This window comes from Enterococcus sp. BWB1-3, from assembly GCF_016745275.1.
Lineage (GTDB): Bacteria > Bacillota > Bacilli > Lactobacillales > Enterococcaceae > Enterococcus_L.
On sequence record NZ_JADOEP010000005.1, the window covers coordinates 132,291 to 189,961 of the forward strand.

At 39.3% G+C, this 57,671-nt stretch carries 70 protein-coding genes and 1 pseudogene (1 of these 71 only partly in view); 62 read left to right on the forward strand and 9 right to left on the reverse strand.

The genetic code is table 11. From position 1 onward, the window contains the following. Nucleotides 1-654: 654 nt before the first annotated feature. Nucleotides 655-1,938 (reverse strand): S1C family serine protease, encoded by a 1,284-nt coding sequence (locus IW492_RS05675; RefSeq protein WP_202066492.1) that lies wholly within the window; start codon nt 1,936-1,938, stop codon nt 655-657. A 552-nt stretch (nt 1,939-2,490) separates the two neighbouring features. On the opposite strand from IW492_RS05675, the gene rlmH reads away from it, so the two are divergent. Continuing rightward, complete coding sequence (rlmH, locus tag IW492_RS05680) at nt 2,491-2,970, forward strand: 23S rRNA (pseudouridine(1915)-N(3))-methyltransferase RlmH (RefSeq protein ID WP_202066494.1); 480 nt, start codon at nt 2,491-2,493, stop codon at nt 2,968-2,970. Between the two features lie 82 nt (nt 2,971-3,052). Here rlmH and IW492_RS05685 read toward each other — a convergent pair whose 3' ends face one another. The 4 genes from IW492_RS05685 to IW492_RS05700 form a co-directional block, all read right to left on the reverse strand. Continuing rightward, nucleotides 3,053-4,060, reverse strand: coding sequence for a tyrosine-type recombinase/integrase (locus IW492_RS05685; protein WP_202066496.1), 1,008 nt, complete (start codon nt 4,058-4,060; stop codon nt 3,053-3,055). Nucleotides 4,061-4,307: 247 nt separating this feature from the next. Beyond that, nucleotides 4,308-4,973: a hypothetical protein gene (locus IW492_RS05690; protein ID WP_202066498.1), complete on the reverse strand. Its 666-nt coding sequence runs from the start codon at nt 4,971-4,973 to the stop codon at nt 4,308-4,310. 96 nt (nt 4,974-5,069) lie between these two features. After that, nucleotides 5,070-5,534 carry an ImmA/IrrE family metallo-endopeptidase gene (locus tag IW492_RS05695; protein WP_202066506.1) on the reverse strand — a complete coding sequence of 155 codons (465 nt, stop codon included), beginning with the start codon at nt 5,532-5,534 and terminating at the stop codon, nt 5,070-5,072. 62 nt (nt 5,535-5,596) lie between these two features. After that, nucleotides 5,597-6,112 (reverse strand): helix-turn-helix domain-containing protein, encoded by a 516-nt coding sequence (locus IW492_RS05700; protein ID WP_202066508.1) that lies wholly within the window; start codon nt 6,110-6,112, stop codon nt 5,597-5,599. Nucleotides 6,113-6,282: 170 nt separating this feature from the next. Here IW492_RS05700 and IW492_RS05705 point away from each other — a divergent pair, with 170 nt between their 5' ends. The 49 genes from IW492_RS05705 (at nt 6,283) to IW492_RS05940 (ending at nt 38,949) form a co-directional block, all read left to right on the forward strand. Next, a complete protein-coding gene (locus IW492_RS05705) occupies nt 6,283-6,489 on the forward strand; it encodes a helix-turn-helix domain-containing protein (RefSeq protein ID WP_202066509.1) in 207 nt (68 codons plus the stop codon). A 58-nt stretch (nt 6,490-6,547) separates the two neighbouring features. Next, a complete protein-coding gene (locus IW492_RS05710; protein ID WP_202066511.1) occupies nt 6,548-6,766 on the forward strand; it encodes a hypothetical protein in 219 nt (72 codons plus the stop codon). A gap of 15 nt (nt 6,767-6,781) precedes the next feature. Further along, the gene (locus IW492_RS05715) at nt 6,782-6,943 is read left to right on the forward strand and encodes a hypothetical protein (RefSeq protein ID WP_202066513.1); all 162 of its coding nucleotides are present in this window, start codon (nt 6,782-6,784) and stop codon (nt 6,941-6,943) included. A 16-nt stretch (nt 6,944-6,959) separates the two neighbouring features. Next, nucleotides 6,960-7,247, forward strand: a complete 288-nt coding sequence (locus IW492_RS05720; RefSeq protein ID WP_202066515.1) for a hypothetical protein — start codon at nt 6,960-6,962, stop codon at nt 7,245-7,247. Further along, nucleotides 7,244-7,483, forward strand: coding sequence for a hypothetical protein (locus IW492_RS05725; protein ID WP_202066517.1), 240 nt, complete (start codon nt 7,244-7,246; stop codon nt 7,481-7,483). Before IW492_RS05720 ends, IW492_RS05725 begins: the two co-directional genes overlap by 4 nt. Before the next feature lie 4 nt (nt 7,484-7,487). After that, nucleotides 7,488-7,841 (forward strand): hypothetical protein, encoded by a 354-nt coding sequence (locus tag IW492_RS05730; RefSeq protein ID WP_202066519.1) that lies wholly within the window; start codon nt 7,488-7,490, stop codon nt 7,839-7,841. 7 nt (nt 7,842-7,848) lie between these two features. Beyond that, nucleotides 7,849-8,181 carry a hypothetical protein gene (locus IW492_RS17985; RefSeq protein WP_236671794.1) on the forward strand — a complete coding sequence of 111 codons (333 nt, stop codon included), beginning with the start codon at nt 7,849-7,851 and terminating at the stop codon, nt 8,179-8,181. Then, nucleotides 8,126-8,632: a hypothetical protein gene (locus IW492_RS17990; RefSeq protein ID WP_236671795.1), complete on the forward strand. Its 507-nt coding sequence runs from the start codon at nt 8,126-8,128 to the stop codon at nt 8,630-8,632. The genes IW492_RS17985 and IW492_RS17990 overlap by 56 nt, the downstream gene beginning before the upstream one ends. After that, nucleotides 8,629-8,892, forward strand: coding sequence for a hypothetical protein (locus IW492_RS05740; RefSeq protein ID WP_202066521.1), 264 nt, complete (start codon nt 8,629-8,631; stop codon nt 8,890-8,892). Before IW492_RS17990 ends, IW492_RS05740 begins: the two co-directional genes overlap by 4 nt. 112 nt (nt 8,893-9,004) lie before the next feature. Continuing rightward, on the forward strand, nt 9,005-9,199 hold the full coding sequence (locus IW492_RS05745; RefSeq protein ID WP_202066523.1) for a hypothetical protein: 195 nt from the start codon (nt 9,005-9,007) through the stop codon (nt 9,197-9,199). 10 nt (nt 9,200-9,209) lie between these two features. Then, entirely contained in the window at nt 9,210-10,574 is a 1,365-nt protein-coding gene (locus IW492_RS05750) for an AAA family ATPase (protein WP_202066525.1), read from the forward strand. Further along, on the forward strand, nt 10,574-11,608 hold the full coding sequence (locus IW492_RS05755) for an ATP-binding protein (RefSeq protein ID WP_202066527.1): 1,035 nt from the start codon (nt 10,574-10,576) through the stop codon (nt 11,606-11,608). Before IW492_RS05750 ends, IW492_RS05755 begins: the two co-directional genes overlap by 1 nt. A gap of 12 nt (nt 11,609-11,620) precedes the next feature. Next, nucleotides 11,621-12,148 carry a hypothetical protein gene (locus IW492_RS05760; RefSeq protein WP_202066529.1) on the forward strand — a complete coding sequence of 176 codons (528 nt, stop codon included), beginning with the start codon at nt 11,621-11,623 and terminating at the stop codon, nt 12,146-12,148. Between the two features lie 55 nt (nt 12,149-12,203). Further along, nucleotides 12,204-12,383: a hypothetical protein gene (locus IW492_RS05765; RefSeq protein ID WP_202066531.1), complete on the forward strand. Its 180-nt coding sequence runs from the start codon at nt 12,204-12,206 to the stop codon at nt 12,381-12,383. 12 nt (nt 12,384-12,395) lie between these two features. Further along, nucleotides 12,396-13,976 (forward strand): DEAD/DEAH box helicase, encoded by a 1,581-nt coding sequence (locus IW492_RS05770; RefSeq protein WP_202066533.1) that lies wholly within the window; start codon nt 12,396-12,398, stop codon nt 13,974-13,976. A 4-nt stretch (nt 13,977-13,980) separates the two neighbouring features. Continuing rightward, nucleotides 13,981-14,226 (forward strand): hypothetical protein, encoded by a 246-nt coding sequence (locus IW492_RS05775; protein ID WP_202066535.1) that lies wholly within the window; start codon nt 13,981-13,983, stop codon nt 14,224-14,226. Further along, on the forward strand, nt 14,216-16,453 hold the full coding sequence (locus IW492_RS05780) for an AAA family ATPase (RefSeq protein ID WP_202066537.1): 2,238 nt from the start codon (nt 14,216-14,218) through the stop codon (nt 16,451-16,453). The genes IW492_RS05775 and IW492_RS05780 overlap by 11 nt, the downstream gene beginning before the upstream one ends. Nucleotides 16,454-16,690: 237 nt before the next feature. Continuing rightward, nucleotides 16,691-17,107, forward strand: coding sequence for a hypothetical protein (locus tag IW492_RS05785; protein WP_236671796.1), 417 nt, complete (start codon nt 16,691-16,693; stop codon nt 17,105-17,107). 4 nt (nt 17,108-17,111) lie between these two features. Continuing rightward, on the forward strand, nt 17,112-17,306 hold the full coding sequence (locus IW492_RS05790; protein WP_202066539.1) for a hypothetical protein: 195 nt from the start codon (nt 17,112-17,114) through the stop codon (nt 17,304-17,306). Continuing rightward, the gene (locus tag IW492_RS05795) at nt 17,303-17,521 is read left to right on the forward strand and encodes a hypothetical protein (RefSeq protein ID WP_202066541.1); all 219 of its coding nucleotides are present in this window, start codon (nt 17,303-17,305) and stop codon (nt 17,519-17,521) included. Before IW492_RS05790 ends, IW492_RS05795 begins: the two co-directional genes overlap by 4 nt. Nucleotides 17,522-17,533: 12 nt before the next feature. Continuing rightward, nucleotides 17,534-17,851: a hypothetical protein gene (locus IW492_RS05800; RefSeq protein ID WP_202066543.1), complete on the forward strand. Its 318-nt coding sequence runs from the start codon at nt 17,534-17,536 to the stop codon at nt 17,849-17,851. A 3-nt stretch (nt 17,852-17,854) separates the two neighbouring features. Then, nucleotides 17,855-18,112, forward strand: coding sequence for a hypothetical protein (locus IW492_RS05805; protein ID WP_202066551.1), 258 nt, complete (start codon nt 17,855-17,857; stop codon nt 18,110-18,112). Between the two features lie 67 nt (nt 18,113-18,179). Then, a complete protein-coding gene (locus tag IW492_RS05810; protein ID WP_202066552.1) occupies nt 18,180-18,473 on the forward strand; it encodes a hypothetical protein in 294 nt (97 codons plus the stop codon). A gap of 3 nt (nt 18,474-18,476) precedes the next feature. Further along, entirely contained in the window at nt 18,477-18,692 is a 216-nt protein-coding gene (locus IW492_RS05815) for a hypothetical protein (protein WP_202066553.1), read from the forward strand. Further along, complete coding sequence (locus IW492_RS05820; protein WP_202066554.1) at nt 18,685-18,927, forward strand: hypothetical protein; 243 nt, start codon at nt 18,685-18,687, stop codon at nt 18,925-18,927. The genes IW492_RS05815 and IW492_RS05820 overlap by 8 nt, the downstream gene beginning before the upstream one ends. Continuing rightward, the gene (locus tag IW492_RS05825) at nt 18,920-19,330 is read left to right on the forward strand and encodes a RusA family crossover junction endodeoxyribonuclease (RefSeq protein ID WP_202066558.1); all 411 of its coding nucleotides are present in this window, start codon (nt 18,920-18,922) and stop codon (nt 19,328-19,330) included. The genes IW492_RS05820 and IW492_RS05825 overlap by 8 nt, the downstream gene beginning before the upstream one ends. Then, the gene (locus tag IW492_RS05830; protein WP_202066560.1) at nt 19,327-19,578 is read left to right on the forward strand and encodes a hypothetical protein; all 252 of its coding nucleotides are present in this window, start codon (nt 19,327-19,329) and stop codon (nt 19,576-19,578) included. The genes IW492_RS05825 and IW492_RS05830 overlap by 4 nt, the downstream gene beginning before the upstream one ends. After that, the gene (locus IW492_RS05835) at nt 19,550-19,873 is read left to right on the forward strand and encodes a hypothetical protein (protein ID WP_202066562.1); all 324 of its coding nucleotides are present in this window, start codon (nt 19,550-19,552) and stop codon (nt 19,871-19,873) included. Before IW492_RS05830 ends, IW492_RS05835 begins: the two co-directional genes overlap by 29 nt. A 189-nt stretch (nt 19,874-20,062) precedes the next feature. Next, nucleotides 20,063-20,491 (forward strand): terminase small subunit, encoded by a 429-nt coding sequence (locus tag IW492_RS05840; RefSeq protein ID WP_202066564.1) that lies wholly within the window; start codon nt 20,063-20,065, stop codon nt 20,489-20,491. Continuing rightward, on the forward strand, nt 20,472-21,704 hold the full coding sequence (locus tag IW492_RS05845) for a PBSX family phage terminase large subunit (RefSeq protein ID WP_202066708.1): 1,233 nt from the start codon (nt 20,472-20,474) through the stop codon (nt 21,702-21,704). Before IW492_RS05840 ends, IW492_RS05845 begins: the two co-directional genes overlap by 20 nt. Next, the gene (locus IW492_RS05850) at nt 21,704-23,008 is read left to right on the forward strand and encodes a phage portal protein (protein WP_202066569.1); all 1,305 of its coding nucleotides are present in this window, start codon (nt 21,704-21,706) and stop codon (nt 23,006-23,008) included. Before IW492_RS05845 ends, IW492_RS05850 begins: the two co-directional genes overlap by 1 nt. Nucleotides 23,009-23,010: 2 nt before the next feature. Then, nucleotides 23,011-23,661 (forward strand): hypothetical protein, encoded by a 651-nt coding sequence (locus IW492_RS05855; RefSeq protein ID WP_202066571.1) that lies wholly within the window; start codon nt 23,011-23,013, stop codon nt 23,659-23,661. Continuing rightward, entirely contained in the window at nt 23,658-24,197 is a 540-nt protein-coding gene (locus IW492_RS05860; protein WP_202066573.1) for a hypothetical protein, read from the forward strand. Before IW492_RS05855 ends, IW492_RS05860 begins: the two co-directional genes overlap by 4 nt. Nucleotides 24,198-24,616: 419 nt before the next feature. After that, nucleotides 24,617-25,585: a hypothetical protein gene (locus IW492_RS05865; protein ID WP_202066575.1), complete on the forward strand. Its 969-nt coding sequence runs from the start codon at nt 24,617-24,619 to the stop codon at nt 25,583-25,585. Nucleotides 25,586-25,976: 391 nt separating this feature from the next. After that, nucleotides 25,977-26,345: a hypothetical protein gene (locus IW492_RS05870; protein WP_202066577.1), complete on the forward strand. Its 369-nt coding sequence runs from the start codon at nt 25,977-25,979 to the stop codon at nt 26,343-26,345. 61 nt (nt 26,346-26,406) lie between these two features. Beyond that, entirely contained in the window at nt 26,407-27,843 is a 1,437-nt protein-coding gene (locus IW492_RS05875; protein WP_202066578.1) for a hypothetical protein, read from the forward strand. Continuing rightward, complete coding sequence (locus IW492_RS05880; protein ID WP_202066581.1) at nt 27,840-28,229, forward strand: hypothetical protein; 390 nt, start codon at nt 27,840-27,842, stop codon at nt 28,227-28,229. Before IW492_RS05875 ends, IW492_RS05880 begins: the two co-directional genes overlap by 4 nt. Beyond that, nucleotides 28,210-28,428, forward strand: a complete 219-nt coding sequence (locus IW492_RS05885) for a hypothetical protein (protein WP_202066582.1) — start codon at nt 28,210-28,212, stop codon at nt 28,426-28,428. The genes IW492_RS05880 and IW492_RS05885 overlap by 20 nt, the downstream gene beginning before the upstream one ends. After that, nucleotides 28,406-28,870: a phage head-tail connector protein gene (locus IW492_RS05890; protein ID WP_202066584.1), complete on the forward strand. Its 465-nt coding sequence runs from the start codon at nt 28,406-28,408 to the stop codon at nt 28,868-28,870. Before IW492_RS05885 ends, IW492_RS05890 begins: the two co-directional genes overlap by 23 nt. A 1-nt stretch (nt 28,871) precedes the next feature. Further along, on the forward strand, nt 28,872-29,213 hold the full coding sequence (locus IW492_RS05895) for a hypothetical protein (protein WP_202066586.1): 342 nt from the start codon (nt 28,872-28,874) through the stop codon (nt 29,211-29,213). Further along, complete coding sequence (locus tag IW492_RS05900; protein ID WP_202066588.1) at nt 29,188-29,553, forward strand: hypothetical protein; 366 nt, start codon at nt 29,188-29,190, stop codon at nt 29,551-29,553. Before IW492_RS05895 ends, IW492_RS05900 begins: the two co-directional genes overlap by 26 nt. A gap of 16 nt (nt 29,554-29,569) precedes the next feature. Beyond that, nucleotides 29,570-29,935, forward strand: coding sequence for a hypothetical protein (locus tag IW492_RS05905; RefSeq protein WP_202066589.1), 366 nt, complete (start codon nt 29,570-29,572; stop codon nt 29,933-29,935). Nucleotides 29,936-29,955: 20 nt separating this feature from the next. Next, nucleotides 29,956-30,417 (forward strand): hypothetical protein, encoded by a 462-nt coding sequence (locus tag IW492_RS05910; RefSeq protein ID WP_202066591.1) that lies wholly within the window; start codon nt 29,956-29,958, stop codon nt 30,415-30,417. Between the two features lie 276 nt (nt 30,418-30,693). Beyond that, nucleotides 30,694-34,110, forward strand: coding sequence for a phage tail protein (locus IW492_RS05915; protein ID WP_202066593.1), 3,417 nt, complete (start codon nt 30,694-30,696; stop codon nt 34,108-34,110). A 6-nt stretch (nt 34,111-34,116) separates the two neighbouring features. After that, nucleotides 34,117-36,387 (forward strand): hypothetical protein, encoded by a 2,271-nt coding sequence (locus IW492_RS05920; protein ID WP_202066595.1) that lies wholly within the window; start codon nt 34,117-34,119, stop codon nt 36,385-36,387. Then, nucleotides 36,384-37,478 carry a hypothetical protein gene (locus IW492_RS05925; protein ID WP_202066597.1) on the forward strand — a complete coding sequence of 365 codons (1,095 nt, stop codon included), beginning with the start codon at nt 36,384-36,386 and terminating at the stop codon, nt 37,476-37,478. Before IW492_RS05920 ends, IW492_RS05925 begins: the two co-directional genes overlap by 4 nt. Beyond that, nucleotides 37,471-37,764 (forward strand): matrixin family metalloprotease, encoded by a 294-nt coding sequence (locus tag IW492_RS05930; protein WP_202066606.1) that lies wholly within the window; start codon nt 37,471-37,473, stop codon nt 37,762-37,764. The genes IW492_RS05925 and IW492_RS05930 overlap by 8 nt, the downstream gene beginning before the upstream one ends. After that, nucleotides 37,761-38,195: a hypothetical protein gene (locus tag IW492_RS05935; RefSeq protein WP_202066611.1), complete on the forward strand. Its 435-nt coding sequence runs from the start codon at nt 37,761-37,763 to the stop codon at nt 38,193-38,195. Before IW492_RS05930 ends, IW492_RS05935 begins: the two co-directional genes overlap by 4 nt. After that, on the forward strand, nt 38,188-38,949 hold the full coding sequence (locus tag IW492_RS05940) for a peptidoglycan amidohydrolase family protein (protein WP_202066613.1): 762 nt from the start codon (nt 38,188-38,190) through the stop codon (nt 38,947-38,949). Before IW492_RS05935 ends, IW492_RS05940 begins: the two co-directional genes overlap by 8 nt. A 31-nt stretch (nt 38,950-38,980) precedes the next feature. Here the strand turns inward: IW492_RS05940 and IW492_RS18515 are convergent, their stop codons facing one another. The 3 genes from IW492_RS18515 to IW492_RS05955 form a co-directional block, all read right to left on the reverse strand. After that, the gene (locus IW492_RS18515) at nt 38,981-39,181 is read right to left on the reverse strand and encodes a helix-turn-helix domain-containing protein (protein ID WP_202066614.1); all 201 of its coding nucleotides are present in this window, start codon (nt 39,179-39,181) and stop codon (nt 38,981-38,983) included. A gap of 103 nt (nt 39,182-39,284) precedes the next feature. Beyond that, nucleotides 39,285-39,542, reverse strand: coding sequence for a hypothetical protein (locus IW492_RS05950; RefSeq protein ID WP_202066616.1), 258 nt, complete (start codon nt 39,540-39,542; stop codon nt 39,285-39,287). A 60-nt stretch (nt 39,543-39,602) separates the two neighbouring features. Beyond that, nucleotides 39,603-39,743 (reverse strand): hypothetical protein, encoded by a 141-nt coding sequence (locus IW492_RS05955; RefSeq protein WP_202066617.1) that lies wholly within the window; start codon nt 39,741-39,743, stop codon nt 39,603-39,605. Between the two features lie 372 nt (nt 39,744-40,115). Here IW492_RS05955 and IW492_RS05960 point away from each other — a divergent pair, with 372 nt between their 5' ends. From IW492_RS05960 to IW492_RS06010, 12 genes are all read left to right on the forward strand, one after another. After that, nucleotides 40,116-40,829: a hypothetical protein gene (locus IW492_RS05960; RefSeq protein WP_202066619.1), complete on the forward strand. Its 714-nt coding sequence runs from the start codon at nt 40,116-40,118 to the stop codon at nt 40,827-40,829. 26 nt (nt 40,830-40,855) lie between these two features. Beyond that, nucleotides 40,856-41,656, forward strand: coding sequence for an AbiH family protein (locus tag IW492_RS18000; RefSeq protein ID WP_236671798.1), 801 nt, complete (start codon nt 40,856-40,858; stop codon nt 41,654-41,656). Beyond that, a protein-coding gene (locus IW492_RS05965; RefSeq protein ID WP_236671811.1) for an IS3 family transposase occupies nt 41,569-42,683 on the forward strand; the annotation gives its coding sequence in 2 pieces (ribosomal slippage) (nt 41,569-41,797 and nt 41,797-42,683; 1,116 coding nt in all). Before IW492_RS18000 ends, IW492_RS05965 begins: the two co-directional genes overlap by 88 nt. Nucleotides 42,684-42,765: 82 nt before the next feature. Further along, nucleotides 42,766-42,900: a cyclic lactone autoinducer peptide gene (locus tag IW492_RS05970; protein WP_202066623.1), complete on the forward strand. Its 135-nt coding sequence runs from the start codon at nt 42,766-42,768 to the stop codon at nt 42,898-42,900. 246 nt (nt 42,901-43,146) lie between these two features. Further along, a complete protein-coding gene (locus IW492_RS05975; protein WP_202066626.1) occupies nt 43,147-44,448 on the forward strand; it encodes a sensor histidine kinase in 1,302 nt (433 codons plus the stop codon). Nucleotides 44,449-44,450: 2 nt separating this feature from the next. Next, complete coding sequence (locus tag IW492_RS18520; protein WP_202066628.1) at nt 44,451-45,179, forward strand: LytR/AlgR family response regulator transcription factor; 729 nt, start codon at nt 44,451-44,453, stop codon at nt 45,177-45,179. 297 nt (nt 45,180-45,476) lie between these two features. Next, nucleotides 45,477-46,220: an ABC transporter permease gene (locus IW492_RS05985; RefSeq protein WP_202066630.1), complete on the forward strand. Its 744-nt coding sequence runs from the start codon at nt 45,477-45,479 to the stop codon at nt 46,218-46,220. Between the two features lie 10 nt (nt 46,221-46,230). Further along, a complete protein-coding gene (locus IW492_RS05990) occupies nt 46,231-48,138 on the forward strand; it encodes an AMP-binding protein (RefSeq protein ID WP_202066632.1) in 1,908 nt (635 codons plus the stop codon). After that, on the forward strand, nt 48,117-53,486 hold the full coding sequence (locus IW492_RS05995) for an amino acid adenylation domain-containing protein (protein WP_330927520.1): 5,370 nt from the start codon (nt 48,117-48,119) through the stop codon (nt 53,484-53,486). Before IW492_RS05990 ends, IW492_RS05995 begins: the two co-directional genes overlap by 22 nt. A gap of 3 nt (nt 53,487-53,489) precedes the next feature. Continuing rightward, a complete protein-coding gene (locus tag IW492_RS06000) occupies nt 53,490-54,224 on the forward strand; it encodes an ABC transporter ATP-binding protein (protein WP_202066642.1) in 735 nt (244 codons plus the stop codon). Between the two features lie 18 nt (nt 54,225-54,242). Continuing rightward, nucleotides 54,243-55,928, forward strand: a complete 1,686-nt coding sequence (locus IW492_RS06005; RefSeq protein ID WP_202066644.1) for an ABC transporter ATP-binding protein — start codon at nt 54,243-54,245, stop codon at nt 55,926-55,928. Nucleotides 55,929-55,969: 41 nt separating this feature from the next. Beyond that, entirely contained in the window at nt 55,970-56,656 is a 687-nt protein-coding gene (locus tag IW492_RS06010) for a 4'-phosphopantetheinyl transferase family protein (RefSeq protein ID WP_202066650.1), read from the forward strand. Between the two features lie 49 nt (nt 56,657-56,705). Here the strand turns inward: IW492_RS06010 and IW492_RS06015 are convergent. After that, a pseudogene (locus IW492_RS06015) lies at nt 56,706-57,671 on the reverse strand (transposase); it runs 284 nt beyond the window's last position.

Consider the following 57,671-nt stretch of genomic DNA (forward strand, 5'->3'; position numbering starts at 1 on the left):
GTCGCATGTCTGGGAGGCATGTATGAACTTGCTCCTACGCTTCTACGAATGCTCGTCGCATGTCTGGGAGGCATGTATGAACTTGCTCCTACGCTTCTACGAATGCTCGTCGCATGTCTGGGAGGCATATATGAACTTGCTCCTACGCTTCTACGAATGCTCGTCGCATGTCTGGGGGCATGTATGAACTTGTTCCTACGCTTCTACGAATGCTCGTCGCATGTCTGGAGGCATGTATGAACTTGCTCCTACGCTTCTACGAATGCTCGTCGCATGTCTGGGAGGCATGTATGAACTTGCTCCTACGGTTTCTACGAATGCTCGTCGCATGTCTGGGAGGCATATATGAACTTGCTCCTACGCTTCTTCGAATGCTCGTCACATGTCTGAAGGGCAAGTAAGAATGTGCTCCTACGCTTCTTACAAATGCTCGGATCACACAAAGACTGGAACACTATTTATTTGGTTTTAGGGATTTCAGACATACTTATGTCACAGGCACTAAATTGTTTATTATAGTCTGGGTGGAGTAAAAATACTTCCAAATTGAGAAGGATGAATGATACTGGGTGATAATAAGAAGTTTGGCTGAAGCTCTGGATATACAAAAAAGCCTCCGGAACGAATGAAACGTTCCAGAGGTTTGTTCTATGTCTATTCTTGGGTGTTGTTTAATGCTTCCTGATCAATCGTCAGTTCAACTGTTACTGTCTGTTCTTTTGAACCGCGGTAGAAGGTTACCTCAATAGAGTCACCAACTTTTTTCTTGTAAAGAGCACTTTGAACGTCTGTTGATGTTTCAACATCTTCGCCATCAATCTTAGTGATAACGTCATATTTTTCAAGACCTGCTTTTTCTGCAGGTGTAGCGGACTGGATGCTGCGAAGTACGACGCCGGTTGTTAAATCTTCTGGTGTGTTAAGAATTTGTTCTCTTTGCTGAGCAGAGATGTTTGCCATATCAATCATTGTTACACCTAAAGCCGGACGAGTTACTTTACCGTCTTTTTCCAGCTGATTAATAATGCTGACTGCATCATTACTTGGAATAGCGAAGCCCATTCCTTCTACGCTGACAGAGTCACTGGATTGAACAATTTTAACAGAATTGATACCGATTACCTGTCCTTCAATATTCACTAGAGGACCACCGGAGTTTCCAGGATTAATTGCTGCATCTGTTTGAATCGCATTAATGTTGATCGGATCGCCATCATCATTTGTATTTGTGATATTTCTATTCAGAGAAGAAACAATGCCCTGTGTTACAGAGTTCGCATAATCAGAACCCAGAGGAGAACCAATGGCAATGGCTGGTTCACCGATCTTCAAGTTATCAGAATCCCCGAATTCAGCTACAGCATCCACTTTATCAGAAGAAATTTTGATAACAGCCAAGTCTGTGTAAGAATCAGTTCCTACCAGTTCACCCTGTACTTTTGTTCCATCATGAAGAACAATTTCCAAAGCTTGGGCACCGCTGACCACGTGGTTGTTAGTCACGATGTAAGCTGTGTCTCCATCTTTCTTGTAAACCACTCCACTACCTTCACTGGCAGCTTCCAGATCTGCATCGGAACTATCAGAAGACTCAGAGTCACTTTGTGTTCGGTCATCAAACAACCCACCATACATGCCGTTTGAATTTTGGCTGACGCGCTGCATATTAACTACAGAAACTACTGCATTCTGTACTTTTTCCACAGCCTCCGTGATATCACTGTTGACATTCACGCTGACATTGCTGACGGTTGTATCACCACTGTTATCCTGTGGGGTTAACTGCTCAGAAGAGCTGGGTAAATTATTTAAATTATTTCCGTTCACTGCATATAGACCACCAAAAGCAAGTGAACCGCCAATCACCCCGCCGGCAATACCAATACCGAATTTTTTTAATAAACCATTTTTATTAGGTGTAACATCTTTTCTATCCATTATAAATCCTCCTGCGTACATTTCATTTTCTTTATTCATAGTATAACTTTCTTCAACACATTTAGTCTATAACACAGCTTTGAACTTTCTATGAAAAACTTAGGTAAAAATTCATCTAAATGAGAAAACGTAAAGTCAATTTATGAAAAAATAAAGAAGAATTGTGTGGAAAAAACCGACATGAGTTATCCACAGGTTTGTGGATAATGTGTATAACCTGACAGGGGAATATTTGTTTGTATTTAAAATTCAGTCAGAATAACCATAAAAAGAGACTGAACCTGTGGATAAGTCTGTGAATATGTGTATAACTATGTGGAAATACTGTGGAAACCCTATCCACAACATGATAAAATTGGTGGAAAAGATTAGATGTGTCTGAGAATGTCGGTGGCAAAAGAGTCAAAAATATAAGGGAGCGTATCTACAAGAAGGTTGGGCTGGGAAGAAAAACTGTTGTTTTTACTGAATTATACTAAAATTATGGAGAGCACGGACATCATCACTGGTTTTAGACAGGCTATAATAGAAAAAAAGAAAAGATGTGGATAAATGAAAATTAAGATTATCACTGTGGGAAAATTAAAAGAAAAATATCTGGTTCAGGGTATCAATGAATACCTGAAAAGACTGCAAAGCTACAGTAAAGTGGAAATTATAGAAGTCCCTGATGAAAAAGCACCAGAAAAACTCAGTGAGGCTGAAATGCTTCAGGTCAAAAACAAAGAAGGTGAACGCATCATGGCGAAGCTGTCGGATGCCGATTATTTGTTTGCCTTGGCAATCAACGGCAAACAGCCAAGCAGTGAAGAATTTGCCGGAGATATCGAACAGTTGGGCATCTCCGGTAAAAGCAATCTCGCCTTCGTGATTGGCGGCTCGCTCGGACTCAGCGAAAAGGTATTAAATAGAAGCAATCAAAAAATCTCCTTCGGCAAAATGACCTATCCACACCAGCTGATGCGGCTGATCCTGGTGGAACAGATCTACCGGGCATTTCGGATACAGAAAGGTGAGCCTTATCATAAATAAAATATGTATGAATCCTTATTTGATAAGGGTTTATGCTATGTTCACCAATTCGATGATATGAAAAGGGGCACAAAAGGAGCAATTAAAGCTCGATTTCTTCGAGGGCTTCTATTATGTCTCTTTTCATTTCATCGGTAACGTGGGTATAAATTTTTGTTGTTATTTCTGCATCGGTGTGGCCTACCCGTTCCATGATGGCTTTTATAGGTATTCTCTTTTCTGCCAGCATTGAGATATGAGTGTGTCGGAGAATGTGGGAAGACAAATTTTTATTTACTCCGGCGTGTCGTGCTGCTCGTTTTAAGGAATCGTTAAAATTACATATAGCTATGGGATTCCCAAGAAGGCTCGAGAAAAAGAAACCTTTATCAGTGAAGCGCTTGGAAGCATTCAGTTTGTTTTCCAGCTTGCAATCATTCAATATATCTGCAGCACGTTGATTTAATTCTACTTTTCTGATAGCTGCAGCAGTCTTTGGCAACGTTTTGTGCAGCTCAGGGGTTCCCCTTGTTGTATAGTCCAGTGTTCCATCAATATTCAATATATTACCATTCAAACATGAATAATCTAAGGCAATAGCTTCGCCAAAACGTACGCCAGTGAGTGCCATGAACTCAGCTAAATCTGCAAATCTTTTACTTTTAAATAAGTTACGCTGAATAAAGAGAATTTTTTTCAGTTCGTCCCTTTCCAAATACTTGCTTTCAATTTTTTCTAAGTCCTCATACTTCATTGCCTTTTGATGAATGGTTACGTCATTGACCGGATTGTGTTCGATCAAGTTTTTCTTTCGTGCATGCTCAAGAATAATTCTGATAAGCGATTTACAATTTTTCACAGTGGAAAGTGAATAATTATCTTCATAGTATAGTTTATCTAATCCCTGTTGGATCAATGGGGTATCAATATTTTTCACAATTATATCATCTTTCAGGAATCTGCGAATGAGCTTCACATTCCATTCGTTGCGCCAGTAGGTTGTTTCTTTGACGGTATGTTTGTATTTTTCCAGCCATTCTTCAAGGACGTTTTTAAAAGTGTCCGATCCTTCTATTTTAATAGATAGCCGTTTGGCTATTTCCTCATTCAAGTACCGTTGGGCTTTATTCTGAGCCTGTCTTGAATTACTCAAAAGCGTAACTGATACAGTACGGTATTTTTCTGTGTAAGGATCAGTATACCGTTCCCGATACTTAAATTTACCGTCGGAAGTTTTTTCCATCCACATTGTTCATACACTCCTATTTGTGTTAAAATAGGCATAGTAAATAAGCCTATTTAGGTTTTATTTTCGTTCAGCACATCCTTGCTTTTGGTCGAGTCGGGGATGTGTTTTTTTAGTTCATAAAATTATAAGTTACTATTCCATCTACTACCATCAAAAGAGTGTTATCGGTATTTTCAGGATTTACCAAAGATATGGTATAACCTTTGCCAACGCTAGTCGAAAGTGATTCAGACATAGAAATAAAATTATCTACAAGTTCATTCCAAGTGTCCGCTGGTACAACTCCGTACTGCAAACCGACCAAAGAAGCTGTAAAATCTGCTTGAGTTGAGGTGACAGTAAATAGTTTATTTTCTGCTTTATAGTCAACAGTGGCAGTACCCTCGAAACTATCTCTAAACATGATAAGAGCTAATTCCGCTTTTATATCTTCGCTAGATTCTGCATCTTCTTCTTTTTTTGCAGCTTGTTCAGCATCTTCTTTTTCTTTTTCCTCAGCCGCTTTCTTTTCGTCAGCTTCTTTTTTCTCAGCTTGTTCTTTTGCTCGATTTTCTCTGTTTTCTTCGTTTTCTTTTTGTATAGAACTGATTTTTGTTTCGGTTTCTTTCTGCCTAGTAAGTGTTTCTTCGCTTGGTCCCAGTAATGATACTACCAAAATTGAAAACAGCGACACTACCGCGGAATATAATAGAAATTTTTTATTAGGTTGTTTTTTCCAGAAATACCACACTCCGATAGCACCAACTACAAAAATTAAACTAAATACTGTTCTCACTCTTAAAACTCCTCATTTCTATGATATAATATATTTATTCCATATCTCATGAAAATGAGGTCATTAAGCTAGTCGGTGCTCGTCGCGCTGACTGGCTTATTTTTGTGTAACGAGTAATGCTGACTCAGTAATGAACTTGATTACATAGTTCTTGTATTCGATAATCAACCCGTGCCGCCGTTTTACTTCTTGCACAAGATTGTACAAAAATTCCGAGGATAGGCCTAAGTATTCAGCCACTTCCCAATAGTATTTCATGCCTTTTTCATAGCACTCAAGAAAATCCTCGATCGTCACCCGCGTTCCTAGCGAATGGCTAAACGCCAAAGATTCTTGCTGTCTGTTAGCTCGTTCTTTCAAATCTAGTATGACGCCGCTAGACGTTCTATAATGTCCGTACTCCTCTAAAAGAGTTTCGTATTTATCTACAAGTGAGAGCGTTTCTTCTATATAAATGATGTTGTTGTAGTAAAAACCATATAGATTATAACCAGTCAGGCTTGTTTCAACTATAGGCACTTCGTCAGATATCTTTAAAAATAGTTCTTCGTATTTATCCACAAAACACACACCAACTTTCCTATTCTTCATTAAATCACAAGTGTTAGGAAATAAGAAATAATTCAATCTGGCCGATTTTCAAAACCTTGGCGTTTCGCTTCTGCTTCCAAAAAGGCTTTCAATTCTTCTATAGTTACGCCCTCCGGAAGCCCTTTTGTAGGATCGGCAAAGCGTGCTGCCATGGTATCCACTCCGTTTTTCACTATAGAACCTTCGTACAGATCGTCTTTTAAATTGACCACATTGTTTTGTTTCTCGTGCTGTTCTTCTAGTTGTTGTTCGGCAGTATCAAGCACTACCTTTTGCCGAGGCGGTTCTAATTTATTATAGATGGTTTCTATAGAAGAGGATTTAATTTCTTTTTCAATTCCCAGTAAGTAGTCTGATGAAATATTGAAAAATTCTGCTAGTATTTTCAACTCGCGCCCCCGGGGAAGACTATCTCCACTCTCCCATTTCGAAATAGTAGTATAGTTCTTGTAGCCTAGTATAGAAGCGAGTTCTGTTTGGGTTAAGCCTTTACTCTCTCTTTTCTCTTTTAAACGGCTAGCGAAAATTGTCCCATGTTCCTCTTTCATTCTAACACCTCATTTCTAAGTTCATTATACATTTATATGAATTAAAATCAATATAGAATATGAAAATAATGTATTTTTTAGGTTTATATGAAAATAATTCATATAAATACTTGCATATGAATTTAATTCATGCTATATTGATAACAAGTTAACGAAAGGAGAGAAGCGATATGATAGGGATTGCTGAATTAAGAGCAAGGAGAAATAAAATGACGCAAGCGGAGTTAGCTAAAGAACTAGGAACTGACCAAGCTAACATTAGCCGCTGGGAGAAGAACCCTTTGAGTATGAACTCAAAGAATCTGATTAAAATTGCGCTTTATTTTAATATTTCTATTGACGATTTATTAGGTGTTAAAGAGAAGGATGCCAGTTAATTTTTTTTGCCTTTTATATGAATTTAATTCATATAATGGGTTTGAATGGAGGAAGCAAATGAAAGAAAAACTATCGAAGAATCAACTCATTGTATTAGATTATATGAACAGCTCAGTCAACAACCCATTTGTCACAATCAATTCAGTGATTATTTGTGCAACAGGCGATTACGCAATTAACGATTTGTGCCGCAGACATCTAAACCATGAGCAATTAACCCAAATTTTTCATGTGTATCTGGATGTTCATAAAGAAACGATATGGTCTGAGTGGTAAAAGAGGAGGAAACAAGTGGAATCAAACGTTAAAGGTTATCTAGTAACAACAGAAGACGATTTGTTGATTGCAGATATTAATTTGCATGAAGGGAAAATCATAGAAGTAGATGGGTACAAAGTTGTTGAATATACAGATGAAAACCAACTGTTATTCAGAGAACAAAATTTAATTTAAGAGAGGAGTAAATTATATGCCGACCAAATCGAACTGTGACCGGATCCTTGAAATTATTCGTAAGGATCTGGACAAAGAGGAAACAGATTACATGACAAAGGAAGTTGTGCTGAAAAAAATTGATGGATTGAAGGCAGGAACATTGAATGATTATATTGCAGATTGCCGGGACAATTACCCAGTAAAGCATACGATTTTGAACCCTTCACACAAAATTTGTCTTATCCATTATGGGAAATTTGAACAGTATCTGCAATGGCGATCTGACAACAGACTGAAAGCCAGAAAGGAGAAAATTTCATGAAGTACACAACAAGGATCACACTAGCTTTATCTATTTTAGCAATGGTATTTGTATCGGCATTTTTCTTTAAAACTTGGGAGGCCTTCATTTTGACTGCGTACCCATTGATTGCCGGGTGGTTTATAGGCGAATGTCTAAGTATTCCAGAGGAAAACGTGAGAACGAAATGGCGAAGGTTCAAAGATTCAATAGCAATCAGAATTATCAATTTTGCCGATTTTATAGGAAGGAGGTAGAAAAATGAGTAAGTTCCCTAGTTTTAAAGCATATCACGAGGACAGCAATACAATACGTGATGTTCTCTGTATCGATTATTTGAATGAGACAGTAGATTTGAGTGGCGGACTGATAGAAATACTTTTTTCGGATACTGTGCTACTAAGAGGGTCGGGAGTAGAAGATATAAATGGAGTAGAAATGTTCGATAGTGATAGGTGTATTCTTTATGGTCGGTTTGGAAAGCAGAACGTAATAATATTGGAAGATATTAATGGAAATTTAGTTGCGGCGCTTGAAGATGAATCTTGTTGTTATCAATTGACTGAATGGGAAATGGAAGTCATCGGAAATGAGTATGTAAGTCAATGGGAGTGATGACATGATGGCAAAGGTATGGACGACAAAGGAAATTCAGTATATCAAAAATAATGCACTACTGGCCGAAACGAATCAAGTACTGAACATTGAACAAATGGCTGAAAAGTTAGCTCGTTCAGTCCCGTCAACTAAATCAAAAATTTACAAGATGCAAGTGGATGGAGATCTCCCTTCTATTGATAGATCGAAAGCTTTTGATGCGAAAAATCGCCCATTTACAAAACGGGAAGATAAACGTTTGATTTCAATGTTTAAGCAGGGTGCTGGATCTGAAGAAATAGGTGTGGCCTTGGGAAGAAATAAAAAAATCTATCACTGGAAGGATAACTCGCCTTAGAAATAATGGAACATTGAAATATTACTCAAAAAAAGTTTGGACTACTCAGGAAATTGAAGCGATTATAGCTAACATTCAATTTGACGAAAACGGCTATGTCTCGAATTATCCTGCGTTAGCTCAACTAGTCAATAAGCGAGTTACTCAAGTTCAAACAAAAGTCGCGAGACTTAGAAGAGAAGGGCGAATAAATGTAAATGCTGACAGGACTAAAACTAGCGTGAAGTCTAAGGAAGCCATGAACAAATTCAATGATGCTAGGTTTGCTCAATATAAAAAGGAGGAAAAGCCAGTGCCGGAAAAGGTAGCTCAAACGAATGTAAAAGTAGAAACACAGTCAAAAGTTGTTCAAATGATTATGACAGTAGTTGTCGCTGGTAATGAAAAAACGATCAATTTTTTCTCAATGGAAGGTGAGTTGTTAGCTGTTAAAAAGGAGGCAATCGAATGATAGTAACTTATGATCGTTTCGGCCGAATGGACTATTGTCCAGAATTGCATCCTAAAAAAGGCGAACCATGGACAAAAGAGGATCTGGATTACCTTAAGGAATGGTACTCAACCATCGGTCCTGAGGAAATGAGTTTTGCTTTAGAACGTCCCGTCAAAGCGGTTATGACAAAAGCTAGCTTACTTGGACTAAAAACTAATAATTATACTAAACGGATAAAAAAAGAGCCTGTACCGTCAGCAAACGATACAAGCCAGTAAATAAATAATAGTAAAGACATTATAGCATATTTTGAAGGAGTGAAAAACCCTGGGAAAAAGAATAAACAGATACCGGATAAAAATTTTGTACAACGATGGTGGAAAGCTTTCTGTGAATGGCCGTGTAGATGTTTGGAAAGATAAGGATTTTAAGAATGATATGGAACGTGTGAAATTTATTCTTGATCGTGCCCGTATCGGCTGGGATGGATTTCAAGCATTTAATGGTGAACGATCAGAAAACAAGGTTATTCAGGCAATAAACGATGGCCAGGCAGAATTAGTTGAATGTAAACAAACATATTAGGAGGGAAAACATGACTTCAATTAAAATCAACAAACTTGAGATCGAAAACGTGAAACGTGTGAAGGCGGTCAAAATTGAACCGTCAGCCAATGGCCTAACGATTGTCGGCGGGAACAACAACCAAGGTAAAACCAGCGTTCTGGATGCAATTGCTTGGGCATTAGGTGGCAATAAATATCGGCCAACTCAGGCAAGCAGAGAGGGTTCAGCAGTTCCACCACATTTGCATATCGTAATGAGCAATGGCCTCATTGTGGAGCGTAAAGGCAAGAACAGTGATTTGAAGGTTATTGATCCAGAGGGCAACAAAGGTGGCCAGCAGCTTCTAAATAGCTTCGTGGAAGAGCTTGCCATTGATCTGCCCAAGTTCATGGAATCAACCGGGAAAGAGAAAGCACAAACGCTGCTGCAAATCATCGGGGTAGGTGAACAGCTGGCTAAGATCGAATATGAAGAGCAACAACTTTACAATCAGCGTCATGCGATTGGTCAAATTGCTGACCAGAAAGATAAGTTTGCTAAAGAACAGGACTATTTTCCTGATGCACCAAAAGAGCTTGTTTCTGTATCTGAATTGATTCAGCAGCAACAGCAAATTTTAGCACGTAATGGAGAAAATCAACAGAAACGGCAGCAGCTATCTCAGATCATTCAGAAGGTCGAGAATGAGAAACAACAGATTGAAAGTCTGAAGCAGCAGCTTTTCATTCTTGAAAATGATCACAATTTAACTTTGCTTGATTTGGAAGCAGCACAAAAAACTGCGGCGGATATCCAGGATGAATCAACAGCAGAACTTGAAAAAAATATTGCTGAGATCGATGAAATCAATCGGAAAGTTAGAGCAAACTTTGATAAGGACAAAGCAGAGGAAGATGCTGCAGCATATCGTGAACAGTATCAGACCTTAACAAGTCAGATTGACGATTTAAGACAACAGAAAACAGACTTGCTGAATAAGGCTGATTTGCCGCTGCCTGGCTTATCTGTCAGTGAAGGAGAGTTGATCTATAATGGCCAGCAATGGGACAACATGAGCGGATCGGACCAGCTGAAAGTCTCAACGGCGATTGTAAGAAAATTGAAGCCTTCCTGTGGCTTTATTCTTCTGGATAAGTTGGAGCAAATGGATATGCTGACACTCAACGAGTTCGGGCAGTGGTTAGAACAGGAAGGACTGCAGGCAATAGCCACACGGGTCAGCACTGGTGATGAATGCAGCATTGTGATCGAGGATGGCTATGTGAAAGATGCTGAAAATATGCCGATGCAAGCTTTTGATGGAGACGAAAGAACATTTGATGAAAAGGTAGCTGATGGCACATTCAAGCCAATAGATCAGCAGCAAGGATGGAATGGGAAAGGAGCATTTTAATGAATATTACAAGCGGTAAAGTGGCCAAAGCACAAAAGGTCGTGTTATACGGCGTGGAAGGTATCGGAAAATCAACATTCGCAAGTCAGTTTCCGGATCCGTTGTTTATTGATACGGAGGATTCAACACTGCATATGGATGTGAAACGGTTTGACAAACCAACTTCATGGACCATGCTTATGCAACAAGTTTCATACGTCAAAGCCAATAAGCCTTGTCAGACTTTAGTTATTGACACAATCGATTGGGCCGAAGAAATCTGCAAGCGCCATTTAATCGATTCAAATGCAGGATGGACCGCTATTGATGCGGAGGGTTACGGCAAGAAATTCGTTGCCCTGGCAAAAGAAATGGGGGGCTTACTGAACTTACTCAGTGACGTTGTAGACAGTGGAATAAATGTTGTGATCACTGCTCATGCAATGCTGCGGAAAAAAGAAGAGCCTGACGAAATGGGTGCCTATGATCGGTATGAGTTGAAGTTGGAGAAGAAAACAGCGCCGATCGTCAAAGAATGGGCCGATGCGGTATTGTTCGCCAACTATAAGACAACGATTATCACAGACAGCAAAACAGACAGCAAAAAGGCAACTGGTGGCCAACGGATGATGTATACAACCCACCGGCCAGCCTGGGATGCTAAAAACCGCTGGGGGTTAGCTGAGGAACTACCATTTGACTATACACAGATCGCTCAGGCATTTGCTCAAATGACTATTCAACAACCTACAGCAGCACCGGATTCGCAATTCGATGTGACTGCTGCAGCTCAGAACATGCCTGTAGAAAATGCGCCAGATTTGTCACCAGAAAGAGGGCCACAGCCGTTTCATGAAAGCATCCCGGCAGCTGTTGCCGATCTGATGACTGCTAACCAGGTAACAATTGACGAGATCATGCAAGTTATTTATCAAGGCGGCTTCATGCCAGCCGATACACCACTGGATAATATCCCGGCCGATCTTTGGGGCTACTTAGCAAGTAACTGGGGCAAGGCCATGGATTTATTGAATACAAAAATTAGAAAATTTTAGGAGGATCTTTTTATGAATAACGAAAATGAATTTTTAGATTGGAATGGCGGTTTTATAGCCGAAGAAAATAGTTTCACTCTTTTGCCGGCTGGAGAGTACCAATTTACTGTTGTGAATATGGAAAAGAAATTCTATGACGGAAAGAGTGACAAAATCCCAAATGGTGCCCCGTATACTGAGCTTTCTTTAGAAGTAAATGCAGTAGAAGGAAAAACAGTAATCAAAGAGCGACTTTACATGATGAAAAAATTCCAATGGAAATTGACAGAGTTCTTTTCTTCTATTGGCCAAAATCCAGTTATTGGTCAGTCGTTTAATCCAAACTGGAATACTGTTATCGGTAGCAATGGCCAGGTGAAGCTTGAGGTTAACACGTATACAAGCCAAGGGGAAGAAAGAAAAAATAATCGTGTAAAAGAGTTCGTTAAATCAACAGCAACAGTGGCACCGCAGCAACAAAATTTCAACCAGCCACCACAACAGAATTTTAACCAACAACCACCACAGCAAAATAATGGCTTCACTCCTGGAGCGTTTTAAATCTATGGAAGGGCGGTTTTACCGCCTTTTCTTGAATGAAGAAAGTAGGGATTAAATGACCATCAAATGTGAATATGGGGATGTGATCAGTATTGAAACGGTCAACACTGGCCACATAAAAATTGAAATGTATGAAAATTCGGGGGTATATGTTGAGCATACCTATTTGACCAAAGCACAAGCCCTTGAATTGATCACGGAACTGCAAGAAATAGCAGGAAAGATGGAGGATTAAGGAGGCAAACAGTTGAAACTTAGACCATACCAAGACGAATCAAAAACGGCCGTTCAAAATGAATGGAATGAGGGAAAGAAAAGAACGTTGTTAGTGTTACCCACAGGCTGTGGAAAAACGATTGTTTTCAGTAAGATCATTGAGGACCGTGTGCGCTTAGGTGAAAGGGGTCTGGTATTAGCCCATCGTGGTGAATTACTTGACCAGGCTTCAGACAAGCTGGAGAAAGCCACCGGATTAAAGACAGCCACCGAAAAGGCAGAACAAACCAGTATAGGCAGTTTTTTCCGTGTAGTAGTTGGATCCGTTCAAACGATGCAACGAGAAAAGCGCCTGAGTATGTTCCCACCAGATTATTTTGATTTCATTGTAGTTGATGAAGCCCACCATTGCATATCGGATGGCTACCAGCGTGTATTGAAGCATTTTGAATCTGCTAACGTGCTGGGCGTAACTGCTACGCCAGACAGGGGCGACATGCGAAATTTAGGCAGCTATTTTGAATCACTAGCCTATGAATATTCATTAGTCCAGGCAATCAAAGAAGGTTATCTGTCACCGATCAAAGCGGTAACTGTGCCGCTTAAATTGGACCTGTCAGGAGTTGGCCAACAGGCTGGAGACTTCAAAACCAAAGATTTGGGCACAGCCCTGGATCCGTACCTGGAAAGTATCGCAGATGAAATGCTGGAATACTGCAAAGATCGCAAAACAGTGGTATTTCTTCCACTGGTGAAGACAAGCCAAAAGTTCACCGATATTTTGAACCGTAAAGGTTTTAGAGCTGCAGAAGTAAACGGAAATAGTCCTGATCGTGCGGAAATCTTAGAAGATTTTGACAATGATAAATACAATGTTTTGTGTAACTCTATGCTGCTCACTGAGGGCTGGGACTGTCCGAGTGTGGATTGTGTCATTGTGTTGCGGCCCACTAAAGTGCGGAGCCTATACAGCCAAATGGTTGGCCGAGGCACCCGCCTATTTCCTGGAAAGGAAAACCTGTTGCTTATCGATTTTCTATGGCATACAGAGCGCCATGAGCTATGCCACCCGGCCCACTTAATCGCTGAAACCGAAGAAGTGGCCAAAAAGATGACTGAGAACATTGAAGAAGCTGGAATGCCCCTTGATTTGGAAGAGGCAGAGGTGAAGGCTTCGGAGGATGTCATTGCCCAGCGTGAGGAAGCATTGGCCAAACAGCTGGCTGAAATGAAGAAACGAAAACGCAAGCTTGTGGATCCGCTGCAATTTGAAATGAGTATTCAAGCGGAGGACTTATCAAGCTATGTTCCGAGCTTCGGTTTTGAAATGTCTCCTCCTACAAATAACCAACTGCAAGCACTTGAAAAATTCGGTATTATGCCCGATGAAATAGACAACGCCGGCAAAGCTTCATTATTACTTGATCGATTAAAAAAGCGAAAAGCAGAAGGCTTGACCACACCTAAGCAAATACGTTTCTTAGAAGGTCGGGGCTTCCAGCACGTGGGTACTTGGAACTTCGATGGAGCAAAAACATTGATCGATCGTATTGCTGGGAATGGTTGGAGAGTTCCGGATGGTATCAATCCTAAAACATATAAAGGAGAATAAGGTGATGGAAAAAATATCAAAAGAAGAAAAGGAAGAGCTGGAAAGATTTAAAGAAAGAAGAGCTGCATTTAATGGTCAGCTTTCTGTTAAAAATGTGCATAATGTACCAACTCAATTTCCTCAAATGTATCAAAGAATTTTTCACACTGATTCTTTGGTTAATAATATATTTTGCCTTAATCAACCGAATTATTCTGATGCAGACGAAACAATTGTGGCTCTTTATGAGGGATATTTAAATGGTGAATAAATTGGATTTAACTGAATTACTAAACTACATTGATCCAAGCACACTAGCTTACGGTGAGTGGCTGAACGTAGGCATGGCCTTGAAGCAAGAAGGTTACACGGCAGAAGATTGGGACGTATGGAGCCAAAGCGATGGCCGTTATCGTCCTGGTGAATGCCTAAAGAAATGGGAAACGTTCAAAGGCACGGGCTTGCCAGTCACAGGTGCCACAATCACGCAGCTGGCCAAAGAGAATGGCTGGCAAAGTTCCTATTCTGATGATGATTCTTTTCTTGATTGGAACGATAGTTTTATAGCAACAGATGTGGATAAAGGCTATAAGCTTGTGAAAACTGATTGGGTCATGGGAAAAGAGATCCAAGAGCCAAAGCATTGGAACCCTTCAAAGGAAATAATCGATTACCTGGAAACTGTTTTTTCTCCTGGGGATGTGATCAGCTATGTAAATGATGGCTATCCAGATAAAAAGGCAGATGGCACAGAAAAGTGGCTGCCAAGAAATGGTGTTTATACCCGCACAGCTGGCGAGATTATTGATGCTTTAAGAAAAAACAATGGTGATATCGGTGCAGTCATGGGAGATCCTAACCTGGAATGTGGTGCATGGATCCGTTTCAATCCCATGGATGGTGAGGGAACCAAAAACACTAACGTAGTGGATTTCCGCTATGCCCTTGTGGAATCGGACAGCATGAAAATAGAGCAACAGCATGAAATTCTAAGAGAACTGGAGCTGCCAATTGTAGCATTGACGTATTCCGGAGGGAAAAGCCTTCATGCCATCGTGAAAATTGATGCAGTCAACTATCCACAATACCAGGAGCGTGTGGATTACCTATATAAGATCGTTGAAAAAAACGGCCTTAGAGTGGATAAGCAGAACAAGAACCCTTCAAGGCTCACAAGGTTGCCTGGATTTATCCGAGGTGATCAGAAGCAGTTCACTATTGCAAAAAATATCGGTAAAGGATCATGGGAAGAATGGCAGGAATATATCGAGGACATGAACGATAATCTGCCGGATCCGGAAAGTCTGGCCGATCTCTTTGACACTGAAATAGTGTTGGCACCAGAACTGATCAAGGGCGTTCTGCGCCAAGGTCATAAAATGTTGATCGCTGGACCATCAAAAGCCGGTAAATCGTTTCTATTGATGCAGCTGGTCATTGCAATTGCTGAGGGGCTTCCATGGTTAGGCTTTCCATGTACTCAGGGTAAAGTCCTTTATGTGAATCTGGAGCTTGATGCCAATTCTGCTAAGAATAGGATCGTTGAAATTTACAAGCGTTTAGGAAATGGCCATGCGAATGTATCTAATATAGATATCTGGAATTTACGAGGAAAAACAAGCCCCATGGATAAGCTGGCACCTAAGCTGATCAGACGTGCACAGAAAGCTGGGTACATTGCTGTGGTAATCGATCCTATTTATAAGGTGTTGACTGGAGACGAAAACAGCGCTCATGAAATGGCCAACTTTACAAACCAGTTTGACAAAATCGCCACAGAATTAGGCTGTGCAGTGATCTATTGCCACCACCACAGTAAAGGTTCCCAAGGTGGCAAGAACTCAATTGACCGGTCTTCTGGATCCGGCGTATTTGCCAGAGATCCGGATGCCATTCTCGATTTAATAGAGTTACCGGTGACAGAAGATAGGTACATGGTCCAGGAGAATCAAGCGATCTGTGACACCTACGCAAAGGCGATTCAAACCTATAACCCGTCATACGATGGAATAGGCCTTGATGATTATTCCAGTAAAAAGCAAATGGGCCACCATTTAATGGCTGCAATCCAGGCACAACCAACGTTGGCCATCATTGAACAGGAACGCCAGAAAGCTGTTGAGGCAGCAAGACAGTGCAGTGCTTGGCGGCTTGATGGGACACTGCGGGAGTTTCCACGATTCAAGACAGTAAACGCCTGGTTTAAGTTCCCGGTGCATGTGCTTGATGATTCATTGCAAGATGTAAAAATTGAGGAAACCGCCAACGATAAGTGGAAAAAAGGTGTACAAAAATCAAACGAAAGTCGTTCAGAAAAAAGCAACAGGGAACTTGAGGAAGCATTTAACATTCTTAGCCCTGAAGGTGAAGCGATTGGAGTTAATGAGATAGCCGATTATTTAGATATAAAAAGAAATAGTGTTTATACCAGAGTTAAAAAACACGGGAAATTTGAAATCAATAACGGTGAAATGACAAAAATTGAAAATAGTCAATAAAAACTGTCGGTGTCTAGGCTAGTCTAATCTAAATAGCTTATTAACGTTGTCGGCTAAATAGAAAAGACACCGACAGACACCCTCAAAAACCCTGTCACACCGCTGTCCGTTATCCTTGTCTACTCTCTCGAAAGAGAGAAGAGTAGACAAAAGGATACAACGAGACAAAATTTTGAGGCGACAGAGAAAAAGAAAAATGGCGTAGACCAGAATAAAATAACACGAAAGAGGGATATTATGAACGCTGAGAAAAAAATTAAAGAAATAGAAACTATCTTAATGTCCTTTTATGTAGAAGGTACTATTTCAGAACAAGAAGCTTTACAGAAAATAAATAGTCATTTGAATAAAGAAAAGTTTCGTACTGATACAGACGAAATAAAAGCGGCGGGTGTCACCTATCAAATTATAGAAAAGCCGTTTGTTGAGATTGCACAAGATAGAAATTACATGGGATCGTGTAGTTATCAAAATACAGAAATTAATATTGTGGATTCAATGAGTGATGACAGAAAAGACGATGTACTGTTTCATGAAATCACCCATGCCATTTTTTATGAAGCTGGTTACGATGAACAGGACGAAGACATGATAAACCGGGTCGGGAAGGTTCTTCATCAAGTGATTAAAGATAATTTTGCAGGAAGGAGATAGCGTAGTGCGGTTCTTTAAAACACGAAAAAAGCGGGTGAGACAAGTAACTCATTATTCAAATGTTATTCAATATGACGAAATGGGTTACCCGCTCAGGCTGGTTATAATGTCGGACGGCAACCAAGTTTGGCTGGATTCTTACGAAAGAACCGGCGATGTTGTTTTGAAATGGGAGAGGGTGGAGGAAATTAAATCATGAAAATTCCGAGCATTATTGGCTATCACTTACTTAGAAAGTCTAAATATGAATTTCATGAAGTGAGTGACAATAAGTATTCACATTATGTTGAGCTATATGAGCCAGCATTGAATATAAGTTTTACAGCACGTAGGCGTGATTGGGAGCAGATCGAAAAAGAAAAACAGTTGCGTGAAAAATATATAAATAAGAGTTCGGATGAACTTGATTTTTAGGAGGAAACGGAAATGAACGAAAACCAACAAATAGTGCTGACCTGGTTAAAAGGGTGTGTGGACGTTGACGGTGATGTACCGATGAAAGCAATTTTCTTTCTTGGTGACTTATGGCAAATGAGAAGGTTCAATGATCAAGAATCTATCAAAGTGGATAATGCCTATGCAGAGTTAACTGAATTTGAGCAATATGAACTGCTTGCTGCTTTTTCAGAATGGGGATCAAAGAAGTTTTGTAAAGAATGCGGCTGTGAAATGGCCGTTTGTGCTGATGGTTGGAAAGATCAACGGAAATGCTGCCCTGACTGCAAATGTACGAAAGGGGAGTAGAAAATGAAATATAGAAAAAAACCAGTGGTGATCGAAGCATACAAGATTGATTCTTTAGATGTACTTCCAGAATGGCTTTCAATAGCTGTGATGGATGGAACAGTATTTGAAAGTATTATTCCTCAAGGATACGGAATAAAAACTCTCGAAGGCACTATATATGCAAATCCTGATGATTATATTATTCAAGGCGTACAAGGTGAGCTGTACCCGTGCAAGCCGGATATTTTCCTTGAGACTTATGAGAAGGTTGAGGTATAGGAAATGAGAAAGGACGGTTTTTATACGATGGAAGAAAAAAAGGAAATGGAGTTATTCGAGAAAAACAGTGGATATAATCACCGATCATTTACAGGATGGTAGGTTGCCGGTGGTCCAATTCGGTGAGGGAAACTTGCTACCATTTTTTACGAAAGATAGTTCAGGGTATTCAATGACTATTTTCAAGGTTGATGTTAAGCGGCCATTTCAAGTGGCTACACCGGAGGAACAAGATATTTTGCTGGCAGATGGTAAGCCGTTAGTGGTGTTTGATTTTTCAAATACACCAGCAGGATTGAACGGGCTTACTGTACTGAATGAGTGGGTGACAGAGCTAGAAGAGGAAGCGAAAGGGGAATAGGCTATGACTAAATTATTGAGAATATTTAAAGCTAGTTTTCTGCCACTGGTTATGCTTGCAACTATGATCAGCCTGGTCGCTGATGAATGGGAAAAAACCATTTTTTTCTTGGTCATTTATACGGTTAGCTTAACAGGTGATCGGTTGAAGGACATGAAAGATAGTATTGATCGTGTCTATTTCATTCTATACAAAAATGGGGACTGGCGAAATGAGTGATCAGTTGAAAGAATTAGAAGAGCAGCTTTTAATCGGTCAATTTGAAAGACAATTCGGCTTTTCTCCTTTTGTGGAGAATACGAAAATTTTGACGGATGAAGCAAAAGAAATTCTAGGGAAACATAAAATCGAATATATAAACGACCGTTGCGAACCATTACAGGTTGAAGGGGTCACGGGCTTTGTTCGCAGCTTTGATGGGGTTGTTTTTAAGGAGGTACAGAAGAGTGATTGAGTTTTTCATGCCTATGGCCAAAGTGCCAACCACTACACACCAGCAGAAGCAAATCAATGTTCAAATGACGATAAAGACTGGAAAGCCCCATTTTTATGAGCCAGCGGATCTGCAGGCTGCACGTGCAAAGTTTATGGCTCACCTTGGGCAGCATGTACCAGATAAAAAGCTGACTGGTCCGCTTAGACTAACAGTAAAATGGTGTTTCCCTATTACTGAAAATCATAAGGATGGCGAATGGAAAGACACGAAGCCAGATACCGGTAACTCAAATAAATTGCTTGAAGATTGTATGGAAGACCTGGGCTATTTCAAAAATGATGCTCAAATATCCAGTTCAATTACTGAGAAATTTTGGTCGAAAATACCAGGAATTTATATCAAGCTGGAGCAGCTATCATGAATTACAGGGCATTTTTTCAAGACGTGACAGCCTGGATGGACCAGATCAATGAGGTAGTACAACGCCATTCGATTTTCACCGATGAATACTGGGATCATGTTGTGAAGTCTGCCGGAGAGCTTTGCAACAAGTACGGCAATCATGAGCTGGTAAAGCAGCAAATGAGCATGCTGATCGGGTACCTGGATCAACAATATAGAAAGGCGAAGGGGGGAGACGATGAAACGAATGCACAAAAACGGGTTTGAGAAGGTTCGGGATCTCATGTTTGAATATCCGTATTTTGATGATCACTTGCGAAAGCTTGGGGACGATGATGCCGAGGTGGCCATAAAAATTATTTATACAAAAGATGCCATTAAGGGCTGCCTGGATAATGAACTGGATGAAAACCTCAAGCGATTTATTGAATGCTATTACTTCAAGCGGTACAGTATGAATAAATCTTTGAATGAGGCACATTATTCATGGTCCTCTATTAAGCGAAAGCGGAAAGCCTTTTTCAAAAAGGTAGCCCAGGAGTTAAGCATTTACTGGGAATAAATGTTGAGCCTTTTTCACTCAACTTTCATGATATAAAGGGTATATGGTAGATGCGTTTTGCTGAAGCCATATACTCCTTTTTTGTTTTGGTACTTTTACACAACTGATTCATTTATACTCCTTTTTCCCTTTGTGCCGTCATTAATTTGGCGGTGCATTTTACATAGTTACAAGAATAGAGGTGAGACGATGGCATTAACGGAAAAACAGCAGCGGTTCTGCGATTTTTACATTATATCGGGAAACGCTAAACAGGCAGCTGTCGAAGCTGGATATAGCCCGAAAACGGCTTACTCGATTGGAAACGAAAACCTGAATAAACCTGATTTGAAAACATATATAGCTGAACAACTCGAGAAAATGCACAATAAACGCACTGCAGATGGTCAAGAGGTCTTAGAGTACCTAACGGCTGTAATGAGAGGGGAACAGACTGAACAAACTCTCGTGGGCCTAGGAGAAGGTGCACAGGGCGTTACAGAAATAGAGGTCGGAGCCAAAGACCGGCTTAAAGCTGCTGAGTTACTGGGCAAACGTCATGCGTTGTTCACTGATAAAAAAGAGATTACCGGAGAAGTCGGGGTGACGTTTGTTGATGATGTCCCAACAGAAGACTAAACCGAAAATCATTATCAAAATGGCCGGAGCTTTAGGCAAAGGCTATAACCGGTTTTATCATAGCCGGAACTTTTACAGGGCTGTGAAGGGATCCCGTGGGTCCAAGAAATCCAAGAACACGGCACTGTGTTACATTCACGACATTTTAAAATATCCCTGGGCCAATCTGTTGGTGGTCCGGCGGTTCTCTAATACAAATAAACAATCCACCTATTCCGATTTGAAGTGGGCGTGTAACAGGCTGAAGGTTGCCCATCTATTCAAGTTCAATGAATCGCTGCCGGAGATCACTGTGAAAGCGACCGGGCAGAAGATTCTTTTTAGAGGATTGGACGACGAACTGAAAATCACTTCCATTTCTGTGGATATTGGTTTTCTATGTTGGGCATGGTTTGAAGAAGCTTATCAGATTGAAAGCAAAGAAAAATTTGACACGGTTGTCGAATCCATCCGGGGCGGGGTCGATGCACCAGAAGACTTTTACAAGCAAATAACTTTAACCTTTAACCCCTGGTCTGAAAATCACTGGCTGAAGAAAGAATTTTTTGACGAGGGAACGAAGCGGCCGGACACCTTTTCGACAACTACAACCTTCAGGGTGAACGAGTGGCTGACAGATGACGACAGAGAGCGTTATGAGCGTGTATTGGAAGTTGACCCCCAACGTGGCGCTGTCGTCGCTAACGGCGAATGGGGTATGACTGACGGCGTTGTTTATCCGAAGTGGAAAACATTCAGCGGTACACCGAAAGGCCTTGTCGAAGTGACCGGGCTTGACTGGGGGAATGATAATGGAGCGGGTGACCCAACCGCCATCGTAAAATTATGGATTGATCCAGAAAACATGAATTTATACGTGAAGCAGGTCGCTTATTCTAATACGCTTCAGCTGGAACAAATACCGGCGAAGCTTGAAAAAGGTGTAAAAATATACGCCGATACCAATATCGGGGTAGCTAACACATATTTAAAAAATCGAGGGTATAAAGTGAATCCGATGAAAACCGCCAAGCATAAAGGAAAAAGAGCGGACGGAATTGCAACGGTGAAGCTGTTTAATATCTATGTTCATGAAAATAGTCGGGACCTTATCGGAGAAATAAGCGGCTATGTTCAAGACGGTACAGAATATATTGGAAGTCACCATTTACTTGATGCCATGCGTTACGGCGTTCGTGGGTGGTACAACCAGGAAAGTAGAGGGAAGGTCTAATGGCAGACGTAAATTTTACAGATGAAAGCATGGACGAAGCACCAGAAAACGGCACGCCGATTGGACAGGCGACAAAAACCGGAGAGATTGCGGCAGCCGTGGCAGGAGAAGGCCGACGCTTTCCGTTCATGGATAGCAAGCAGGCAATGCAACGAAAGATCCGGGAAGCTATTCAGACAAAGAAAAAATTTAGCATGGAGGGAGCATATAAGCCCCACCGCTTTATTGTTACGGATGATTTAGAAAAGTATTTAAAAGAGAATACCGGCCAACTTTCTGTTAACCATTCATTTGGAATAAACAAATACGGCGTTTATGTCCCATTTGATAAAAAAGTGGTGAAGTTCTTCGCTTCAAGTATAAAATGGAATGTTAGTACCAGTTTGACATATAAAATATTAAAAAATACTTTAATGAAAGGCTATTGTCTTGTTTATTCAAATTCAGGGGTAAACAAAGAAACAGACTTCGAGCCTATCTTCAATACAAGCGATGAAGTGATCGCCTTAATTAATGATGATGGGGACATACTGACAGATGGCCGCCGCTATGTATACGAAGAAAAGAAGGGATATGTAGCCCAGGAGGAAAGCTTTTCTATTGAGTGGTACAAGCTTGTAAAAATTGATGAAATGAAGCCGGTATATGCGGATGCGGTCAACCTGATTAACGCTTATACTGACAGCCTAAACGATAACGGTTCAAGCTTAAAGGCGTTTGCTGAAAGTATTTTGACGATCACAGGCATTGACAGTTCCCAGGGGATCACGCCAGAACAGCTGCAAGCGATCGGCGAAGAAGCTATAAACGTATTGGCTTTTGAACACCAGATATCGGGGGACGGCACTTTCGGTTCAACCCCATCGGCGCAATTTATCGCCCCACCGTTGAACACCGAAGCCCGTGAGAAATGGTCGGATCGAATCAGAAAAGAAATTTATTCAACCCTAAACATGCCAGATTTTGAACAGGTAGCGGGGAATGTGTCTACTGATACGATAAGAATTTATCTATATGAAACTATTCAGCTGGCTAAGAGTTTGGCGGATGATGTGATCGACGTATTTAAAGAGATTCTAAACACCGAAGAACTTTCTTATGAGATCGAAACGCCTCAAAGTCCTAACGAAAATATGAAGGCACTGAACGACATTGATTATCTAAGCGATGAAACTAAAATCAGACTAGCTTTTCCTGAGTGGTCAGATGAACAAGTTTCTGCTGAGTTGTCAAGACTACAGAGTGCTAAGATTTCAGACAGCGACCCAGTAGCATTGGTAAACAGCTTCATAGGGAGTGAGTAGCTGTGGATAAATCGACAAAGAAGCAGCTTGCATTATTAGCCATTGCTTTGACTTTCAATGACAAATTAGATACTAAGCTGGTGGCTTTGATGGCCTTGTTAAACTTTTACGGAAACGACAAGAAAGATGATAAGACTATTCGGGAATCTATTCAGCAAATGATTAGTGCCGGTTCAGCGGATCCAGAAAAATTAGCCAGTGCAATTATTGAATGGGCAGTCCCTAAAAATAAATGGTATCCATTCGAAACACGCCAAAAGTTTGAAATCAAATTAAAGAAAGCTTTAGTGAGCGGATTGTTCAAAAATGATACCAGCGAAGCGTATAAAGTGGCAAAGCAGTTTTCCAGTAGTGTGAAGTTGTTTAATCGTATGCAAGTATTTGCTGAAGCGAATTACAACGTGCTGGATGCAGCGGTAGAAGGTGAGTACGGCAAAAGCGATCGGGGCGGGCTGGTCATTTGGCGGGCGCGTTCGCAGGCTGATGGTCTTTGTCAGAAATACAACAGGATGATAATGACGATCGAAGAGTTTAAAGAACGATATCCCGTGCATCACAATTGCATGTGTACGGCTGAGCTGATTCCGCCAACGATGAGTGATAAACGGATAAAGGATTTTCTACTTAAAAAACAACGGGAGGCTACAATATGACTGAAGAAGAAAAGAAAGAAATGGAAGCATTAAAAGCCGAAAAGGAAAAACTTGAAGAACAGCTAAAAGAAAAGAAATTTAGTCAAGCGGAATTGGATGCTGCAGTAGCCAAAAGAGTCGCTTCGGCTACAACTGAGCTGGATGCAAAAATTAAGCAGATTCAAGAGTCAAGCATGACTGAGCAGGAACTGGCCAAACAACGCCAAGCTGAAGAAGCTGCGAAGGCTCAGGAATACATTGCAGGGTTGGAACGCGAGACACGTGTGAATTATGCTCAATCTTTGTTGGCCACAAATGGGCTTCCGGCGGATCAACAGTTTGCAGAGGTATACGCTTCATTTGAGAAAGAAACAATCAAGCTGCAGATTGAGGCACAAGCGAAGTTAATTGCTGATGCAAAGCAGGCGGAAATCGATCGTCTGGCAAATGAGAATGCTCCTAAATCGAAACTTCCTATCAATCAAAGTGGAGGCAAACCGGCCAAACAAAACTATGTAGCTCCTCGAGACATTTTAGAATCACAAGGTTTTGTGTAAAGATTGAGCCTTTTTTGATCTACTTTCATGATATTGTACTAATGAAAAGTCGAATATTTCCTAGGCGATGTAATAGCGATGGGTGTGGAACTAGCGTTTGAGCGGGTAGAATACTGTGATAACGTGTGTCAGTTTTAAATATAAAGAGTAATGAGTGGTGCATTACCAATGGCGAGAGCTTGCGATGTGTGTTTCTCTAGGGACCGGCCGGGTAGAATACTGAAAGGGACCGTACGAAATGTATTTGGTAAAAGCTGATAATGTGAAATAAACTACCAATGTTACAAAGTTTATGTGCTTATGCGGGTAGAATACTGCAGCAGCATGGATAGATAGCGTATTTAGATACGTTGTTTAGCCATGCTGCTTTTTTTATTTGAATAATCGGCTTAAATAAAAAAAGAAAGAGGGTAAATTAAATGCCTTATCCAATAATTGGTGATAACGAATTAATTTCAACAGACGATGGTGGATATAAATTTTTACTGAACGGAGAAACAAATTACAATTCTCGTGCTTTGACGCTAGGCAAAATTGTTGAGCCTACTGACGAAAGTGGACTAGTTAAATTGAAAGGTCGCGGAGATATTGAAGCGTATTCTGTATTGAGTAACCAATATATTCCGCTAACAACTCGTGATGATGTAACGGGATTACTGGACTTACACGGATATGCTACACGTGAGTATACAGACGGTTTAAGCTACAAACTTTCTGGCGGACTTGTATTGTCCAGCGCTTCTCATTACCGCAGAGCGATCAACAAAAAATTTGACCAGCAGGCGATTTTTGGTATCGACGAAGACCCAGTTTTTAACTTGCAGGGTACTTTACGAGATCCGAATTCAGTATTTGCACGTTCTGTAAAAAATACTAATACAGGGACCACCGATCAATTAGGAGCCATTATGGAACTAGTCGACGAAATTTCTGATGCAGGGGGTCAACCAACTGTTATGCTTCAAAGTTTGAGAATGTTCGAGTTCAATAACTTTACTACGTTGATTCCGGGCGAAGTTTGGTCTCATGCCATGAGTGATGCTTTATTTGTAAAAATGCCTGGCATGAGGGATCTGGCAAGAATGACAGGTTTCACGCCTGCTGCCGGAGAACAACCTTTTATCGTGTTTGATCGTAGTCGCTTGTTTGTTTCAAGATTGGGCGATGTCGAGTTACAAGTTTCTAATTCTGCATACGATGCTCATGAAGGTTTTACAGGAAATACAGGACCTGGTGCCTACAACAGTCCGGCAAATTCTACAGGCGTTTCTTACTGGACCAATGACAAAATCGGGGCGCGTGCGATTGCTTACATGGACTATGCGTTTATTGATAACGGTAGCGAGTTAGCCTTTACTAACTTATCCGATTTTACTCCAGCGCCCTAACGGTGCTCGTTTTGATGAAACGAGTTACGACGTTGATAAATTTAATTGAAAGGACTAAAACGACATGGTATTAAAAACAACCGCTTTAGATATTACAGGAATCTTACCAAATGATTCGGCGTTCTTTTTCCGGATCTATTCTATGAGAAACGCTATGCCAGCTTATCGCTTGGAAATGGTAAGCGACTTTGGCTATAGCTACGAAAAAGGAACAAACAGTACGACGACACGAACAACCAGGGGCGTTCGCAGCGTAACAACACGAAACGGAGACGACACGAAAGAGCTAACCTTCACGACGTCCGAAACCGTTTCGGTTGAAGCACATGAATTACTTGAGTGGGCTTTTAGAAACAATGAGCTAGTGGAGATCTGGGAAGTTACGCCAACAGTGACCAGCGACGGCCTGACAATCCTTGATAACAACGGCACACCGGTACCAGCCGGCTGGATGCCTGACAAGTATTTTGTTGGATCAATCACTAGTGATAGCTATAGCAATAATGCTGGTGATGACTCCAGGACACATGAATGGGGAATAGCTTTAGAAGCAATGCATGATAAATCGTGGGTCGAGCCAATCGAGTGGATTATTTCTGACACAGAAACATATCCGAACGCTTCGCTTAAACCGTATACAGACACTGACAATCCAACAAATACAGTTAGAGATCAGAATGTGGGCGAAGAGGCAGAGCCGAGTAATGACGATACGCAGTATGCCTATCCTCTGGATACGACGCCTCCAGAGCCAGAATAAAACTTTTTTAGGGGTGTGGCGATCTGCTTACCCCTAAAATTTATTGAAAGGAGAATACCACATGGCTACACCAAGTAAAACACGTTCACAGATTTTGAACGGCTGGGGCACTGCTGATAGTGGGCCGATCAATCCGCAGGAAACTATTTTTTCTGCTAATATCAGGGCTTTAATTGAGTCTACTAAATGGGTTGACGAAGGCATAGATTCCATTTCCACAAATGCTGAGAATGACATTTTAACTGTCACTTATTCGAATGGTTCGATTCAAACAATCGCCTTATCTAAATACGTTGAAACAGTGACTATTGATGATGGTGTATTGACGTTTAGGGATGTGAGCGGCAACGTGTTAGCACAATCGCCTAAGTTCGCCACGGCTTCGCAATTGGAAGCAGAGGCAGCAATTAGAGAGAGCGCTGATGAAACGCTGCAATCCAATTTGGATTCTGAAGCTTTGACAAGGCAGAACATTGATACTCAGCTGCAAACAAATATTGATATTGAGAAAAATGCACGTATTGACCAGGACACAGCAATACGAACAGATTTGTCTAAAGAAGTAGCGGACCGTGAAGCGGCTGACGATATTCTACAAGCAAACATTTTGAGAGAAGAAACAGAGCGCGAAGCCGCCGATAATGATCTCCATTCAGAATTAAATGAAGAAAAATTAGCACGGCAAAACGGCGATAACGCAGAAGCGGCAAGTAGATCTCAGGCAGATGTCATTCTCCAGACGAATATTGATTCAGAAGAATCAGAGCGTATCTCAGAAGATGCTGCCATTCGTTTAGATTTAGCTGCAGAAGAGACTGCTCGAACAGCTGGTGACGATAACTTGCAGAATCAAATTGATACATTCCAGACCGATTTAGATGCAGAGGAAGCGGCGAGAATCGCGGGAGATGCAGCCCTTCAATCCGAATTAGAACGAGTTGAAGCGGATTTGACTACTGAAACGAGCGATAGGGTTGCGGGTGATGAAACGCTTCAAAACGGTATTGATACTATCAACAGCACGCTATCCTCATACAGCGATCGCTTAGACAAGATCGAGGCGAAAACTCAAGCGATTGTGTTCAGCTTTGACGAAACTGAAGACTATAGTGTCGACTTCGATGAAGTCTCTTTCATTCTAAAACCTAACGGCGGCGCGATCGGCGGTAATCCTACGTGGGAAATGTTCGTTAGAAACGATACCGAAGAAAATTTAGGGGTGGGGTTCGCTGGATATTATGAATATAGCAGCGCCGGTGCTCAAAGAAAATCTGTATATGAAGTGCTTGCAAGTGGAGCTGAAACTGTCAGCTTTGATGCTGATAACGCTGGTCTGGGCTACGGTACAGCAAACTCGCTAGGAACAATCAATTTCAATGTATCCACGTCTTTAGGCAGTGTTTTCAGGGTATTAGTCACTTGTCCATCATTTTTAACCTCCGGAGATAAGAACGTAACTTTTACTGTGCAAAGAATTAGTGATGTGATTGTCTCATGAGCGAACAAATTCTCGTGACTATTATCACTGTCGCCGGAACAGTTCTTGTTGCTTTCGTCACAGCTGTGCAGTCTGGCAATAAAAAAATATTGGACAGGCTAGGGGCTTTTGATGAACAGCTGGAGGGTATTGATGCTAGAGTCGAAAACGTTACTGACGATTTAAAAGAAATAAAAAGAAGCAATCTGCAAGCTACAATTTTTCGCTTGATTGAAAAAGCCCATCAGGATAAAAAAATTAGTGATAACGATTTGAGTGAATTATTCAAAGCCTATGACGAATACAAGGGCCATGGTTGGAACTCACATACAACTGTGAGGGTTCGGAAGTTTGAAGAAGATTTGAGTAAAGGAGTGATAAGTCTTGATGAAAAACGTATCAAATGAACGCTTATTGTCATTAGTGACGGGGACTTTATCGGCAGGTGTGATTTTATACATTAGTTTAGCCGGTGTATTCAATTGGCCATACGCTGAAGAAGTCCAGAAGGTTGGCGGGATCGTTGCTATCTTCGTCAATTCAATGTTTGCCGTTTGGACTGGTGTAAAGGTAGGTGGCGACCATGGACGAGATCCAAGCGATTAATTATGCAGAGGTTCGTGCTGAACTTCTGACATTGACCGGGGTTTCTGATGAAGAGGGTGCCGATGATCAACTGGAACAAGCTTACAAGCTGGCCAGCGGGTACCTGTATTCATTAATAGCCGGTGAAGAAGTTGACACCGTGAAATTTGAGGCTTTAGGCCGTATCGCACTGATTGAGAGTGCTGTGTATCGTTTCAATCGTTTAAGTGAAGAGGGAATGAGTTCCCGGACACAAGACGGTGAAAGTATCACCTGGGAAGCTGACCCATTGAGTAAATGGGAGGGCAAAATAAAAGACACAATCAAAAACAAGGTTATGCACTGGAAGCTGATTATGGCCAGCACACGGGATGACACAAACACAAGAATGGATCTAGGTTATCGTGTCCCTTTGTTGGCCAATGGCACCTGGTATTATACGAACATTCTTGGTGGTGGTTAATGTGGTTTATAATCAAACAATTTTTTATGAATCAGAGAAAACAACCTATGATCCGGCCACAGGCAATCATGGACCTAAAAAATATGATGTTCCTTATCTTCATGTTGATATCCGCTGGAGATCAACCGGAGGGCTGGACGGATCCGGAACAGAATTTGAATACCGGGAATTTATCAGTGTGAAGTCGCAGCGGCCGATCCCTTTTAAGATGATGAAATGGGGCGATACTATTTTCAAACCAATCAAAGGATCTTATAAAAAAGTGGAGCGTGGCCGGGGCAGAAAATGGCATTCGTGCCAGTTCATGGAGGTAAAACATGGCTCAACGGAATTGGGAACATAACCCGTTATTTTTCTACAATGCAATTCGTGCAGCTGTTGAAAGCAGTGGATTATCCATTGCTGAATCTCCTGAAACTTACGAAGGTGAGTTGCCCTATGCCTGGATAGATCAAATAAATTTTGACCGAACCCAGGTTGCTGTGCGTAGCAGCCGACAAGGTGACGTTTACGACTATTCAGCTGTGGTTCATGTGTTTTTCCCTTGGGACAAGCAAGGCGACATGCTGCAGGCTGTATGGGCGATTGATGGAGCTGTTCAGCAGTCAATCAGATGTGATTTAAATTATCGAATTATCAGAGAACAGGATGGCACCATTCATTGCCTGTTAAATATCAAATAATAGAGGAGAATGACAAATGGCATTTACAAAAGAAATCAAAGGTAAAACAGTAATCTTCGCAAAGAGCGCAAAGTTCTTCAATGTGCTAAATAAAATTTTTACGTTATCAGTAGAGCGTGACATGGATGGACAGAAAATGGCGATGCAAATGCCGGGGGCTGATATGGCCATTGAGCAGTTTAAAGGATTGTTTGAAGCGGATAAAGAGGTAGAACGAGAAACACTTGAGTATCACTTGGGCATGGTTGGCTATGCCTTGCAATTTAAGATGGACCGAGACGAGTTTTTTGACTGGTTGGCCAATCTGGATAATTCCGATCTAGTTGAATTCGCCAAAAAGGTAAAAGAAGAACTAGACACAAAAAAGTTGATCAGTCTGTAAGGAAAACTGACGAGGTACGATTGTTCATTAATTCAATCGTGCCTGTTTTTCTAGGCGATTGTTTGTTGGATGACGAGGACGAGGTGGCTGAGTATCTGAGCGTCGTCACAGGGTACAGCTATGAAGAAATCATAAACGCTGACGAATTATTTATAAAACGTCTTAACGCTCGACTGTTGACCTTGAATTTTAAAGAGCGGATTCATGTGGCCACACAGTCGCTTTTAACGGCAATAGCTGACAAGAAGAGAGCCGGAAAAAAATCAAAGCCTTTTTCAGTCGAAGAATTACTAGAATTCCAAGGAATCAATCGAACAGACTTTGTAGCAACTAAAAAACTTTATGAACAGCTAACCACAGATGTTACTGAGGAAAAGCAGTTGAAGCAACAAAAAATAAAGAAAACAGAAAAAAAGAATACTGTGAAAGCTTCGTTGAGAGAGAGGTTGGTGAAGTGGCGTGGACTGGATAAGCGCATTTAATGCTGAACGTGATGCACTCTATGACAAAATAAACGACAGTTTAGAAGTGCAGTTGCGAAATTCCGTTACACTCTCTCCTGTCGACACCGGCGAACTGCAGCGTAGTTGGAAGCTTACAAGAAATAGCAAGAACTCATGGACAGTCAAGAATACGTGTAACCATGCTATTTTCCAAGAGTTCGGCACTTACAAACAAGCTGGACGCGAGATGTGGGGATTGCGTAGCGGTCGCTGGGTCGTTGAAGTTGTAGGACGTATAAGGTAGGTGATAGATAAATGGCTTCGCAAGGTCAATTAGAATTAGAAATAAATGCTAACGGTGGCGAACTAGATGCTATTGAACGGCAAATGCTCAAAATGATGCAGGCGGCGGCCAAAGGCATGAATATAAAGGCGGATGGTTCGGGCGCTATGGCTGTGATAAATAAGCTTGATGGAGCCTTAACAAATATGGCCAAAACTGCAGCTAGTATTACTTTTAAAGGGCTGGCGGTTGGCGGGGCTGCAGCAGTCGGCGGGTTAATGGCTAGCGTAAAAGCCGCCGGAGAATTAGAACAACAGATAGGTGGTTCTGAAGCTGTTTTTGGAGAATTTGCTAACACAATTCAAAAACAAGGAGCGGAAGCCTACAACAAGCTTGGTTTAAGTCAAAGTGCGTATTTACAGACCGCAAACAAAATGGGGGCCTTGATGAAAGGTTCAGGAATTGAAGGGGCACAAGGTGTAGAGCTAACTACTAAGGCGATGCAAAGAGCTGCTGACGTGGCCTCTATCATGGGCGTCGATGTTGATGCGGCGATGGAATCAGTTGCCGGAGCCGCTAAAGGTAACTTTACTATGATGGATAACTTAGGGGTGGCCATTGATGATACAAAGTTAAATTATTATGCATTAGAAAAAGGCATAGGTAAGACAACTAAAGAAATGACCCAGGCGGAAAAAGTAACTTTGGCCATGGAGATGTTTCTGGATAAATCTTCATATGCTGCCGGAAACTATGCAAAAGAAAATGCGACACTAGCCGGTAGTTTCCAAACGTTGAAAGGTGCATTTGGTAATTTCCTAGCGACCGGCGAGGGAATAGATGCGGTAGTAGAAAGCGCCCTGAATTTTGGCGGTATCGCTATGAAAATGGCTGCTGAGTTAGCACCGAAACTTGCTAAAGGTTTAATGAAAGCTTTTGATACGATTAAGCCCATGATTCCAGGATTACTTGCAGATGCTTTAGGAAATTTAGCCAAAGTTGCTGATAGTATTTTTGGTACAAATTTCTTTAGCTCAATTCCTAAGAATATTGAAAAGGCAGTAAAAGAAGGGGCTAAACTTTTAGATAGTCTTTTCGGTACAGATTTTAGCAGTAAGTTTGGTGATTTCAAGTTAAAAATGCCGGATTTTGATTCGTTGGTAAACGGAGCGAAAAAAGTCGGTTTAGCTTTTGTAGCAATGTTCGCAGTTGTCAAAGGGTTAAAATTTGCATCAGTATTAAAAGGAATGGGAAACCCTTTGAAAAGTTTAGGCAGTCAAGCATCGTCAACAGGTAGCGCTATGACTGGTGCGTTTAAAGGAGCGTTCAATATCCAAGCGGCGGCAGGATTTGCCATCGTAATTGCTACTGTGACGGTGGCCATTATTGCATTAGCAGCTGCTAGGGATATGGTCATTCCGTTTCTTGAAGGGTTAGCGGGAGTTGTTGTGAAGTTGGCGGGAGTGTTTCCGGTGTTAGCCACAGCCCTTTCTATGCTGTCGCCTTTGGTAATCGCATTCGGTCAAGCATTCGCTATAGTTATTGCAGCAGTAGCAGATGCAGCAGCTAAGTTGATTCCAGTTTTGACTAAGGCCTTTACAACAATTGTGCCGATAATCTCGGAAGCATTAGAAACGATTGTTCCGATTGTAGCCGAAGCCTTCGCAACAATGATGCCACATATCACAGAGTTTGCTGCAGTGGTCTTGCCCATTTTAACAGAGGCATTCAATCAGCTAGTTCAAATTATTGCAGATGCAATGGTTCAAATCAGCGCTGCTCTAGGAGATAATTTTGTTCAAATTGTTCAAATAGTATCGGATGGAGCTGTTCAATTAGTGGAAGCCTTTCAGCCGATTGGGGATAACATTCAGGCAATTATTGAAGCACTGGCACCTGTGATTGAATCACTTGGGAATAATATCCAATCCATCGTTGAGGTTATAGCACCTGTGATTTCTGAAATTATTGAATTGTTTCAGAATTTACTGGATGAAATCACTCCTATTTTAGAGGGTATCGGTGACGTGATCGAGGAAATAGGCGATGCAATTGTGGCAGTTGTTGACAGCATTTCCAGCGGTATTTCAGGAATTTTGGATAGCATTGCGGGTATTTTTGAATCAATGGGTAATGCAGCTTTGAACGCCGGAAAAGGCATCGAAAAAATGGCGAACGGAATAAAAACCCTAGTTGATTTAAAACTGGGAGACTTGGTCGGGACATTAGCAGCAGTCGGCAATGCTTTGGGAGATTTTGCTAAACATTCGGGCGCTATGGAAAAACTAGGAAGCGGAATGAAAAAACTTGCTGATTCAATCACGACGATTCAGACTGCAGCAGCAAGTTTAGGCGTTAGCATGCTGATAGTGATGGCTTCATTTACGGGAATTGTCGGGATTGTACCTTCAATCACTTCAGCCTTAACTGAGCTGAAAACTCAGGTAGAAACCACGGCACCGGCGTTTACTACTTTTGCAGAAACGGCCCTGGCTTCAATGGCAACGCTGGCCGGAATTTCAGTATTTACCAGTATGGCTGTCAAAGCTTTTACTGAACTATCACAAGGGATCCTGTCAAGCACAATCGGTTTTATTACCTTGATGGCTATTATGTCCTCAATAACAAGCAGCGTAACCAGTTTTAATGCTTCGTTAAGTACTTTAGGGACTACCGTTTCTCATATCATTTCGATGTTGGGCAGCTTAGTTTCTATCTTTTCAAGCACGATAAGTATTGTTGGTTCTTTGGTTAGTGCTTTATCGAATTTGATTCACTTTATCGGGATAACTAAAAATAAAATCGAGAATTTGGCTAGTGCTTTTAGAATCTCTATGATTGCAATGGCGACTGCCACAATCACTGCTACCCAGATGATTATTGTAGCATTTAGAATAATGTCTGCTGCAGTTGTCGCAGTAGTTAGAGTGATGATAAGTCAGATACAAAGCCTGTTGAATAGTTTGCCAGGGATTTTTAGTTCGGCATTATCGGCAAGCGTTAGCGCGGTTAATGGATATCAGGGCGCGTTTAGAAGTGCCGGATCTAATTTAGGTGCGGCAATCGCTTCCGGAATTGCTTCTTCAGTTAATTCGATTATGTCAGTGATCGATAGAATCGCAAATCAAGCAAGCTCAAGAATTGCCTCAGCTGTGGCAGGGGCTAAAGCTCAAGCGAATGCTAGTGGTTTGGCGTATGGAACATATACTGATAGCATGCTGGTCTATGCCGGGATTGATAATAATCTAGCGGCTTCGCCGGTAAATATTATGAGTGCCAACCAAGCGAGTAGCAGAGTGGAAACGTCCAATAATGTCAATGTGGATGTATCAGGAACCTTTGAAGCGAGCAGTCAACCGGTAATCCTTCAAGTGGATGGTCAAACACTTGCACAAACGATTTTCAAACCGCTTATAAAATTGATGAATAAAGCGAAAACACGGAGGTAATGAAAAATGGACTATTCGCAGACACAACCAAAGATAAACCAGCGATACCATGTTCAATATACCGGCTTATCATTTCTTGAGAATGACATGATCTTTTTGAAACGAGGGGCAGACCTAGCCCCTCAGCGTTATGATCTGGAGAACAAAACAACCGGCATCGTGAAGAATCGCTGGTTGGTATCTAAGGATAATTACGGGGAATTTGAAAGCTTTGAGCATTCCTTTAATAAATGGCTAGGTACTTTAAATACCGGTTGGTACGCTCATAGTTCGAAAGAAACATTTGATATTCATGACGATCTGCGGCGGGTGCTGACGTTTGCGGGAGTGGATGAAAGATTGAGCCGGCATAACGATGTAAACAGCACCGGCGGAGCCTACAGCTCGTTAGCTCGTAACGGTGATGCTGAACGGGAAATCACATACAAATACCGCTTAAACATGAATATTTTGATCGAGTATATGGAATACATTACTTATAATCTATCGTGGCAAACAGAGAAGATAAGCGATGATGTGGACTGGATCGACGACAATATAAATAAATTGAATGCAGCCAAATTTCTTCGTTGGCAGATCAACCGCTATTTCGAAATCATGAAGCAGGATATCTGGAATAAGTATGCCGGGAATACAACTGATTTTATTACAACTGAATTTGATGACGTCGTTTCTACCGCGGATAATTACGGAATAATGTTCTTCCTAGAACACGAAACGTCAGTGGATCGATTGATAGACAGCTTCCCTAAAACGCCAGCTGCTTATGACTCAACAGGGTTGTACGATCAATCTAAATACGACGACGGCTCAGGGAACGCAAGTACTACAGGGTTCTACGATACAACAGACTACGATAGTTCCAACTATGATTTGAAAGCAAGCGGGGACAAACCGAACAAGGAGCACGGCTACGATTCAGCTGAGTATGACCAAAACGGTGATTTTTATGACTACTATAAAAAGAAGAATCCGGCTGACGTTTTTGACGATTCGAATAGTATTGATCCGCTAGGCTCAGTCAATACTTCGTTATGGTTCGCCCCGTTCGATATTTCAGAAATAAGCTTCACCGGGTATTCTGGTGAGGAAGAAATTTCTATCACGGTCAAAATCCCTGAAGGTGTAGCTTACAACAATGAAGCGCAAATTATTCAGCTAGCCACTAAAGGGAATGAAGATGGCGCTGCGATGGAACTAACTAGCCATGTGAACGAATTTAAAACCTATCAAATTGACGGGCTTGTTCATAATGGTCTGCCTGAGCATCACATCGCTACTATTGTAATGCAGAATAACAGTCGCTTTAAAAACAATGCTGACAATAAAGAACTTTCAATAATCGGAAGTGACAAGTGGTTCGATCCGGATAAAGTTGTAAATGGTGAGCCTCAGGATGTTTCGACGCTCGGAAAGAACAATGTGCCGATGTTGGTCGGCTGCAATCTAATGTATCAGCATTTGAATGTATCCAGCGGAGAATCTGGCCGGAATTTTATTACACCGACCGTTTTTCATAAGAAGCTGCAGACAAGCGGAATTGGTTCATTGAATCGGGTTAAGTATCGAGGACGTGGATTTAAGATCAAGAATAACCCGAAAACTTCGACACTGGGTACTACTGTTACTAAAACGATCACACCGCCGCCAATCAATCGAGCACTGGAGTGGTTTGAAATCCATGGAGGCTATGACAATACAGGGCCGTTCAAAAATGTCATTCTAGGCGGAACTCCTGGAGCAACAGGTTACGGCGGAATCCCGATGGCACAAGCCCACGGCAACGATGTAGGTTACGGCGCAGGCTTCGAAGTGAACAACAATATTCTGACCATACGACTAAATTTGGTAGGGTATTCCGTGGATGAAGCAGGAAACCTCGTAGCAAATGCTTCCTACGTTCATTTTGGCGGAGCGTACATTTACAAAGTAAAACTAGAATGGCGTTTCACAGATGGAAATTATGCGACCTGGTACGATGAAGCAGTCTTTTCACATGATGCTTCACAGGACTGGGATCTGGCGTATCGTGGTACATGGCTAAGAACAGCTCAGAACAGCCAATGGTCCAGGGGTGGTATAACAGTTCCGGGGAATGCGGATCGTATTAGAATGACGATTTATGGAGAGGATGCCACAATGGTTTCTAGCGCTGAATATGATGTTGTAGGGTATCGCCCGCCGGAAGTGATCACTGAGCAGGTTCCGCTTTCCATTGATTTGTCTGAGTATGATATTACGCTGGGCGTTGTAGCAAGGGAGATTAGGCACCTATGATTTTTATGAATAGATACGATAAATTTCAACCGCTATGGGCCATTGATGAAACTGAGCTGGATGTGTTCGATTTATCAATTGATGGCTGGAATAGTGAGATCCACATTGTCAGCCGTGAAATGATTGGAAAATACAGGTATGTGGCAGTGAATAATCGTTTATATGCCATTACCAGCTACGCTCAAGACGTTACGGGTACAGATATGACAGCCCGTGACGTCTTGGGAAAACTAACCGAAGACATTAACCTAAAGCCGGGGACGTACAATCTTATGCAACTGGTGACCCTGGCGAATGAATCCGTACAGGTGACGACAAACGGCAATAAGTTGCCGTCCATTGAAATAGAAGAGAACGACAACATGACGGCCCGTGATGCCATAGACAGCCTACTGGCTGGGGCAAATGTCGTTTCCATCGTGGAAACTGTATTCAATACACACGGTTTTAATGGGGCTATGGATGTTTATTATGCAAGGATTGAATTGTTTAGTATTACATGGAACTCTTATGCGGTGGCAGACAAAGCAATCGCCATGCTTGAATATGGAAATAAGACAGACACTAACCCACAGTACGATACAAGTCGCAGGATCGTGCAAGTGATCGGCAGCATTGATGCTAAATCAACCTTGAAATCGTGGAGAACTAGAATATCGACTGCAGACTATGAAGCATTGATTCTATATATCGACGGTGATGAAAATGCCATAAACGACGACCAGGCAAGTTCGATTCTTATGCGGGCTATGGAGTTTAAGCGAGGACCCTTTGAGACGGTTCGAGGATCAGCGGAGATTATTAATAGTAAAGGGATTGACGACGGGCTGCGCTTCAAATTAGATGATATAAACTTTTCTGATTACAACAGCACCCGAACAAGAATTATTAATAATGTGCTAAGTCAATATAACGGCTATACGGTTGGGGATCTGGCAGTGCTGCCGGAACCACGTGCCCAGTTTATTATCGGGGTGAATGGGGAAGAACTTTATGTTCCGTATTCGTATACGATCAACTGTAAGACCTTTATTATTAACAATGCCGATTTTGTCCTAGCTAATACTTTGGAGGAATTTGCCGATGAATAAAGATGAAGCAATAAAAAATGCCAAAAGATATTGGACCCAAAAAGGACATGACGTTTCAAGTGTTCAAATTATTGTAAAGCAATCAAGGCCGTGGACTAGGCCTGTTGTGGGCTACCAGAAGGGTTCCACGGTCGTTGTGTATGAAGACAAGGCGAAAGAGTATCACGTTGCCTTAGATGTGGTAATAGCCCATGAGATTGGCCACTATTTAGGATTTAGACACTATGACACTAACCACCCTATCATGAGGGGCAGAGCACAAGAGCTTGGAGGAATGACATTATGAAAACAACTATTGAGAAAATCAAAGAATTTGATGGAGCTTTAAGAACAGCCAACGGCAAAAAGGTAGCTATGAATGAATCGCACTATAATAGTAAATGGTTCACTGAGGATGACAAAACCATTGTTGTTTACGTTCAATTTTTGGAACGAGTAGAGGCCACTGCTGAATTTGCTTTGAAATGGTTATCAGAGAATACAGCAAAAGTTGAAGACATGGCCGAAGCTTATATAAGCGATTCTGAGGACGTTCCGGCGAAGGTTGAAGAATCTTCCGGAGAAGACACCGAAACGGCTGAGAGTGCGAAAAATCCGGATAATATGAAGTACAATGAACTGCTAAAGCTTTCTAAGGAATTGGGCTTGAAATTTGATGCTACACCTAAACAACCCAAGTTGTTGAAAGCTGTAAAGGAGGCATTAAAAAATGCCTAACTTTGAAACGATGATCAAGTGGATGGCCGACCGTGTGGGTAAGGTGACTTACTCACAGAATCAACGGCTAGGGCCTTACAGCTATGATTGCAGTTCTGCCGTGTACTTTGCTTTGAGAGCTGGCGGCTTCCTGGCTGCCAATAAGATAGGCAACACGGATTCACTGTTTAAAGACCTGGAAGCAGCAGGCTGGAAACAGGTGCCGTTGGTCAATGGCTATTATGCTGTGAAGCGTGGTGATATATTCATATGGGGAATCCGTGGAGCAAGTGGCGGCGATTTTGGCCATACTGGTATTTTCCTAAATGAAAACGATCAAATGATCCACTGTAACTTCGGATATAACGGAATTTCAATAAATGACCATGACACAATATGGGCATATAACGGAAAACCGGCGGTGACCGTTTACCGATATGCTGGCCAAACTTCTGGAAATGGTTCCGGGTCTGACGTCTCAAACACTAACGACGGAGGCAACACGGTAGAAACACCAAAAGGGGAATGGCTGGCGGAATCCGCAACATTCTACCCAAACACAACTATCAACCTAAGAACAGCAGCAACCACTGGAGCGGCTGTCATTGCGAAGATAACGCCTGGCCAGTCAATCAAGTATGATGCCTATAAGGTTGATTCAAACGGCCATGTGTGGATTAGACAACCGAGAGCAAACGGGGCCTATGGCTACTTAGCTACAGGAACAACGGCCAACGGTAAGCGTAACGCTACACCATGGGGAACATTTAAATAGAAAAAGTGACCTGTCTTAATAATAGGACGGGTCACTTTTGTTTCAAGGCTTCTATAGCTTCTTTTGTCACTAAATACTCTCTGCCAACTTTACGAACAGAACCGGGCGGGAAACGATCTGGATATTTTGCGTATATCTGTCTTATATAGCTTTTTTCTTTTCCCAGTATTTTCGCCGCTTCTGCCGCTGAATAAATTTCTAATTTATCCAGATCGATTTTATCGGTTGCCACGCTTTTACCTCCTACAATAATCTTTCTACTATGAAGAGTATAACAGTAACTACTACCAACACGATAGTAGCAACCGTTAATTTTTCGCCAGTTGATAGTTTCATTATGCTGCCTCCTTAGTCCAAATTTCATAGCGACTACGTTCAGATGATATATTTAAGCTTGATTCAAATTTGAACCCTGCTTTAGTCAAATATTTAGCTAGCATAGCTTCTGGATAATTAACCTCAATAGACTCGATATCTTTCAGAGCTTCAGGAAGCTGTTTGAATCTCAATTTTGTACTGCCTACGAGCGTGCCATTCGCCCAAGTTGTTAAGTTTGCTTGTTTTCCCAAAACTAGTCTGTATTCTACATTCATTTTCTTTTCCTCCAATTTTATGATAAGATTAAAGGGAAGGGAGGGCTTTCGCCCTATTCCCTATGGTTGTGAGAGAAGCTTTTCAAGCATTTCAATTAGTTTTGTAATTAAGTTAATCAGTGCAATGATTAAATTAATTATTATCAGAACTGATTGGTGTTTGTTGAGTTTCTCTTCTTTACGTTTTTCCTTACGCCCCATATCTTACCTCCTTTCTATAATTACAGTATACACGCTAACGTGTATAAAGTCAACACTTTTTAGATAAAAAAAGGGGCAGAAAAGGGGCAAAAATACCGTATGCTTACGAAATTATTGAAAATGATTTTGTCGCATATGAGACGGAAACCCTTATTTTAAGCGGTTTTCAGTATCATGCAGTGGTATAATAAATAATCAGAACTGATGAGCCTTACCACAAGTAATGCGGTTCGGTTGAATAAGAATGTTGATTTATCGGGCTTTTATGTGGAGTAATGCAGGGTAGAATGATACGGGTGTTGGTGGTTATGCGGAAAGGTTTATCTGTTGGAGAAAATGTAATAAGGTATAAATATTTTAGGAGTGGTATTGGTGAAGAAGTATTTTACAAATATGTGGGTAAAGTATATGTTTTTTTTAGTAATCATTAATTTGATAGGCTGGGTTGGTTTTTTACTACCATATGGTAATGAAAAATGGAATTTTATTTTTGAAAATATGATTTGGCTACCTTTTGAGTTATTGTTAACTATTTTCGCAATTAATAAAATCTTTGAGTCTTTAGAAGAACGAAAAAACAGAAAAAGATTTGTGCGTGTGGCAGGAAAGAGAGTAGATCATTTGATAGATTTCATAAAGAGAAAAGTAGTAGCGATACCTATTAATTGTCAATATCATGATAGTACAAGAGATGAAATAGCGCTATATGATGAAATAATAGAAAATCCTAAAAAATATTTTGATGAAACATTATTTACGTCTACTCGTGAATTTCTATTTTCCTCTAATAATAAAGTAGAATATAACTATATGGGTATTGCACATCTTCAATGTCTAGAAATAGATAGTAAATTAAGAAAATTCATTGAAAGATATGAATTGTATTTTGATGATGATTTATTTGAACTAATATCAAATTTTGAGATAGTGAATCATAGTTTTGGTATCCTTGATAATACATCAGGTATAGGTTTTACAAACTATGTACAGGGAGACTATAGTCAATTGCAAAAAAGTGCTATAGAATTTGTGGATGAATCAAACAGGCTCATACAGCTATTGAGTAAATACAAAACAAACAAGTAATATTACGATGAGGAAGTTGAGTAAATTTGGAAGAGCTAATAGTTTTAGGGAACGGTTTTGATATAAGTTGTGGATTGAAATCAAGATATGCTGATTTTTATGAATATAGATACACATTTACTTTTTTTAATAGAATTGACAATTTGTTAAGGACGGGAAATGAAGATCTATCAGAAATAAATTTTTGGGATATTATACTTGCTTCTCCTGACGTTGAGAATGTGAGAGATGTAAGCTGGAAAGATATAGAAAGTATCTTAGCTGAGTACTTAATAATCATCAATAACCAAGATGCTTATTATGAACAATGGATTAACTATTACAATCATGATAGGTACAATAATCAACAGGCTCCAAAAGGTAATGGCATAAACAACAAAATTCATTTTGTTATAGTTGCCTTAGCTAGGATATCACATAAAAAATATAATAGGTTATTTAATTTAAAGGAAGTTACGAAAGAGGATAGACAAAATTTTGTTGCAGATGTTTTGATGGATGAGCTGAGAAAGTATGAAGTTGCATTTAAGGAATACCTAAACAAAGAAATCAGAGAAAATAAAGAATATGCTGCTCTATGTAGTAAGAAAATCGATATGCTTGTTACAGCAGATTGGATAGGCTACACTAAACTAGACATAAAAAATAAGGTGTGTAAACTAAAAGAAAACACACTGGGAGGAACCACTTTATGTCAAGAAGAGCACGAAGAACCTATACCGAAGAATTTAAACAACAAATGGTTGATCTGTATCAGGCAGGAAAACCCCGAGCGGAAATTATCCGTGAGTACGAACTTACCCCATCATCCTTTGACAAATGGGTAAAGCAGGCAACCATAACCAACTCATTCAAGGAGAAAGACAATCTGACTCCTGAACAAAAGGAATTAATCGCTTTACGAAAAAAGAACCAACAGCTGGAAATGGAAAATGATATTTTAAAGCAAGCGGCGCTGATATTCGGACGAAAAGGGAAGTAATTACCCTCAACAAACATAAATACTCTATATCAGCGATGTGTAAAGTGTTAGAGATTTCCCGCCAAACCTACTACTATCAGCCTAAAGAGAAGCAAGAGGAGGCTGACTTAGAAGAAGCCGTAGAAACTATTTTTATTCAGAGTCGAAAGAATTATGGGACACGAAAAATAAAGAAAGAATTGGAATACCAAAGGCTCATTCTTAGCCGACGGAAAATTGGACGTCTCATGAAACGCCGACACCTAACCTCCAATTACACTCGTGCTCAATTTAAGCCTGCTTCGTCGATTACCAATGAGAGCAAAGTTGACAATAAACTCAATCGGGATTTTTTAAATCGGGAACCATTAGAAGCAATTGTCACAGACTTAACCTATGTTCGTGTGGGAGAAAAATGGCATTATATCTGTTTGATTCTGGACTTGTTCAATCGAGAAATTATTGGTTATTCTTGTGGAAAAAGAAAAGATGCCGCCCTTGTGAAGCAGGAGTTTAGCCGCATTTCTTACCCTCTAACATCTGTTCAATATTTTCATACGGATCGAGGGAAAGAGTTTGATAACCAAACAATTGAGACCCTTCTGACGACGTTTCAAATTGAACGATCATTGAGTCGGAAAGGAAGTCCCCATGATAATGCCGTAGCAGAATCTACCTATAAATCGACAAAAGTCGAATTCATTTATCCAAATATGTTTCGATCACTTCAAGAATTGGACATACAATTAGTTGATTACGTCCATTGGTGGAACCATCTAAGACTGCACGGTTCATTGGGATATGAAACGCCGATTGCCTATCGCAATAAGAGATTGGCGAAGCGAATCCTTGATAATGAGCATGGGTGTGATACCGATATGGGGGTGGCCTAAGCTTCTGTTAGTGCCCTTGCCAACCAGAAGTCATATTTACTAGTACCAACTATCAAACAAAAATTAGGGATGGTGTAAGGGCATGAGAAAAATAATTAATTTATTAAGAGGAAGTCACAAATGGAGCAATCTTATTATTGCAGCAGTATTAGTAGTTGCAAGTATGGGATCACGAGCATGTGGTGGGATATTTTATGAGCCAAAAAGAGAGCAATGATTACTTAATTAACTATTTTAATATTTTAAGACGACATCATCTTTTCAAGTTAGATGATGTCGTCTTTTCTTTATAAATGAATAGTATGAAAAATGTCATGGTTATTTCTATTCATAGAAAGAATATTTATCTTTTAACATGTATGGTATACTAAATATGGGAACTTTTATATCAATGATGTATCAGTATAAGCAGTTACAGGTGTCAATTTAACGATAAAAAAATATTTACAAAAGGAGAAGACCATTGCAGCTTTTATTAGTGACCATTCAAGGTGTATTGCTATTTATCTTTAATTTCATATTATTTAGAAAATTAGAAACAGTTCCTCTAAAAATGCTTTTTTTTAGTGTAGTATTTATTCCTTTGTTATTGTTGGTATTTACTTACTTAGGAGCTTTATCAGGGATATTTATGGTTGTATTATTAATTGCTATAAATTTTTTCTACACAAGAGAATTTTTAATTAGTATCATAATTCCTATATTATTAATGATTTTATCCATTATATTTAATTATATCATCACAGATATCATTCATTATTTCTTTAATTACGACAGTTCTTTATCAAACCGGTTAAGTGATATTTTAGTTATAAGCACTCTGCCAGTTTGTTTTTCATTTCTTGTTTTATACGCAGTTACTTATTCAAAGGGGTATCAGGTATTGAAACGACTGGGCAAAGAAAATTCAATTAGCCTATTATTTATTGTTATTTTTTTAATTACTCTGATTGTATTTTATATAAATATTACAATTACAGATCGGTCGGATAACTCTACAGCGTTTATTCGTCTTAATTTGTGGATATTTGTATTGTATCTATTAATGTCTTTGTTGATCTCATATTTTTATATTCAAACGATCCTTCGAAGCTATCATGAAAAATCTAAAGCGAAGGAACATGAACAACTAATGGAGTATACGAAAAAACTAGAGACCACTTATGATGATATCAGAAAATTTAAGCATGATTATGTCAATATTTTGGGTTCATTAGCTGGACTAATAAATAAGGGCGATTTAGACACGCTTAAGCAATACTATGAAGAAAAAGTAATGGTAATCAGTGAAAGCATGAAACTAAATGATCAGACACTGGATCGTTTAAAGCAGATCCAAGTCTATGAGATTAAGGGACTGATATCTTCAAAGATTATTCGAGCCCAGGAATTGGGAATAAATGTTCATATTGAGGTGGAGAAGCCTATCACCAATTTTTATATGGACACTTTGTCGTTGAGTAGGGCACTTGGAATTATTCTTGACAACGCAATAGAAGAAACTGAGACAATGGATGAAGGAAAGATAGAACTTGGTTTTTTTGAAAAGGAAGAGACTCTGATGATTGTTGTAAGCAATTCATGCAGAGAAAGTGAATACAAGTTATTTGAACTTATGAAAAAAGACTTTTCAACTAAAGGTGAAAACCGTGGATTAGGGTTGTCGAACTTAAAAGAAATTATTGATAAACAGAATTCTGTTTCACTTGAAACAGAAATAAAAAATGATACATTTATCCAGCTATTAGAAATAAGGAAGGTGTAAAAGTGATACAGATATTTATTTGTGAGGATAATGAACAACAAAGAGAATTAGTAAAAGGTTATGTAGCTAATTACATTATGATAGAAGATTTGGATATGGAAATTTCATTGGCAACGGCTGATCCTAATGAAGTTCTTTCGTTTGTAAATAGCGAAGATTATTTAGGAGAAGGATTATTCTTTTTAGATGTTGATTTAAATGCTGAGATCACTGGGATTGTTTTGGGCAGCCAAATCCGAAAGGCAGATCGACAGGCTACGATTGTTTATATCACTACACATTCTGAAATGACTTATTTAACATTTGTTTATAAGGTGGAAGCGTTGGATTACATTTTTAAAGACGATATTGCCGGTTTGCAAAAGAGAATTATTGAATGTATCAATATAGTTCAGGAAAAGGCTATGAACGAATTCAGCAGTAAACGACCGAAGCTTAATCAAAAGTATGGTGACAAGGTGATTAGTGTTTATTATGACGAAATTATGTTCATTGAGTCTTCTTCTAACATGCATAAGCTCATCATGCATTGTGAAAATCGACAAATAGAATTTTATGGAAAATTAAAAGACTTTGAGGAACTTCATGAATCTTTTTATCGTTGTCATAATTCATACATCGTGAATAAGGATAATGTTGTTGAAGTAGATAAAAAGAATAAAAGTATTCATTTGAGTAATGGAGAAACCTGTTACGCATCCGTTAGATTGGTCAAAGGGCTTCTAAACTAATCAGAGGAAATAAGCGATAGTGTATAGCTGCTGACATTAGCAGTATAATACACTATCTTTTTTATTTCATATGTTTAGCTAAAATGGAGGATAGTTGTATCCACTCTATTACTTAATGATAAGTAGTTGAAGAAAAAAAGCATATCTGGCACATAAATAGTCGTAACTGTCGAATGAGAACAGCTACAACGACATTTATGTGCTTTTTTTGAGGTCTTGATACTAAAACGTAAAAACCAGCTGTAACTCGGTAAAATTAAATTATAAATAAACTATAAAATTATAGGGGGAATTAAAATGCTTACTTTGATGCAAAATGAAGTAGGAAAAGTTTCAAAATTGAAGCTATTACTGATTTGGCTGGGGGCACTGGCTGTAGTTATTGCGGTTACAGGGATCATCATGATTGGATTGGGAAATGACGGGAAGATCATTTCTTTGGTAGAGGAAAATATTGGAAATGTTGGAGAAGGTGCAGATATCTGGCGAGGATGGCCAATAGCAGCTGAAATGTTTGGTACGTTATTTACAAAAGCTGCATTCTTAATTTTCGAAGGATATTTGATCTCCAGTTTGATTATTGATGAGTTTAAAAATCGGACAATTAACCAGTTGTTTTCATACCCAATTAAGAAATCATTGATTGTTTGGAGCAAAATTTTAATTGTTATCGCTTTTGCTTTTATCGCACAATACTCAGCGCAATTAGTTGTTCATTTACTAATTAAATTGATTGCCATAATGACTGGTTACAGTTATTCATTATCATTGGGTTACTTACTGAGTTTAGGATTAAGTACCTTAGGAGTTGTGCTGGTTGGGCTGATTCCATTAGTGTTTGGCATGATCAAATATTCCAGTGTGGGTACGATGATTTCTTCAGTTATCATTGTCGTACTGATCTGCAATGCATTTCCTGGAACATTGGCAGCGAATTTGATGAATAGTCTGCCATTTATTGTTGTTAGTAGTGCAGTGAGCTTGTTAATCGTTTCGACAACTATTTTAAGAATTGTTAAAAAAGATATAACAATTAGCTAGGAGAGGAAAAATGAATAAGGCTTCTTTTTTATTAGATAAAACACAAGAGAATTTGCTTAATGTAGAAATGTTGCGAGCTGAAAAAGAAATGAATAATATTAATGCTATTGTGGAGCTTCCTGAGAGATTATCTTCTCAGGAAGTTACAGATATTCTTAATGGAATGCTGGAAAACCTTGAATTTCTCCGTATAGAAATTCTGCCTACTAAAATGCAGTATATTGCTGAATATACACCGCTAAATCTATTGGAGGTAAAATCAACAGAAACAGTCAGAGAATATAATCAGTTGATTAATGAATGGAAAAGTCAATCTATTTTCAGTTTTCAAATGCCCTTATATCAATTTATTCTGGTGGAGACTGATACTCAAGAGAAGCAGTTGCTTATTAAACTTCACCACCTTATCTCTGATATTCACACAATTACAGAATTTGTCGAGACATTTATCGGTCTCACTTTGAACGAAAAAAAAGCCGGATCAACTAAATACAGTATTTCAATAGAAGAAGAGGATGATAGGGAAGGGTCTTCAGATTTTTGGAGACATGAAGTAGACGGTTTTGAAGGGAAAGAGCTATATAAGACGAAAGATAAATTATTGAAGACCAGAGAAATGATGTTGGATTTCCCAAAAACATTACTTAAAAAGTTCCAAAATTCAGATTTATCATCACAAATGACTATTTATGAATTGTTTTTAGCAGGAACTGTATATGCCAAGAAAATAATGACTATGTCATCTCATGCAAGTATAGGAATTGCTGCCGGGCGATCAGGAAAGCAACATTTTGGTTCTGAAACAAAAGTGCTTCCGCTAATGAGCAGAGTTAAGGATGCTGCTACAGTTAGAGATTTTCTTACAGAAATTAAGAGGAAGCATAGAGAGATCGAATTACATGGAGATTACACGGTTTCACAGATGATTGAAGAGTTTGGAGAAATAGCTATAGATAGTCATACAGATATTTCATGTGTTGAGATTGATCAAACTATTTCAGAATCTCATCAAAAAAAAGGTTTTCTTTTTACTTTGATAAATAATGGTAGTAAAAGTAATCCGTTAACAATTAAGTGCCATACATATAAGAAACAACCCTTTTTTACCTATGAATATCAAAAGAATACATTAAGCAGTAAAGAAGTACGCAGATTCCATTCTTTTATTATGCATTTATTGTTTGAATTTATAGCGAAATCCGAAGAAAAACTACACAGTGTTTCTTTAATACAAAAGAGTAGATTGTTAAAAATCAGATCAGGACAAAAGCTCGAAGAAACTGTTTCTCAGAATATTTTGGATGTATTCAACGAGCAAGTAGAGAAGTATCCACAAAAAACAGCAGTCTGCTTTAAAGAGGAAACGTTGACATTTAAACAATTAGATGAAAAATCATCGACAGTAGCAGCTTTATTAAGCAGTAAAGGGATTCAAAAAAGTCAAGTTGTTGCAACAATGCTTACTGGAACGAATGCAGTAATAGCAATTTTAGGCATTTTGAAAACCGGAGCAGTTTATTTACCGATTGATATGAATCTTCCTGAAGAACGAGTGGACTATATCTTGAAAGACAGTTCATGTAGATTAGTGATTACAGAAACCTCGAAGAAAAACAATCAAAAGAAAATTCAGATTGATTCCTTATTGTTGAATCAAATTGATTTTTCTCAGAAAAAACATTACGAAGTGCAGAAAATTGAAACAGATCATGTGGCGTATATGATTTATACTTCTGGTTCGACAGGAGCTCCTAAAGGGGTAATGGTGAAACACAGAGGTGTAGTAAATATGTGTATTGCCTTTGCTGATACGATAGTTATTTTTATGAGCTGGGTGAATCAGGAATTGGTCAGGAGATTAAAGGAGTCTGTGAAGAACTTCAAAATCAATTTAATATTGAACAAACAGCGCTTTTAAAATTGGTTTATTTTAAATCGAAAGAAAGAACATTCCTTTTTATATGTGCACATCATTTAGTAATAGATGGTGTTTCTTGGAGAATTTTACTGGATGATTTTCTTGTATTGAAGAATCAGCTGAAGTTAGGACAACAATTAAAGCTGCCATACCAAACATTGAGTTATCGTCAATGGTTGAAGGCGTTGAAAGATCATGGAGACAAAGAATCTGTTCATTCAGAAACCAATTACTGGGAAAACATTGAGGCAGAAATTAAAGAAGGAAAACTAATTTCTTTACGCCAGAATAAATCAGGAATAACCTCTTCATTCAAAAATCAGCCACTGTTTTTGGATGCTGAATTAACTGGGAAACTTCTGGAACAATGCAACGCTGAACAGGATATTCAAATAAATGATCTCTTGCTGACAGCATTGAGCTTCGCGATGGATAAAACAACAGGGCAGAAGAAGTTAGCGATAAACCTTGAAGGTCATGGCCGTGAATCAATTGATCGAAATATACGGATAGACCGAACAATTGGGTGGTTTACAACTATTTATCCTGTAGTTCTAAATTGCAAAGCGTCAAACATTCAAGAGCTTTTGTCGAAAACACGTTTAAATTTGAGGGAAATCCCTAAAAAAGGCTTTAACTATGGGGTACTTAAATATTGTTCTGAAAAATTAGTTCCAAAGTCAGCAGCGGATTGTTCGTTCAATTTTATGGGAAGTATGGACGTTCATTCAAACGAGCTGACAATGTCTCTTTATGATACAGGAAGAACTATGGCAGAAGAAAATAATTTATGGTCACCGTTAAACTTTAATGGCGTAATTCAGAACAATTGTCTGCGGTTTGATATTGATTTTGATCAGACGTATTTTTCCCAAGACTTCATCGAACGATTGATTCAGTCTTTCAAAACAGCCTTGTATCTTTTAGCTGGTTCAGATTTCGATGGTCAGGAGAAACAGATTTTTCCATTAACTCCAGCACAAGAAGGTCTTCTGTTTCAGAAACTGAGTGATGAAAGCTCTGAAGCATACTCTACTCAGACGATGTTTGAGGTTGTGGGAGAATCTCCTGATATTGATCAATTAAAGGAAGCGATTTCCTGCCTGGCGATCAAGCATCACGCTCTGTCTTTTAAAGTTGTTAAAGATGAATCTCAGGAATATGGACAGTGTCTTGAAGAAGGCCAACTGATCGAAGTAAAAGAGTATGACTATTCAAGGTCGTCTCAGGCAGTAGAGGAAGTTCTGACGATGGTATCATCATCAGAACTGAATCGGGAATTTTTATTGGAAGAAGGAAATCTTTTTAGGGTTTCGATTGTTCTTGCGCCAGAAGAACGGATATTCTTATTATTCAATTTTCATCATATAGTTTTCGATGGTTGGTCATTATCCAACTTACTACTTACATTGTCAGAGCTGTATCAGTTTAATATGAACCGACAATTCCAAAGCTCAGAGGAATATCTAGCTGAATCAGATAAGTATGAAGAATTTTTAACTCATATAAAAGCACAGGATGATGGAGAAAAAAAAGTATACTGGACAAAATTGTTAGAGGGCTACGACAGTCCATCAGATTTTAAGTTGCTGGAAACAGAAGTTCAGACAGAAAAGACCCATGAGAGTGAACGACTGACCGTTTCTCCACATTTATATGAAAGTCTTAGCCAGATGAGCGTCCAATCATCGGTTACTAAGAATACAATAATGGAAGTAGTATGGGGTCTCTTGCTTCAAAAATATAATTATACAAATGATGCTGTGTTTGGAAAGGTAGTATCTGGGCGGAATTATCCAGTAAATAGAATTGGTGAAATTGTTGGTATGTTAATCAATACAATTCCAATCCGAATTTGTTCAAAAGAAGATGAGAATATTTCTGAATTAATTCAACACACACAGCAGCAGTCTTTTGACAGTCAAGATTTTCATGGATCAAGTTTAGCCTCTATTCAGCAATGGCTAAATAGAGATACTCCCTTAATTTCAACTATTTATTCTTATTCAAGCTTCGTAGTGGAAAATCAGCTTTTTCCACTGAGTGAAAAGACCGATCTGAAGATTCATGGTGGTTTAGAAAAAGTGAATTATGATATAGCCTGTTCTGTATATGATAACAGTGACTCAATGTCGATTCAATTAACCTATAATCCACAAAAGTTTGAATCAAGTACGATTAAAAATATTTTATCTACCATGGAAAATATATTGGAGTTTTTATGTGTCTATCCAACAGCTAAAGTAAGTGAAATTCAGGTTTTAAATCAAGAACAATTAACAGATCTTTACTTTAACAGTGAAGCAGAAAGTGTAGAAGTCTCTATGGATACTATTCCGAAAGAGATAACCAAGCGGGCAATTGAAAATCCTGAGAAGACAGCTATCCATTTTTCTGATCAGAGAATAACATTTCGTGAGCTTGATGAACGAAGCAATGCAGTAGCAAATGCTCTTTTATCGAAAGGCATAAAACTAGAGGACAAGGTTGGTATTTTCTTGCCGAAAACGCCTTTTACAATAATTGCTATACTCGGAGTAATGAAAGCCGGTGCTTGTTGTGTAACTATGGACTCTGCAACACCATTGGAACGTGTTGCTTATCAGATGCAGGATGCAGAAGCAGCCTTTCTCATTTCTGATCAAACTATTTTGTCAACTGGTGTTGAAGTAATCTTGCCAGAACAATTTAATTTAACTATTGGAGTAAAAGCACCAAATGTCAGCCTGACAAAAAATAATTTAGCTTACGTTTTGTATACGTCAGGCTCGACTGGTAAACCTAAAGGTTCTCTCATTGAATATGCTGGGTTAATGAATCTATTTGATTACATCGGTGTGAAGTATCAATTAAACAAAGAAGCTAGAGTTTTGCAGTATGCCAGTCTGTCATTTGACGCGTCATTGCTGGAGATATTTGGTGCATTAGTAAACAATGCAGAATTGGTCGTTGTACCGGAAGAGGATCGAAAATCACCAGAAGAAATTGTACGTCTGATTAGGGAAAAGGAAGTGACCTTTGCTTTGATTCCGCCTGCGATGATGAGCTGTTTCCAACCGGAAGATTTTCCGACTTTGAAATTTGTGATGAATGCTGGAGAAGAGGCCAGTCCGGAAATTGCTAGGGCATGGAGTCAAAAAATGAATTATATCAATGGTTATGGTCCAAGTGAGGCAACTATTTGGACAACAGATTGGAATGCATACAGACTGCAGCAAGACATTCAAAAATGCCCGATAGGTAAGCCTATTCAAAATGTAAGTGTGCATATTTTAAATGGACAGGTACCAGTGGGAAATGATATTCCAGGTGAATTGTGCATTTCCGGTATCAGCCTTTCAAGGGGGTATTTAAATCGTAAAGAACTGAATGAGAAAGTATTTTTTGAAAATAAACTAGTTGCTGCAAACAGGATTTATCGAACGGGTGATTTAGTACGCCGCCTTCCAGGAGGAGACATTGAATATCTGGGAAGAGTAGATCAACAGGTAAAGATTAGGGGGCATCGAATCGAACTTTCGGAAATCGAAGAAGTTTTACAAAAAATACCGGGAATTGATCAGGCAGCTTGCTGTGTGGTTACCGACAATAACGCTAAGCGCTTGGTTGCCTATCTAATTTCGACATCAGTATTATCTTTACCGGAGATTCGTTCATATCTTTTGAAAAAAATTCCTAAATATATGGTGCCGGATCGTTTTGTTGAATTTGAAGAGATTCCAACTACACAAAATGGTAAAACCGATAGGAAGTCATTAGAAGCGTTGGGATTTCCAAATGTTAAATCAGAAAAAAGAGAAGAAATGACTACTGAAGAAAAAGAAATATGTGATTTTTTTGAAACTGTTTCAGGCAGTAAAATATTTAGCATGGATCAACCACTTTCAGACATTATTGGAGATTCAATTAGTGCGATGAAAGCTGCTGCCAAGCTGAAAAAAGCAGGATATGAAATTAGTATAAAGGATTTACTTGATGGAAAAACAACCAGAGAATTAAGTTTAAGAAAGAATAATATATGCTTAGTAGAAATCGAAGAGAAGGGGATGGACAGTATGAATAAAAAAGAGCCGATGTCAGAACTTGATATTCAATATAAAGAAGACATCAGCTGTAAGGTCCCAATCGACATCTACAAGGCGACAAGAATGCAGGCATGGATCCATCAGCAACCTTCAACGGTTTCTGGTGCGATTATAGATTTGCAGGGAGAGTATACTGATGACGCCGTTGAGCACGCTATAAGAAACGTGATTCAGCACAATGGTGTTTTAAGAAGCTCATACCGCTATATAAACCATGAGCTGTTCATCAATGAGTATTCTGCATCTGACAACTGGAAAGTATCTATTGTTGATCTAAGTAGCTGTGGCATTGAAGAAGTTGATAGAATCTATCTTCAAGAACAACGGCGCTTTGATTGTAATGAGATTTTTTGCTCAGAAGAATTAGCATCAGAATTGATTGTTTTTAAAGAGAAGTTTGGTCATTATCGTGTCTATTTGAGAATCCAGCATATTCTGTGGGATGCACGATCTGCAGAAATATTCGAAGAACAGATAAGAGGATGTCTTGAGACTCCGAGTATCCCATTAAAAGAAGCACCTGGTTATAAGCAATATGTAGATACGGTTCAGGCACATTCATTAAGTGGTCATTCTTCAAAAGTCTATCATGAAGAGCTGCCTATGGAGCAATTCAAAAGAGCCAGTCAACTTCACAAAGGGAGAAGGGAAGAAAAAAATTCAGACACATTATCGACAATTGTCATTACACCATCTATGAAAACAGAAGACTCTCTACTTACTAATCTTTGGGGAGTGCTCGGAAAAATTATTTTGAGCTATGACAGACAATTTGATAAGACAAGATCAAATGCAAAAAATAGTCCGGCGTTTATCTTATATCATGGACGCAGCGGGAAAACAGAGATGTTTAAGCATACGATGGGATTGTTTTTGGAGTTAGTACCAATTTTAGTTTCTGATCAAAATGTGGAAATATTAGATATCTCTTTAAAATCGCAATTAGAGACCTATAAAAGTTTAAAAAAACATATATGTATTGATTTCTTAGAATATTTGAGCTTTTTAGAAACCGGAGCAGGAGAATGTTTTGATTACGATCATATTCCTGTACTGAATTTCCTGGGAATTTATGATTTTTTAGATGAAAGTGATGCATTTTCAAATACACAGATGAAACGATTGAAAAAAAGCACCAGTAATCATGCGTTGATTGTTTCTGTTAAGAACGAGGCAATTCAAATCAGCATGTATGCAAATGAAGATAGGGCAATGGCTGTAAAAAATGAGATAGAAAAAGAAATGAATATGATGGAGGTATAAAAAATGTCGAAAATAGTTGAAATTAAAGAAGTGTACAAGACAATAAACAAAGAAGAGGTGTTAAGTAATATTGATTTGGAAATTGAGGAAGGGGAAATTTACGGATTTTTAGGTCCAAATGGAGCAGGGAAAACAACATTGATGAAGTGTATGCTGACTCTGGCAAGTACAACTGCTGGAGAAATAAAAATTTTCGGTAAAGATTTAGCTGTTAGTCGGGAAGAAATTCTAAAGAATGTGGGCAGTATTATTGAAACACCTATTTTTTATGAAAATTGTACAGCAAAACAGATTTTAGAACTGCATGCTAAATATATGGGCACTGATGCCAAGTCAGATATTCCCGTAGTACTTGAATTAGTTGGTCTTCAAAATAATAAAAAACTTGTAAAAGAATTTTCATTGGGAATGCGCCAACGTTTAGGGTTAGCCAGAGCATTGCTGACTAAGCCTAAGCTATTGATTTTGGACGAACCGATTAATGGTTTGGATCCAGTCGGTGTACAGGAGATTCGAAACACATTACGCTATCTTTCAAAAGAAAAAGGCATGACAATTTTTATTTCAAGCCATATTTTATCAGAGATTTCTCATATTGCTGATACCATTGGTGTGATAAAGAATGGGCGTATGATTGAACAAGTATCAATGAAAAAACTAAAACGTGAAAATATTGATCTGGAGGAATATTTCCTTTCTCATTTTCAGGGGAATACACCAAAAGCAGTAAATTACTAGGATGTGGAGTAGAAAATCATGAAAAAACTAATACAGGGATATAAAGTTCCGTTCTATCTGTTTACACTGTTCAATATGTTGGTACCATTAACAAATGTAGCATTTGCATATTCGATTAAGTTTATCATTGATGCTGGGATGTCAAACAATCAATCTGCATTAACAAGATCAATAGTGTTTGGCATAGGGGTTATCTTGCTATATGCAATGTTGAACTATCTGGCATTTCATTACAGGAATAAATTAGTTGAGAAACTGATGAACAATTACAACAATCATGTATTTAAAACTATTCTGGATAAGGACTACAAAGATTTTTCCAGTGAAAATTCAGGGAAATTCATCTCTATGTTGACAGATAATATGAATAAGGTGGAAGAAGATTATCTGCTGCAGTTCTTTAATATTACTAGAAATATTTCTTTAATGGTCTTCTCTCTGGCAGCAATGTTTGTTGGGAATTGGTTGTTGACGGTTTTTGTAATAGTTGCCTGCATTATCCCTATGATAATCAGTGGGGGAGTTGGGAAAAAAGCAATGGATCTACAGAAAGAGGGTCTATGTTCAGAACAAAGATATGTTGCAAAAATTAAAGATATCTTGTTAGGTTTCTTAGTTGTAAAAAGCTTTAATATCAAAGATACTATCACAACTGATTTTATCCAAGAAAGAGAACGTCTATCCAAAGTTAAATCAATGAAAGATACAGTTGATTCGATTGCTCGAGTGATTTCAGAATTATCAGGGATGCTTGTTTTCCTTGTAGCTTTTGGAGGCGGGATGTACATGGTATTCAATGGTAATTCAACGATGGGAAGTGTTACAGCAATTGTTCAACTAGTAAACTTTGTTGTTATGCCACTAAATGAACTGGGAGTTGGATTCAGCAAATTCAAGCAAGGGCAGGTAACGTTGAGCACTATTGATTTTGACGATCAGGCTCAACCAGATAAAGGGAAAAAGAAAGATCAGTTTACAAATGTTATTGAATTTAAAAATGTTGATTTTTCTTATACATCAGATGAAAAGCAAAAGGCATTATCTGATGTTTCATTTAAAGTTGAGCGAGGTGAAAAAATTGCGCTGGTTGGGACATCTGGAAGTGGGAAAACAACATTAATGAATTTACTTCTGCGCTTCTATGATGCAAAATCTGGGGAAATCGCAATAGATAGTGATGATATTGAAGAACTGTCGTTAGAAAGTGTCTATAATCTGATGACGGTCGTGCAGCAAGATGTCTATGTATTTGATGACACATTAAGAGCTAATATTACATTGAATGAACAATTTTCTGAAGAAAGTATCTATGAAGCGGTACGCCTTTCAGGATTATCTGAATTCGTTGAAAAAAATGATCAGGGACTAGATTCATTATGTGGTGAAAACGGTTCTTTGCTTTCAGGAGGACAAAAACAACGTCTTTCTATTGCACGTTCCCTAATAAGGCGAACGCCTATCCTGTTGCTGGATGAAGCTACTTCTTCATTAGACAACCAGACAACGCTGGAAATAGAAAATTCAATTTTGGATATTCAAGATTTGACCGCATTGATTATTACACATAAGCTGAACGAATCTTCGTTGAAGAAATATGATCGAATTCTGTTTATGAAAAATGGGAAAATCATAGAACATGGCCATTTTGAGCAATTAATAAAGAACCAAGGAGAATTTTACAATTTATTCCAGCTTGCAGCTTAAAAAATTTGAGAGATACAGGATGAGATTAGAGGTAATCAATAATGAAAATTTACGCGGTAAATATCAACAATTGCCATCTGAATAATCAAGATCTAAAACAGCATCTTCCTGAAAAAGCAGTAAAAAGTATTGCACGTTACAAAAATCCAATCGATTATCGGCGTTCACTGATTGCGTACGCAGTTTTGTTTGCAATCTGTGAACAGACTCAAGAGATATCCAGAGAATTGGTTCTTGAGAAAAATGAATATGGCAAACCGTTTTTTCAAGACCTTCCCAATTACTCGTTCAATATTTCTCATTCTAAAGACTGGATTGTCCTTGCTGTCAGCTCTGCTGAGGTAGGTATTGATATTGAGTATAATGAACCATTTGATCATGATGAAGTTGTGGAATCCTTTTTTGCAGAATCAGAGAAACAATTCTTTTTTAGAACCATTACAAATCAGGAAACTAAAGTATTTTATAGATTTTGGACGTTAAAGGAAAGCTATATAAAAGCTGTTGGTAAAGGTATGACAGTAAAACTGGATTCTTTCTCTATTGAATTATGGAATCGACCGATTTCTATAAATAACGATAAAAGATTTGAGTTATTGGAAATACCATTTGTCGATGATTATACGCTGTCTGTTTGTTTTGAAAAAGGGGAAAAAATAGAAGCACCAAAAATATTAAATATAGCGTATTTAATAAGCGGAAAAATTTCTGAAAAAGAAATAGCTTGATTAATGAAACAGAAGTAAATAGCTAAAGGAATATCATGAAAATTATAATTTAGAAGAGTCTGGGACAATAGTCCGTCCTCAAAAAAGAAAACACGCTAAAGAAAACACGCTCGATTTTGGCAATAATCATCAAAATCGAGCGTGTTCTTTCTTTTTTACGTGTCTTCCTCTCCATATATTTTCCCAATTTCCTCAAATTTAGTGCCATTAGTGCCAAGCCAATGTCAATCTTCGCCCCTTGTTTCCCTCGTAAGTGGAAACGATGGAACGCCAATTGAGCCTTTAGATGACCAAATACAGGTTCGACATCGATTTTTCGTTTCCTATAAATCGAACCTGTTTTTTCATCTAAAAGCCTCTTCTTGCACTCTGCTTTGAAATATCGCCATGAATTGTTGACTAAGATTTGTCGCTTTCGATCACTTTTGGCTTTCGTACATTGACTGCGAATGGGACATGCCCGACAATTCTCACATTCATAGACTTTGAAATCTCTGACAAACTCGCCCTTATCTTTTCTTCGACTATATCGTTTGAATGATACCGGACGCTTCGCTGGACAAATATATTCATCTTGTTCTTCAAGATAGAGCCAGTTTTCAACATTAAATGGATGATTCTTGTACTTTTTCTTGCTTTCTTTGTGGTAGCTGCCATAGGTAATCAAAGGCGTTTTATGTAAAACATCATGGATATACATATAATTTTCTTCACTACCATAACCTACATCTGCCACAATATATTCAGGGAGTTCTTTGTGCTGCTCTAAAAAGTTGTCAAGGAATGGATTTAAGGTTTTTGTATCGGTTGGATTTGGAAAAAGATCATACGCCAGTACATACTGATTTTCTGTTGCGATTTGTAAGTTGCAGCCTGGCTTCAACTGTCCATGAATATCGCTTCATTATCAATGACTTGATTGGTAATCAATTGACGTCGAAATAAGACAAATGTTTCAGCTAACAGGTGAGCAGTTGTCTCATGACTACGGAATCGATTGATCGTACGATAGCTG

Bases quoted from the DNA above. Each gene is read 5' to 3' on its own strand.
- IW492_RS05675 (WP_202066492.1), bottom strand. From the start codon at position 1,938: ATGGATAGAAAAGATGTTACACCTAATAAAAATGGTTTATTAAAAAAA.
- rlmH (WP_202066494.1), top strand. From the start codon at position 2,491: ATGAAAATTAAGATTATCACTGTGGGAAAATTAAAAGAAAAATATCTG.
- IW492_RS05700 (WP_202066508.1), bottom strand. From the start codon at position 6,112: ATGAAAGAGGAACATGGGACAATTTTCGCTAGCCGTTTAAAAGAGAAA.
- IW492_RS05705 (WP_202066509.1), top strand. From the start codon at position 6,283: ATGATAGGGATTGCTGAATTAAGAGCAAGGAGAAATAAAATGACGCAA.
- IW492_RS05710 (WP_202066511.1), top strand. From the start codon at position 6,548: ATGAAAGAAAAACTATCGAAGAATCAACTCATTGTATTAGATTATATG.
- IW492_RS05720 (WP_202066515.1), top strand. From the start codon at position 6,960: ATGCCGACCAAATCGAACTGTGACCGGATCCTTGAAATTATTCGTAAG.
- IW492_RS05725 (WP_202066517.1), top strand. From the start codon at position 7,244: ATGAAGTACACAACAAGGATCACACTAGCTTTATCTATTTTAGCAATG.
- IW492_RS05730 (WP_202066519.1), top strand. From the start codon at position 7,488: ATGAGTAAGTTCCCTAGTTTTAAAGCATATCACGAGGACAGCAATACA.
- IW492_RS17985 (WP_236671794.1), top strand. From the start codon at position 7,849: ATGGCAAAGGTATGGACGACAAAGGAAATTCAGTATATCAAAAATAAT.
- IW492_RS05740 (WP_202066521.1), top strand. From the start codon at position 8,629: ATGATAGTAACTTATGATCGTTTCGGCCGAATGGACTATTGTCCAGAA.
- IW492_RS05750 (WP_202066525.1), top strand. From the start codon at position 9,210: ATGACTTCAATTAAAATCAACAAACTTGAGATCGAAAACGTGAAACGT.
- IW492_RS05755 (WP_202066527.1), top strand. From the start codon at position 10,574: ATGAATATTACAAGCGGTAAAGTGGCCAAAGCACAAAAGGTCGTGTTA.
- IW492_RS05760 (WP_202066529.1), top strand. From the start codon at position 11,621: ATGAATAACGAAAATGAATTTTTAGATTGGAATGGCGGTTTTATAGCC.
- IW492_RS05765 (WP_202066531.1), top strand. From the start codon at position 12,204: ATGACCATCAAATGTGAATATGGGGATGTGATCAGTATTGAAACGGTC.
- IW492_RS05775 (WP_202066535.1), top strand. From the start codon at position 13,981: ATGGAAAAAATATCAAAAGAAGAAAAGGAAGAGCTGGAAAGATTTAAA.
- IW492_RS05780 (WP_202066537.1), top strand. From the start codon at position 14,216: ATGGTGAATAAATTGGATTTAACTGAATTACTAAACTACATTGATCCA.
- IW492_RS05785 (WP_236671796.1), top strand. From the start codon at position 16,691: ATGAACGCTGAGAAAAAAATTAAAGAAATAGAAACTATCTTAATGTCC.
- IW492_RS05795 (WP_202066541.1), top strand. From the start codon at position 17,303: ATGAAAATTCCGAGCATTATTGGCTATCACTTACTTAGAAAGTCTAAA.
- IW492_RS05800 (WP_202066543.1), top strand. From the start codon at position 17,534: ATGAACGAAAACCAACAAATAGTGCTGACCTGGTTAAAAGGGTGTGTG.
- IW492_RS05805 (WP_202066551.1), top strand. From the start codon at position 17,855: ATGAAATATAGAAAAAAACCAGTGGTGATCGAAGCATACAAGATTGAT.
- IW492_RS05815 (WP_202066553.1), top strand. From the start codon at position 18,477: ATGACTAAATTATTGAGAATATTTAAAGCTAGTTTTCTGCCACTGGTT.
- IW492_RS05820 (WP_202066554.1), top strand. From the start codon at position 18,685: ATGAGTGATCAGTTGAAAGAATTAGAAGAGCAGCTTTTAATCGGTCAA.
- IW492_RS05830 (WP_202066560.1), top strand. From the start codon at position 19,327: ATGAATTACAGGGCATTTTTTCAAGACGTGACAGCCTGGATGGACCAG.
- IW492_RS05835 (WP_202066562.1), top strand. From the start codon at position 19,550: ATGAAACGAATGCACAAAAACGGGTTTGAGAAGGTTCGGGATCTCATG.
- IW492_RS05840 (WP_202066564.1), top strand. From the start codon at position 20,063: ATGGCATTAACGGAAAAACAGCAGCGGTTCTGCGATTTTTACATTATA.
- IW492_RS05845 (WP_202066708.1), top strand. From the start codon at position 20,472: ATGTCCCAACAGAAGACTAAACCGAAAATCATTATCAAAATGGCCGGA.
- IW492_RS05850 (WP_202066569.1), top strand. From the start codon at position 21,704: ATGGCAGACGTAAATTTTACAGATGAAAGCATGGACGAAGCACCAGAA.
- IW492_RS05860 (WP_202066573.1), top strand. From the start codon at position 23,658: ATGACTGAAGAAGAAAAGAAAGAAATGGAAGCATTAAAAGCCGAAAAG.
- IW492_RS05865 (WP_202066575.1), top strand. From the start codon at position 24,617: ATGCCTTATCCAATAATTGGTGATAACGAATTAATTTCAACAGACGAT.
- IW492_RS05875 (WP_202066578.1), top strand. From the start codon at position 26,407: ATGGCTACACCAAGTAAAACACGTTCACAGATTTTGAACGGCTGGGGC.
- IW492_RS05880 (WP_202066581.1), top strand. From the start codon at position 27,840: ATGAGCGAACAAATTCTCGTGACTATTATCACTGTCGCCGGAACAGTT.
- IW492_RS05885 (WP_202066582.1), top strand. From the start codon at position 28,210: ATGAAAAACGTATCAAATGAACGCTTATTGTCATTAGTGACGGGGACT.
- IW492_RS05890 (WP_202066584.1), top strand. From the start codon at position 28,406: ATGGACGAGATCCAAGCGATTAATTATGCAGAGGTTCGTGCTGAACTT.
- IW492_RS05900 (WP_202066588.1), top strand. From the start codon at position 29,188: ATGGCTCAACGGAATTGGGAACATAACCCGTTATTTTTCTACAATGCA.
- IW492_RS05905 (WP_202066589.1), top strand. From the start codon at position 29,570: ATGGCATTTACAAAAGAAATCAAAGGTAAAACAGTAATCTTCGCAAAG.
- IW492_RS05915 (WP_202066593.1), top strand. From the start codon at position 30,694: ATGGCTTCGCAAGGTCAATTAGAATTAGAAATAAATGCTAACGGTGGC.
- IW492_RS05920 (WP_202066595.1), top strand. From the start codon at position 34,117: ATGGACTATTCGCAGACACAACCAAAGATAAACCAGCGATACCATGTT.
- IW492_RS05925 (WP_202066597.1), top strand. From the start codon at position 36,384: ATGATTTTTATGAATAGATACGATAAATTTCAACCGCTATGGGCCATT.
- IW492_RS05930 (WP_202066606.1), top strand. From the start codon at position 37,471: ATGAATAAAGATGAAGCAATAAAAAATGCCAAAAGATATTGGACCCAA.
- IW492_RS05935 (WP_202066611.1), top strand. From the start codon at position 37,761: ATGAAAACAACTATTGAGAAAATCAAAGAATTTGATGGAGCTTTAAGA.
- IW492_RS05940 (WP_202066613.1), top strand. From the start codon at position 38,188: ATGCCTAACTTTGAAACGATGATCAAGTGGATGGCCGACCGTGTGGGT.
- IW492_RS05950 (WP_202066616.1), bottom strand. From the start codon at position 39,542: ATGAATGTAGAATACAGACTAGTTTTGGGAAAACAAGCAAACTTAACA.
- IW492_RS05955 (WP_202066617.1), bottom strand. From the start codon at position 39,743: ATGGGGCGTAAGGAAAAACGTAAAGAAGAGAAACTCAACAAACACCAA.
- IW492_RS05970 (WP_202066623.1), top strand. From the start codon at position 42,766: ATGAGAAAAATAATTAATTTATTAAGAGGAAGTCACAAATGGAGCAAT.
- IW492_RS05985 (WP_202066630.1), top strand. From the start codon at position 45,477: ATGCTTACTTTGATGCAAAATGAAGTAGGAAAAGTTTCAAAATTGAAG.
- IW492_RS05990 (WP_202066632.1), top strand. From the start codon at position 46,231: ATGAATAAGGCTTCTTTTTTATTAGATAAAACACAAGAGAATTTGCTT.
- IW492_RS06000 (WP_202066642.1), top strand. From the start codon at position 53,490: ATGTCGAAAATAGTTGAAATTAAAGAAGTGTACAAGACAATAAACAAA.
- IW492_RS06005 (WP_202066644.1), top strand. From the start codon at position 54,243: ATGAAAAAACTAATACAGGGATATAAAGTTCCGTTCTATCTGTTTACA.
- IW492_RS06010 (WP_202066650.1), top strand. From the start codon at position 55,970: ATGAAAATTTACGCGGTAAATATCAACAATTGCCATCTGAATAATCAA.